This window comes from Tateyamaria omphalii (assembly GCF_001969365.1).
In the GTDB taxonomy this organism is placed as follows: Bacteria; Pseudomonadota; Alphaproteobacteria; order Rhodobacterales; family Rhodobacteraceae; genus Tateyamaria; species Tateyamaria omphalii_A.
In genome coordinates this window covers 2,817,792-2,872,747 of record NZ_CP019312.1, presented here as the reverse complement: position 1 = coordinate 2,872,747, position 54,956 = coordinate 2,817,792, and the positions used below count along the sequence as shown (strand labels likewise).

Annotated in this window: 57 protein-coding genes, 1 tRNA gene and 1 other RNA gene (2 of these 59 cut by a window edge); 32 read left to right on the top strand and 27 right to left on the bottom strand. The window is 62.6% G+C overall.

The features are described from left to right. The 5 genes from BWR18_RS14330 to BWR18_RS14310 all read right to left on the bottom strand — a co-directional run. A protein-coding gene (locus BWR18_RS14330) for a YbaB/EbfC family nucleoid-associated protein (RefSeq protein ID WP_076629150.1) crosses the window boundary here: on the bottom strand, window positions 1-195 show its 5' portion. The gene continues 150 nt to the left of window position 1, outside the view; 195 of the gene's 345 nt are visible here — the first part of the coding sequence; the start codon lies at window positions 193-195; its stop codon lies beyond the left edge, outside the window. Next, complete coding sequence (locus BWR18_RS14325; RefSeq protein ID WP_157598784.1) at window positions 196-618, bottom strand: hypothetical protein; 423 nt, start codon at window positions 616-618, stop codon at window positions 196-198. Then, window positions 615-1,025: a RidA family protein gene (locus BWR18_RS14320; RefSeq protein WP_254684867.1), complete on the bottom strand. Its 411-nt coding sequence runs from the start codon at window positions 1,023-1,025 to the stop codon at window positions 615-617. The genes BWR18_RS14325 and BWR18_RS14320 overlap by 4 nt, the downstream gene beginning before the upstream one ends. Then, window positions 1,012-2,757, bottom strand: coding sequence for a DNA polymerase III subunit gamma/tau (locus BWR18_RS14315; RefSeq protein WP_076629147.1), 1,746 nt, complete (start codon window positions 2,755-2,757; stop codon window positions 1,012-1,014). The genes BWR18_RS14320 and BWR18_RS14315 overlap by 14 nt, the downstream gene beginning before the upstream one ends. A gap of 149 nt (window positions 2,758-2,906) precedes the next feature. Beyond that, window positions 2,907-3,455, bottom strand: coding sequence for a TetR/AcrR family transcriptional regulator (locus tag BWR18_RS14310; RefSeq protein ID WP_076629146.1), 549 nt, complete (start codon window positions 3,453-3,455; stop codon window positions 2,907-2,909). An 82-nt stretch (window positions 3,456-3,537) separates the two neighbouring features. Here BWR18_RS14310 and BWR18_RS14305 point away from each other — a divergent pair, with 82 nt between their 5' ends. Beyond that, window positions 3,538-4,401, top strand: a complete 864-nt coding sequence (locus BWR18_RS14305) for an alpha/beta hydrolase family protein (protein ID WP_076630328.1) — start codon at window positions 3,538-3,540, stop codon at window positions 4,399-4,401. Window positions 4,402-4,471: 70 nt separating this feature from the next. Here the strand turns inward: BWR18_RS14305 and ffs are convergent. Both ffs and BWR18_RS14295 read right to left on the bottom strand, forming a co-directional pair. After that, window positions 4,472-4,569: signal recognition particle sRNA small type (ffs, locus tag BWR18_RS14300), an RNA gene on the bottom strand. A 46-nt stretch (window positions 4,570-4,615) separates the two neighbouring features. Next, window positions 4,616-6,430: a 5'-nucleotidase C-terminal domain-containing protein gene (locus tag BWR18_RS14295; RefSeq protein WP_076629145.1), complete on the bottom strand. Its 1,815-nt coding sequence runs from the start codon at window positions 6,428-6,430 to the stop codon at window positions 4,616-4,618. Window positions 6,431-6,576: 146 nt separating this feature from the next. Here BWR18_RS14295 and nudC point away from each other — a divergent pair, with 146 nt between their 5' ends. Then, entirely contained in the window at window positions 6,577-7,548 is a 972-nt protein-coding gene (gene nudC, locus BWR18_RS14290) for an NAD(+) diphosphatase (RefSeq protein WP_076629144.1), read from the top strand. Window positions 7,549-7,590: 42 nt separating this feature from the next. Beyond that, window positions 7,591-8,058, top strand: a complete 468-nt coding sequence (locus BWR18_RS14285) for an SRPBCC family protein (RefSeq protein WP_076629143.1) — start codon at window positions 7,591-7,593, stop codon at window positions 8,056-8,058. Between the two features lie 4 nt (window positions 8,059-8,062). Here BWR18_RS14285 and BWR18_RS14280 read toward each other — a convergent pair whose 3' ends face one another. Next, a complete protein-coding gene (locus BWR18_RS14280) occupies window positions 8,063-8,893 on the bottom strand; it encodes a prephenate dehydratase (protein WP_076630327.1) in 831 nt (276 codons plus the stop codon). Window positions 8,894-9,030: 137 nt separating this feature from the next. Here BWR18_RS14280 and BWR18_RS14275 point away from each other — a divergent pair, with 137 nt between their 5' ends. From BWR18_RS14275 to BWR18_RS14255, 5 genes are all read left to right on the top strand, one after another. Further along, on the top strand, window positions 9,031-9,534 hold the full coding sequence (locus tag BWR18_RS14275; protein WP_076629142.1) for a c-type cytochrome: 504 nt from the start codon (window positions 9,031-9,033) through the stop codon (window positions 9,532-9,534). A gap of 253 nt (window positions 9,535-9,787) precedes the next feature. Further along, on the top strand, window positions 9,788-11,677 hold the full coding sequence (locus BWR18_RS14270; RefSeq protein WP_438873650.1) for an extracellular solute-binding protein: 1,890 nt from the start codon (window positions 9,788-9,790) through the stop codon (window positions 11,675-11,677). Window positions 11,678-11,681: 4 nt separating this feature from the next. Beyond that, window positions 11,682-12,773 carry a microcin C ABC transporter permease YejB gene (locus BWR18_RS14265; RefSeq protein ID WP_076629140.1) on the top strand — a complete coding sequence of 364 codons (1,092 nt, stop codon included), beginning with the start codon at window positions 11,682-11,684 and terminating at the stop codon, window positions 12,771-12,773. Further along, the gene (locus BWR18_RS14260; protein ID WP_083957714.1) at window positions 12,773-13,963 is read left to right on the top strand and encodes an ABC transporter permease; all 1,191 of its coding nucleotides are present in this window, start codon (window positions 12,773-12,775) and stop codon (window positions 13,961-13,963) included. Before BWR18_RS14265 ends, BWR18_RS14260 begins: the two co-directional genes overlap by 1 nt. Further along, window positions 13,963-15,540 carry an ABC transporter ATP-binding protein gene (locus tag BWR18_RS14255; protein ID WP_076629139.1) on the top strand — a complete coding sequence of 526 codons (1,578 nt, stop codon included), beginning with the start codon at window positions 13,963-13,965 and terminating at the stop codon, window positions 15,538-15,540. Before BWR18_RS14260 ends, BWR18_RS14255 begins: the two co-directional genes overlap by 1 nt. A 56-nt stretch (window positions 15,541-15,596) precedes the next feature. Here BWR18_RS14255 and BWR18_RS14250 read toward each other — a convergent pair whose 3' ends face one another. Together BWR18_RS14250 and BWR18_RS22290 are read right to left on the bottom strand one after the other, a co-directional pair. Next, on the bottom strand, window positions 15,597-15,833 hold the full coding sequence (locus BWR18_RS14250; RefSeq protein WP_076629138.1) for a DUF6552 family protein: 237 nt from the start codon (window positions 15,831-15,833) through the stop codon (window positions 15,597-15,599). Further along, entirely contained in the window at window positions 15,830-15,958 is a 129-nt protein-coding gene (locus tag BWR18_RS22290) for a hypothetical protein (RefSeq protein WP_302622823.1), read from the bottom strand. The genes BWR18_RS14250 and BWR18_RS22290 overlap by 4 nt, the downstream gene beginning before the upstream one ends. A 100-nt stretch (window positions 15,959-16,058) precedes the next feature. Here BWR18_RS22290 and BWR18_RS14245 point away from each other — a divergent pair, with 100 nt between their 5' ends. Both BWR18_RS14245 and BWR18_RS14240 read left to right on the top strand, forming a co-directional pair. Beyond that, complete coding sequence (locus BWR18_RS14245; RefSeq protein ID WP_076629137.1) at window positions 16,059-16,934, top strand: LysR family transcriptional regulator; 876 nt, start codon at window positions 16,059-16,061, stop codon at window positions 16,932-16,934. Beyond that, window positions 16,931-17,740, top strand: coding sequence for a zinc-dependent peptidase (locus BWR18_RS14240; RefSeq protein ID WP_076629136.1), 810 nt, complete (start codon window positions 16,931-16,933; stop codon window positions 17,738-17,740). Before BWR18_RS14245 ends, BWR18_RS14240 begins: the two co-directional genes overlap by 4 nt. Here BWR18_RS14240 and BWR18_RS14235 read toward each other — a convergent pair. Further along, complete coding sequence (locus tag BWR18_RS14235) at window positions 17,737-19,182, bottom strand: D-alanyl-D-alanine carboxypeptidase family protein (protein WP_076629135.1); 1,446 nt, start codon at window positions 19,180-19,182, stop codon at window positions 17,737-17,739. The genes BWR18_RS14240 and BWR18_RS14235 overlap by 4 nt on opposite strands. A gap of 206 nt (window positions 19,183-19,388) precedes the next feature. Beyond that, entirely contained in the window at window positions 19,389-20,087 is a 699-nt protein-coding gene (locus BWR18_RS14230; RefSeq protein ID WP_076630325.1) for an HAD family hydrolase, read from the bottom strand. A gap of 126 nt (window positions 20,088-20,213) precedes the next feature. Here BWR18_RS14230 and clpS point away from each other — a divergent pair, with 126 nt between their 5' ends. The 4 genes from clpS (at window position 20,214) to hemF (ending at window position 23,308) form a co-directional block, all read left to right on the top strand. Continuing rightward, window positions 20,214-20,555, top strand: coding sequence for an ATP-dependent Clp protease adapter ClpS (gene clpS, locus BWR18_RS14225; RefSeq protein WP_438873649.1), 342 nt, complete (start codon window positions 20,214-20,216; stop codon window positions 20,553-20,555). Continuing rightward, window positions 20,556-21,539, top strand: coding sequence for a class I SAM-dependent methyltransferase (locus tag BWR18_RS14220; protein ID WP_076629133.1), 984 nt, complete (start codon window positions 20,556-20,558; stop codon window positions 21,537-21,539). Between the two features lie 3 nt (window positions 21,540-21,542). Then, the gene (locus BWR18_RS14215) at window positions 21,543-22,346 is read left to right on the top strand and encodes an SDR family NAD(P)-dependent oxidoreductase (RefSeq protein ID WP_076629132.1); all 804 of its coding nucleotides are present in this window, start codon (window positions 21,543-21,545) and stop codon (window positions 22,344-22,346) included. 68 nt (window positions 22,347-22,414) lie between these two features. Continuing rightward, complete coding sequence (gene hemF, locus BWR18_RS14210) at window positions 22,415-23,308, top strand: oxygen-dependent coproporphyrinogen oxidase (protein WP_076629131.1); 894 nt, start codon at window positions 22,415-22,417, stop codon at window positions 23,306-23,308. A gap of 85 nt (window positions 23,309-23,393) precedes the next feature. On the opposite strand, the gene BWR18_RS14205 is transcribed toward hemF, so the two are convergent. Together BWR18_RS14205 and hemC are read right to left on the bottom strand one after the other, a co-directional pair. Beyond that, window positions 23,394-24,974, bottom strand: a complete 1,581-nt coding sequence (locus BWR18_RS14205) for an acyl-CoA dehydrogenase family protein (protein WP_076629130.1) — start codon at window positions 24,972-24,974, stop codon at window positions 23,394-23,396. Between the two features lie 190 nt (window positions 24,975-25,164). Further along, the gene (gene hemC / locus BWR18_RS14200; protein WP_076629129.1) at window positions 25,165-26,121 is read right to left on the bottom strand and encodes a hydroxymethylbilane synthase; all 957 of its coding nucleotides are present in this window, start codon (window positions 26,119-26,121) and stop codon (window positions 25,165-25,167) included. A gap of 80 nt (window positions 26,122-26,201) precedes the next feature. Here hemC and hemE point away from each other — a divergent pair, with 80 nt between their 5' ends. Together hemE and BWR18_RS14190 are read left to right on the top strand one after the other, a co-directional pair. Then, complete coding sequence (gene hemE / locus BWR18_RS14195; protein ID WP_076629128.1) at window positions 26,202-27,251, top strand: uroporphyrinogen decarboxylase; 1,050 nt, start codon at window positions 26,202-26,204, stop codon at window positions 27,249-27,251. Between the two features lie 47 nt (window positions 27,252-27,298). Further along, window positions 27,299-27,375: transfer RNA gene (locus tag BWR18_RS14190), tRNA-Met, on the top strand. Window positions 27,376-27,580: 205 nt separating this feature from the next. Here BWR18_RS14190 and BWR18_RS14185 read toward each other — a convergent pair. Beyond that, window positions 27,581-27,985, bottom strand: a complete 405-nt coding sequence (locus tag BWR18_RS14185; RefSeq protein WP_076629127.1) for an ACT domain-containing protein — start codon at window positions 27,983-27,985, stop codon at window positions 27,581-27,583. Window positions 27,986-27,994: 9 nt separating this feature from the next. Beyond that, complete coding sequence (locus BWR18_RS14180; protein WP_076629126.1) at window positions 27,995-29,518, bottom strand: trimethylamine methyltransferase family protein; 1,524 nt, start codon at window positions 29,516-29,518, stop codon at window positions 27,995-27,997. A 161-nt stretch (window positions 29,519-29,679) separates the two neighbouring features. Here BWR18_RS14180 and BWR18_RS14175 point away from each other — a divergent pair, with 161 nt between their 5' ends. The 12 genes from BWR18_RS14175 (at window position 29,680) to BWR18_RS14115 (ending at window position 43,483) form a co-directional block, all read left to right on the top strand. Continuing rightward, the gene (locus BWR18_RS14175; protein ID WP_076629125.1) at window positions 29,680-32,094 is read left to right on the top strand and encodes a GcvT family protein; all 2,415 of its coding nucleotides are present in this window, start codon (window positions 29,680-29,682) and stop codon (window positions 32,092-32,094) included. 126 nt (window positions 32,095-32,220) lie between these two features. Beyond that, entirely contained in the window at window positions 32,221-33,258 is a 1,038-nt protein-coding gene (locus tag BWR18_RS14170) for a TRAP transporter substrate-binding protein (protein WP_076629124.1), read from the top strand. A gap of 87 nt (window positions 33,259-33,345) precedes the next feature. Further along, a complete protein-coding gene (locus tag BWR18_RS14165; RefSeq protein WP_368073616.1) occupies window positions 33,346-33,891 on the top strand; it encodes a TRAP transporter small permease in 546 nt (181 codons plus the stop codon). Window positions 33,892-33,933: 42 nt separating this feature from the next. Further along, window positions 33,934-35,250: a TRAP transporter large permease gene (locus tag BWR18_RS14160; protein ID WP_076630324.1), complete on the top strand. Its 1,317-nt coding sequence runs from the start codon at window positions 33,934-33,936 to the stop codon at window positions 35,248-35,250. Between the two features lie 128 nt (window positions 35,251-35,378). After that, the gene (locus BWR18_RS14155; protein ID WP_076629122.1) at window positions 35,379-36,905 is read left to right on the top strand and encodes a benzoate-CoA ligase family protein; all 1,527 of its coding nucleotides are present in this window, start codon (window positions 35,379-35,381) and stop codon (window positions 36,903-36,905) included. Continuing rightward, entirely contained in the window at window positions 36,905-37,714 is an 810-nt protein-coding gene (locus tag BWR18_RS14150; protein WP_076629121.1) for an alpha/beta fold hydrolase, read from the top strand. Before BWR18_RS14155 ends, BWR18_RS14150 begins: the two co-directional genes overlap by 1 nt. 99 nt (window positions 37,715-37,813) lie before the next feature. After that, window positions 37,814-39,472 (top strand): 2,3-epoxybenzoyl-CoA dihydrolase, encoded by a 1,659-nt coding sequence (gene boxC / locus BWR18_RS14145; RefSeq protein ID WP_076629120.1) that lies wholly within the window; start codon window positions 37,814-37,816, stop codon window positions 39,470-39,472. A 51-nt stretch (window positions 39,473-39,523) separates the two neighbouring features. Next, entirely contained in the window at window positions 39,524-40,972 is a 1,449-nt protein-coding gene (gene boxB, locus BWR18_RS14140) for a benzoyl-CoA 2,3-epoxidase subunit BoxB (RefSeq protein ID WP_216637300.1), read from the top strand. Between the two features lie 216 nt (window positions 40,973-41,188). After that, the gene (locus tag BWR18_RS14130) at window positions 41,189-41,650 is read left to right on the top strand and encodes a flavodoxin domain-containing protein (protein WP_076629118.1); all 462 of its coding nucleotides are present in this window, start codon (window positions 41,189-41,191) and stop codon (window positions 41,648-41,650) included. Continuing rightward, complete coding sequence (locus BWR18_RS14125; protein ID WP_076629117.1) at window positions 41,647-42,069, top strand: acyl-CoA thioesterase; 423 nt, start codon at window positions 41,647-41,649, stop codon at window positions 42,067-42,069. The genes BWR18_RS14130 and BWR18_RS14125 overlap by 4 nt, the downstream gene beginning before the upstream one ends. A 98-nt stretch (window positions 42,070-42,167) precedes the next feature. Next, window positions 42,168-43,019 (top strand): helix-turn-helix transcriptional regulator, encoded by an 852-nt coding sequence (locus BWR18_RS14120; RefSeq protein ID WP_254684865.1) that lies wholly within the window; start codon window positions 42,168-42,170, stop codon window positions 43,017-43,019. After that, a complete protein-coding gene (locus BWR18_RS14115; RefSeq protein WP_076629115.1) occupies window positions 43,016-43,483 on the top strand; it encodes a 3-hydroxyacyl-CoA dehydrogenase family protein in 468 nt (155 codons plus the stop codon). The genes BWR18_RS14120 and BWR18_RS14115 overlap by 4 nt, the downstream gene beginning before the upstream one ends. Window positions 43,484-43,537: 54 nt before the next feature. Here BWR18_RS14115 and BWR18_RS14110 read toward each other — a convergent pair whose 3' ends face one another. The 3 genes from BWR18_RS14110 to BWR18_RS14100 form a co-directional block, all read right to left on the bottom strand. After that, window positions 43,538-44,023: a DUF2165 family protein gene (locus BWR18_RS14110; protein WP_076629114.1), complete on the bottom strand. Its 486-nt coding sequence runs from the start codon at window positions 44,021-44,023 to the stop codon at window positions 43,538-43,540. A 77-nt stretch (window positions 44,024-44,100) separates the two neighbouring features. Continuing rightward, window positions 44,101-45,768, bottom strand: a complete 1,668-nt coding sequence (locus BWR18_RS14105) for an ABC transporter substrate-binding protein (protein WP_076629113.1) — start codon at window positions 45,766-45,768, stop codon at window positions 44,101-44,103. A gap of 198 nt (window positions 45,769-45,966) precedes the next feature. Continuing rightward, window positions 45,967-47,238 carry an amidohydrolase family protein gene (locus tag BWR18_RS14100; RefSeq protein ID WP_076629112.1) on the bottom strand — a complete coding sequence of 424 codons (1,272 nt, stop codon included), beginning with the start codon at window positions 47,236-47,238 and terminating at the stop codon, window positions 45,967-45,969. Window positions 47,239-47,390: 152 nt separating this feature from the next. Here BWR18_RS14100 and BWR18_RS14095 point away from each other — a divergent pair, with 152 nt between their 5' ends. Further along, window positions 47,391-47,780 (top strand): RidA family protein, encoded by a 390-nt coding sequence (locus BWR18_RS14095; protein WP_076629111.1) that lies wholly within the window; start codon window positions 47,391-47,393, stop codon window positions 47,778-47,780. On the opposite strand, the gene BWR18_RS21730 is transcribed toward BWR18_RS14095, so the two are convergent. From BWR18_RS21730 to hmgA, 6 genes are all read right to left on the bottom strand, one after another. Next, entirely contained in the window at window positions 47,777-47,986 is a 210-nt protein-coding gene (locus BWR18_RS21730; protein ID WP_157598782.1) for a hypothetical protein, read from the bottom strand. The genes BWR18_RS14095 and BWR18_RS21730 overlap by 4 nt on opposite strands. 74 nt (window positions 47,987-48,060) lie before the next feature. Continuing rightward, window positions 48,061-49,317 (bottom strand): fumarylacetoacetase, encoded by a 1,257-nt coding sequence (gene fahA / locus BWR18_RS14090; RefSeq protein ID WP_076629110.1) that lies wholly within the window; start codon window positions 49,315-49,317, stop codon window positions 48,061-48,063. A 21-nt stretch (window positions 49,318-49,338) separates the two neighbouring features. Next, window positions 49,339-49,515: a hypothetical protein gene (locus BWR18_RS21725; protein ID WP_172839391.1), complete on the bottom strand. Its 177-nt coding sequence runs from the start codon at window positions 49,513-49,515 to the stop codon at window positions 49,339-49,341. Next, window positions 49,515-49,703, bottom strand: a complete 189-nt coding sequence (locus BWR18_RS21720; RefSeq protein WP_157598779.1) for a hypothetical protein — start codon at window positions 49,701-49,703, stop codon at window positions 49,515-49,517. Before BWR18_RS21720 ends, BWR18_RS21725 begins: the two co-directional genes overlap by 1 nt. Next, a complete protein-coding gene (locus tag BWR18_RS21715) occupies window positions 49,679-49,855 on the bottom strand; it encodes a hypothetical protein (RefSeq protein WP_157598777.1) in 177 nt (58 codons plus the stop codon). Before BWR18_RS21715 ends, BWR18_RS21720 begins: the two co-directional genes overlap by 25 nt. Next, entirely contained in the window at window positions 49,852-51,207 is a 1,356-nt protein-coding gene (gene hmgA, locus BWR18_RS14085) for a homogentisate 1,2-dioxygenase (RefSeq protein WP_076629109.1), read from the bottom strand. The genes BWR18_RS21715 and hmgA overlap by 4 nt, the downstream gene beginning before the upstream one ends. Before the next feature lie 69 nt (window positions 51,208-51,276). Between hmgA and BWR18_RS14080 the strand changes: the two genes are divergently transcribed. Continuing rightward, the gene (locus BWR18_RS14080; RefSeq protein ID WP_076629108.1) at window positions 51,277-51,714 is read left to right on the top strand and encodes a MarR family winged helix-turn-helix transcriptional regulator; all 438 of its coding nucleotides are present in this window, start codon (window positions 51,277-51,279) and stop codon (window positions 51,712-51,714) included. On the opposite strand, the gene BWR18_RS14075 is transcribed toward BWR18_RS14080, so the two are convergent. Together BWR18_RS14075 and BWR18_RS14070 are read right to left on the bottom strand one after the other, a co-directional pair. Beyond that, window positions 51,704-52,024: an antibiotic biosynthesis monooxygenase gene (locus BWR18_RS14075; protein ID WP_076629107.1), complete on the bottom strand. Its 321-nt coding sequence runs from the start codon at window positions 52,022-52,024 to the stop codon at window positions 51,704-51,706. The two genes, BWR18_RS14080 and BWR18_RS14075, sit on opposite strands and share 11 nt — an antisense overlap. Window positions 52,025-52,077: 53 nt before the next feature. Continuing rightward, window positions 52,078-52,887, bottom strand: a complete 810-nt coding sequence (locus BWR18_RS14070) for a division plane positioning ATPase MipZ (protein WP_076629106.1) — start codon at window positions 52,885-52,887, stop codon at window positions 52,078-52,080. Between the two features lie 214 nt (window positions 52,888-53,101). On the opposite strand from BWR18_RS14070, the gene edd reads away from it, so the two are divergent. Both edd and eda read left to right on the top strand, forming a co-directional pair. Then, window positions 53,102-54,916 carry a phosphogluconate dehydratase gene (edd, locus tag BWR18_RS14065; protein WP_076629105.1) on the top strand — a complete coding sequence of 605 codons (1,815 nt, stop codon included), beginning with the start codon at window positions 53,102-53,104 and terminating at the stop codon, window positions 54,914-54,916. Window positions 54,917-54,919: 3 nt separating this feature from the next. Further along, window positions 54,920-54,956, top strand: the 5' portion of a protein-coding gene (gene eda, locus BWR18_RS14060) for a bifunctional 4-hydroxy-2-oxoglutarate aldolase/2-dehydro-3-deoxy-phosphogluconate aldolase (protein ID WP_076629104.1). The gene runs 608 nt beyond the window's last position; only the first 37 of its 645 coding nucleotides appear in the window; the start codon lies at window positions 54,920-54,922; its stop codon lies beyond the right edge, outside the window.

The window sequence follows — 54,956 nt, the reverse complement described above, 5'->3', positions numbered from 1 at the left end:
GATCGACGGATCAATGTCGAGCGCGGTCAACTCGCCCTTGGCTGTCGCCGTGGCCTTGACCAGCCCCGCACCACTTTCGCCCGTGACCGTGACATTGTGCAGCTCATCCTGCATCTCGGCCATTTTGGTCTGCATTTCCTGGGCTTTTTTCATCATCCCGGCCATATCGCCGAGCCCGCCAAGTCCCTTGAGCATCTACCTCTCCGATCCATCTGCGCCGCCCGTTCGCGGCTTGGTATAAAGAACAATCCCCACACATATCGCAGCGACAGCCACGATGAACAAGGTGGGCTGGCCGATACAACCTTCGGCCATCGCCTCCGGTCGCAGGCCGGTGGGATCCGCCATGGTAATCACGGTGATGAACACGGTCCATAAGATGACCGCCGCCAGCCCAACCCATTGCTGCCGAAACCGCAACGCGATCAGCGACAGCAGCAAAAGGGCAATGCCCGCAGGGGACAGAAAAAGACTAACCGCCTCGCCAAGCATCCCGACCGGATTGCCGTCCCAGTTTGAGCGCGCCGTACTGCATACCTCGGCCAGGGCAGGGGTAGGCGACAGGGCAAAAGGTAGAGAAGTCAGCCTGTAAAGATAAATAGCACCGCTGCGTTTCATGTGGCGCGTCCGGGCAGGCGGGCCACGATTTTCAGTTCGACAATGACGCCGTCCGCGGCAAATCCGGCGACCTCAATCGCCGTCCACGCGGGGTAGGGCTGTCGGACATATTCGGCACGGATCGCTTTGAAATCCTCAAGGTGGTCCCGCAGGCCCACGTGAAAACTGGTCATGTCCACCACGCTGCTCCAGTCCAGACCATCCGCAGCCAGAACGTCGGTCACCGTGTCAAAGGCCACGCGCATCTGCGCGACCGGATCGGCAGGCGGCGGGCCGTCCACTGGGCAGCCGTTGAAGCCCGTCAGAAAAACATGATCGCCGGACACCAGCGCAGGGGACATGCGCCAATCGCGCACCAGATCCCGCATGTCGTCCGGCACGATGGCGCGTGGCTCAGTCTTCTTCAAAGGGATCCCACTCGTCATCCACTTCCGGCAACGCTTCGATATGCGCCTCTTGTGCGATCTCTTCGGGGGTGCGGATCGCGGTGATCTTGGCCTTCGGGAACTGGGCCATGACGGCTTGGACCAGCGGGTGCGCCTCTGCCTTGGACTTCAGTTCCAGATCGGCGGCATCGCGCATTTCGGCAATGGTCTTGGCGCCGCCCTCGCTCACCACCGAAACACCCCAGCGGTTGCCCGTCCACGTCTGCAAGCGCGCGCCCAAACGCTGCGCCAGATCCCGCGGAGCATTCTCTGTCGGCTCAAACTCGATCCGACCGGGCTGGTAAGCGGCCAGACGCAAGGTCGTCTCAACCTCGACCAGCAGTTTCACATCGCGGTTTGCGCGGATCAGTTCAATGACATGATCAAAGGTCGGGTAACGGGCCAGCGCCCTCTCCGGGTCCTGAGCCAGTGCGGTCGTTTGCCCAGCCGCATTCGGGTTGGACACCATGCGCGTCCGCGCCTGATGCACCGCCTGCGTGCCGGTGCTGCCGCCCGCCGGGGCGGATGGTGCGGGCGCCGCGGGCGGAGGCGTTGCGTTCTGCAGCTTTTTGACCAAATCCTCCGGGCTGGGCAGGTCCGCCACATGGGTCAGCCGGATCACGGCCATCTCGGCGGCCATCATCGCGTTGGGCGCGCCCGCCACCTCGTCCAGCGCCTTGAGCAGCATCTGCCACAGCCGGGTCAGCACCCGCATCGGCAGGGCCTCGGCCATTTGCAGGCCGCGACTGCGTTCGTCGGGCGATATGGTGGGGTCATCCGCGGCTTCGGGCGTGATCTTGACCACGGATGTCCAGTGCGTGATTTCCGCCAGATCGCGCAGCACGGCCATGGGGTCGGCCCCGTCGGCATATTGCGCGCCAAGCTCGGTCAGCGCGCCCGCGGCATCGCCCTTGAGGATCATGTCGAACAGGTCCAGCACGCGACCCCGATCGGCCAGTCCCAGCATCGCGCGCACCTGGTCTGCGGTCGTTTCCCCCGCACCATGCGATATTGCCTGATCCAGCAGAGACGTTGCATCCCGCGCCGACCCTTCCGCCGCGCGGGTGATCAGGGCCAGCGCATCATCCGCAATCTCTGCCCCTTCGGCCGTCGCGATCTTGCGCAGAAGGGCGATCATCACTTCCGGTTCGATCCTGCGCAGGTCGAAGCGCTGGCAGCGGGACAGGACCGTGACGGGGACTTTGCGGATTTCGGTCGTGGCAAAGATGAATTTGACGTGCGCGGGTGGCTCTTCCAGCGTCTTCAGCAGCGCGTTGAACGCGCTGTTGGACAGCATGTGCACCTCGTCGATGATGTAGATCTTGTACCGGGCCGACGCCGCGCGGTAGTGCACGCTGTCGATGATCTCTCGGATGTCATTGACGGACGTGTTCGAGGCGGCGTCCATCTCAAGCACATCGACGTGACGCCCCTCCATGATGGCTGTGCAATGTTCGCATACGCCACAGGGATCGGTCGTTGGGCCGCCGTTCCCGTCTGGGCCGATGCAGTTCATCCCCTTCGCGATGATCCGCGCGGTGGTCGTCTTGCCCGTCCCGCGAATCCCAGTCATGACAAAGGCTTGCGCGATCCGATCCGCCGCAAACGCGTTTTTCAGCGTGCGCACCATCGCGTCCTGACCCACGAGGTCGACAAAGGTTTCGGGCCGGTACTTGCGGGCCAACACCTGATAGTTCTGGGTCTCTTCTGACATCGGCCTCAACGCGGAATCGGAACGGTTTGGAGACAGTACGGGGCAGGGCGGGCGGCGTCCACCGCTGCCGTCAGATCAGCCACAGGATCACACCTGTTGCCAATGTGTCCGCTGTCATTGCCAGCCCGCCGCTACGGTAAGTCGTCCGGTCACAGGCGGTCAGTCATTTGCCGGATCACGTCCGAATTGCGCCGGGCGCGGGCCAGGGTCCAGCCGCCCTGGATCAGCATGAACAGGTGTTCCGACTTGGCCTGCGCGTCCTCGGTTGACAGTCCCAATCGGGCGGCGTGGTCATGCACTTCGGTGATCCATCCTTCGTAGATGTGGTTGGCATGCGCGCGGAAGTCCTCGTTGTCCGGCCCTTCAAACAGGGTGGCTGCAATCGGGCACGTGTCCCAGCCCGTAATGTCGAACAGTTTGGCCAGCTTGTAGCACAGGGTGGTGGCCCCGTCCTTGAACGTATCCGCCCCGTCAAAGCTGGCGGCGATCAGGCGCAGCATCTCGTCCGAGGCCCATGTGGCCGCCGCCATGGCAAGGTCGGATTTCCCGTTCGGAAAGTGGTGATAAAGCGACCCCTTGGGCGCTTTCGCATAGGCCAAAAGGTCGGCAAGACCCACGCCGTGATAGCCCCGCGTGCGAAAAAGCGTGGCAGCGGACAGGATCAGTCGGTCCTTGGTGGGCAGGGGGCGGTCGGTCATTCTTTGATCTTGACAGGAATAGACCGATTGGTCCAGCGTGCCAATTAGACCGAATGGTCTAGCCGTGATGGAGGACCCTCGCATGCTTGACGCAAACCCTGTGCAACGGCCGGTGATGGAACGGTCGCTGGCCTTCAAGACTGAAGACGGCGCAGAGTTGGTTGGGCGTTTGTACCGGCCAAGCCAACGGCCCTTTGCAGCCGTTGTTCTGAACAGCGCGACCGGTGTGCCACAGACGTTCTACACCCACTTTGCACGCTGGCTGGCGGCTGAACGGGGCATGGCTGTGCTGACCTACGACTATCGGGGCATGGGCCGATCATTTGCGGGCCCGTTGCGAAATGTGCAGGCGGATATGGCGGATTGGGGGATCCGCGATCAGGTGGCCGCCCGCCGGGCGATTCGGCGCGAGGTGCCAGACACGCCGCTCTGGGTCATAGGGCATTCGCTGGGCGCGATGTTGCTGCCGAACCAGCCAGAACTGGATGATGTTGTGCGCGTGATTGGCGTGGCCTCCGGTATCGTTCATCACAACGATCACCCATGGCCCTATCGTGCGGTGGCGCTGAATTTCTGGTTCACGCTTGGCCCGCTGGCGACGCTGCTGTGGGGCTATCTGCCCGGCAAAGCGCTTCGGATGGGTGAAGACTTGCCCGCTGGTGTGTTCTGGCAATGGCGCAGATGGTGCACGTCGCGGGAGTTCTACACAGCCGATCTTGGACCTCGGTTACCGGCACCCGATTGGACCAGCAATGCAACCGTCCGGCTACACGCATTCACTGATGACGACCTGATCCCACCCGCCCAAACGGCGCGATTGGCGCGGGTATATGGGGTCGAGCCTGTGGTGATTGATCCCAAGACGCATGGTTTGGGCAATGTCGGGCATGTCGGCGCGTTTTCTCGGAAGAACAGGGCGATTTGGCCAGTGTTGCTTGAAGGGTAGCCGCTGGCCCTCTCGCGCATCAGAGATGCCTTGCCGGGCCTACGCGCGCCGTACGTGGCACGTTACGCTGAGGTGAGAGATTGACAACGACCCAAGCGGGGCTCGTTACGGCTGCTTCCTTCCGGATCTGACCGGGTTGGCGAGGCGCCTGCCCGCGCCAACCTCTCATAAGTGGATATAAAGAGCGCACCGCGCAGGTGCAAGAGGTGCTGCATTATATGGTCACTTCGACCTGCAAGAAGCCATTGTCGTTCAGTCCAAGGGCGCTTGGCTCGAACGCGGCAATGTCAGACAGATGGTCAGCGGCAGCGGGTGCGGTGTGAATGATCCGCCGCTTTTGCGCCGTGCCAGCGAACTGCCAGGACGCGGCGTTGCTGCCGGCCGGTAAGGGATCGTGGCATGACACCACTGCCCGCAAGGCATCGCGCAATTCCACATCGGTGCGGACCGTGCGCGTGTTTGGACCGATGCCGGGAAAGTTTCCGCCCCCCGCGCCGCGGTAGCTGGTCATGGCAAGTACGAAGCGCGCACGGGGATCCACGTCGCAGCCCTTGTGGCACAGGCGACGCACGCGCGTTGCATTGCGGCGCACGCGGTGCCCGGTGACGTCAAAGGCAGAAGGCGTATAGGGGTCCACCTCCGCCTCGATCCCGTACAACATGTCGAAGTTGAACGCGGGGGCATCCGGATTGACCAGGGTTGTGCTTTTGTCGTTGTCATCGCCAAAAAACACGAGGCTTCGGTCGATCCAATCCCAGATCTCCGCTCCGGTCAGGACCGCCGCCCAAACCGTGTTTGGATAAGGGCACAGCATGGAAACATGCCGTTCGCAGAAGGGCCCAGGCGGGATATCGACAAAATTGCCCGGTCCGGAACGCCCGCCCAACGCAGCGGGCGCGACACTGGCCAGCAGCGGTAGGTTGGCCAGGTCCGTATCTGCTACCGCCCTTTCAATCGTTGCAGACAATGCACGTGCCACCAACGCCTCGACGCGGGATGGGCGCAACATAGAGAACCAGCTGTGCAGGCGTTCTGAGGTATGGGCAACAGGTGTATTGAGGTGTGCCTGGGTCGCAGCGACAACTGGTTGTGTGATCCCCGCCACCTGTGCATCTGGTGCCGTTTCCCGTTCGATTCCACGGCGTTGCACGACATGAGATGCGATACGCCAAGCGCCGTCATGAACAAGATCAAGGTCAATCAGGCCAAGCTCCACACCCGCATATGCGGGCATGACTGCCGGAACGCCGCTGAGCGTCCCGCCCGAGGCATCCGCGGTGGCGAACCCTGCGTGGTCGGGACCGGGAAAGCGCAAATGCGTGTGTCCAAGGATCATCGCGTCCACGCCATGCACATCCGAGGCGATGGCGGCGGCAAAGTTCTCGCCCGTGGAATCTATGCCATCCGTCAAACCGCTATGGCACAACACGATCACCAAATGCGCGCCCGCGTCCCGCAACTCGTGAACTGCAGAACGTACCGCCTGCACCCCCCCTTCAAACCGCACAGATCCCTCGAGGCAGCGCCTGTTCCAGACGCCCGTTTGCGGGGGCAGCACGGACGTCACACCAATGCGCAGCGGCCTGATCTGCCCATCTGAGCACGGCAAATTGCGCTCCAGCACCGTGTGAGCGGTGGTGCTTGTCATCTCGGCAGCAAACGCATTCGCGCACAGGACAGGGCAGGTCACTTGCGCCATGACGGCATCCATGAATGGCAGGCCAAAGTCGAAATCGTGGTTGCCCAGGCCAACTGCATCGTACTCAAGGGCATTGAGAACGGCAGGCCAGGGATGCGCGTCGATCCGACGTACACAGATGTCGCCCATCGGTGTGCCCTGCAGCGCGTCACCGTTGTCCAGCAGCACCCAACCACCGGGCGCGCTCGCGCGTTCATGGCGTATGATGGTGGCAAGGCGATCCATGCCCCGTCCACTTACGGGCGCATCGTGCAACGCATCCCACCCTGTCAGGTGCATGTGAACATCAGATGTCGCTGCAATACGCAGCTGGGCACTGGGCAACGTCATACCAGTATTGCATCTTAAGGTTGAGTTAAGTGCAAGCAAAAAGATTTATACGGGAACCTGGGCGCGGAGGACCATACGCCCGCCCATTGCGTCACCGCGCCCCCCGTGCCAAGCACAGCGCCACGACGAAGACCAAAGGGGCGGCTATGAAACACGCGGAAACGGTCACCTTCGGGGGATCAAACCTGGACCGTGCTGCTGAAATGCGGGGCGTTGCCGAGGCGATTGCCAGAGCCAAGGCCGACCCGTCCGCGCGCGCCATTCTGATGTGGCGCGGCAAGCCGTTGATCCATCGGACCCGGCCCGCCGCTTTGATGCGCCTGCCCATGGACCACCCGGCCTGTGCGGACGCCAATGCCGACACGGCCATCTTTCTTGGTCGCGAGGATGGCAGTCCGCGCTTTGCTCTGGATCTGTCCGAATGGGAGCCGGACCACCTTGATCCGTCCAAGTTGGGCGGCTTTCTCGACCCGACCGAGCAACGCCATCCATCATGCAAGGAGGATGAGGTTTTTGCCGAATTGCGCCGGGTCATGACCTGGCTGTCACCGCGCGATGCAGAGCTGGCAGCTACGACGCGCGCCGTGTTCAGCTGGCACGACACGCACGGTTTCTGTGCCAAATGCGGCGCCGCATCGACGATGACGCAGGCAGGATGGCAGCGGACATGCCCGGCGTGTGGCGCGCACCACTTCCCCCGAACCGATCCCGTTGTCATCATGCTGATCACCCGTGGCAATTCGGTGCTGATGGGCCGCTCACCCGGTTGGCCGGCGGGGATGTATTCCCTGCTTGCCGGTTTTGTCGAACCCGGCGAAACGCTCGAGGCCGCCGTGCGCCGCGAGGTGTTTGAGGAGGCAGGGGTCAAGGTCGGCGCCGTCGAATACCTGTCCAGCCAACCCTGGCCGTTCCCGGCCTCGCTCATGTTTGGCTGTCGCGGGTCGGCGCTGACAGAGGACATTACCATCGACCCGAATGAAATCGAGGATGCAATCTGGGTCACGCGGGAAAAGATGCTTTCGATTTTCGCAGGCGAGCACGCGACAATCCTGCCAGCCCGGAAAGGCGCAATTGCACATTTTTTGCTTGAGAACTGGCTTGCGGACACGCTTGATTGACGTGACACTGCGACCCGATACACATCACAGCAGGCATCAGGCATGAAATTCTCGGGCCGGGAAGACGTGGCAGCACCGATTGACGCTGTGTTCGAAGCGCTCAACGACTTCGAAAGTTTCGAACGGCAAGCGATGCGTCGCGGTGCCGAGGTCCGACGGATCGACCCGCTGACGCAGCCGGGCGTCGGCATGCAGTGGGATGTGTCCTTCAAGATGCGCGGGCGCACGCGGGAAATGAGCGTGAAGATGGCCCGCTACGACGATCCGAATGAAATGATCTTTGATGTGAAATCTGCCGGTGTGACCGGCACGTTTTCCATTGAGCTTATGGCGCTGTCGCGCAGCCGCACCCGCATGGCTCTCGCGCTGGAGTTGACGCCGCTGACCTTGTCGGCCCGCCTGTTTGTGCAGTCGCTCAAGCTGGCCAAGGCATCGCTGAACAAGCGCTTCAAGTTGCGGTTGGCCGAATACGCCAAGGGGCTCGAAGACCGCTTGCAGCGCAGCGCGTGACAGATCAGTCCCGTCCCGCTGCCGCAGGATACACGCCAAGAACATCCAGACGGTTGGTGAAATAGTCCAGTTCTTCCAGCGCGCGGGCCACACCGGGATCATCCGGGTGCCCCTCAACGTCGGCGTAAAACTGCGTGGCCGTGAACGCGCCACCGACCATATAGCTTTCCAGCTTGGTCATGTTGACCCCGTTCGTGGCAAAACCACCCATCGCCTTGTACAGCGCGGCGGGGATGTTGCGCACTTCAAACACAAAGGTCGTGATCATCGTCTCGCCGCGGCGCGTCAGATCCATGTCGGGCGCCATGAGCAGAAAACGGGTGGTGTTGTGGCCCTGATCCTCGATGTCCTGTGCAAGAACGTTCAGCCCATAGATGTCTGCCGCGACAGAGGAGGCGAGGGCACCGACGCCCCGTTCTTCGGCCTGCGCGATGGCAGCGGCGGCCCCGGCGCTGTCCGGTGCGGCCTCGGCATGAATGCCGTGCGCATCCAGGTAGGCCCGCGCCTGCGGGATCAGCACCGGGTGGGCGCGCACCAGCGAAATGTCATCCAGCGTCTGACCCGGCATCGCCATCAGCGCGATGCGCACCCGGACAAATGCTTCGTCCACGATGTGCAGTCCGCTTTGCGGCAGCAGCCGGTGAATATCGGCCACGCGACCATAGGTCGTGTTTTCGACCGGCAGCATGGCCATGTCGGCATCACGCGCGCGCACGGCAGCGATCACATCTTCGAATGCGTGGCAGGGCACCGGGGTGGCGTCCGGCCTTGCTTTCAAAACGGCCTCATGGCCGTAAGCGCCCAAATCCCCCTGGAACGCAATCCGTATCGACATCATCGGTCCTTTGCTGCCGGGCCACCACCTTGAACCCGGCAGGGCGATTGGTCGCGCTTTCTATACCTTGCCAGTCCCAAGGGGAAGCCGTAGATACCCGCCGGAACAACACTGAAAGCCACGGAATCGGAAGCCAAATGTTCGACACCATGACCTTTACCAAGATTGCGGCCAGCCTCTGTGGTGCGCTGCTGGTGCTTTTACTGGGCCAGTGGGCCGCGGAAGAACTGTACCACGTCGACGGTTATGGCGATCAGGCCTATGTAATTGATACTGGCGCGGACGAAGCGACTGAAGAGGTGGTGGAGGTTGCATTTGCCGATGTATTTGCAGCCGCCGACGCGGGTGCCGGCCAGCGGGTTTTCCGCCAGTGCAGCGCCTGCCACAAGTTGGAAGACGGTGCAAACGCGGTTGGTCCGCATCTCTACGGCGTTGTGGGCCGCGACGTGGGATCGACCGCGTACGGATCATATTCCGGCGCCTTGAACGAGGTGGCGGACATCTGGTCGCCCGAGAACTTGAACGCGTTCCTCGAAAATCCGCGCGGATGGGCGCCGGGAACGTCCATGGGCTACAACGGCCTGCGCGATGTTGAGGATCGGGCAAACCTGATCGCCTATCTCGACAGCATAGACGACTGATTGTTACTCAAATCGCCGTTTCCGAAGGCCGCGTGCACCATGCTCGCGGCCTTTTTGTGTCGATTGTTACAACATCTCACATGCCGGGGATCACAATCACGTATTCGGAAGTTGCATATTGGCGTCGCGCGCATTTAGCTTACTTCCCATAACAAGACGGCCCTGAATGCCACCTGTACGGAGGATACCTATGCGACAGACCCTCAAGCGATCGACCGCTCATGCCCGCGTGAAAGCGGCGCGAAACAAACACATGTTGTGGGGCGGCCTTGGGGTTCTCGGGCTCTTGATCACCTTGGCCGCGTCCGGCATGGCACGCGCCGCTGATCATGAAAACATCATCTCATCGCATGGGTATTCATTTTATGGCGATCTGACATATCCCGCAGATTACCCGCATTTCGACTACGTGAACCCGGATGCGCCGAAAGGCGGGGAACTGGCAATCCCGTTCGTCGGTACGTTGGACTCGATGAACCCATATGCGCGCCAGGGCCGGGCGCACCTGTTCTCGGTCCTGATGTATGAAAGCCTGCTGGGCGAGGCGCCCGGCGGCGGAGCCGCGCCAGCCGATGTTTATTCGGAATACTACTGCCTTTTGTGCGAGCGACTGGAATACCCCGAAGACAAGTCATGGGTCACGTTCTACATGCGGCCCGAAGCGCGGTTTTCCGACGGCACGCCCGTCACGGCGCATGACATCGCGTTCAGCCACAACCTGCTGTTGGATCAGGGGTTCAAATCCTATGCCGATGCGGTGCGCGCCCGCATTCCGAAGGTCGAGGTGATCGACGACTACACCATCAAATTCTATTTTACCGACGGTATCTCGCGCCGGTCGCTGATTGAACAGGTGGGCACAGTGCCCGCCTGGTCCAAGGCATGGTACGAGGAAACGGGCGCCAAGCTGAATGAAAGCCGTCTTGATATCTCGCCTGGGTCTGGGGCCTACATGGTCGAAGACGTCAACATCTCACGACGTATCACGTTGAAGCGCAATCCGGACTATTGGGGAAACGACCTGCCTTTCAACGTCGGGCGCAATAATCTCGACCGCCTGCGGGTTGAGATGTTTGGCGACAGCGCCGCCGCGTTCGAGGCGTTCAAGGCAGGCGAATACACATTCCGGGCGGAGGGCGACAGCCGCATCTGGGCCACGCAATACAACTTCCCCAAGGTGCAAAACGGCGCCGTGGTCCAGGAAGAGTTGCGCAATGGCGCCCCACCGGCGGCAACCGGGATCATCTTTAACCTCAATTCACAATTCCTCACCGATCGCCGCGTGCGCGAAGCCGTGGCGCTTGGCTACAACTTCGAATGGACGAACGAGAGCCTGCAATATGGCCTCTTCGACCAGCGCGCGTCGTTCAGCCAGGGCACACCGGTCATGGCCAAAGGCGCACCAGAGGGCCTGGAACTTGAGCTTCTGCAATCGCTCGGGGACCTTGTCCCCGAAGAGATGCTGACAGAGCCCGCGCGCGTGCCACACACGTCCAACGCCGAGACGTTGCGCGACCGTCGCAACCTGCGCACAGCCATGCGGCTTCTGGACGAGGCGGGCTGGGAGGTGGGCGATGACGGCCTGCGCCGGAACGCAGAGGGCCAAGTGCTCAAGCTGAACTTCCTCTTCAACAGTTCCGCGTCGCCGACCATCACCGGCGTCATGGAGAATTTCGTGTCGAACGTGTCCACGATGGGCATCGACATCACGCTTGAGCGGGTGGATTCCTCGCAATACACCGCCCGCGAACGCGACCGGGACTACGATCTGCTTTATGATCAATATCCCGCCTTCATCGGCACAGGCACCGGTCTGAGCCAACGCTTTGGATCCGAGGATGCCGCGTTTTCCCTGTTCAACCCCGCCGGGCTCGCCAGCCCATTGGTTGACAAGTTGATCGACGTGTCGCTGGACGCCGAAACACGAGAAGAGGAAGAAGCGGCGATGCGGGCGCTGGACCGTGCCCTGCGGCACGAGTTCTTCATGGTCCCGCTGGGCTATGTGCCCAATCACTGGGTGGCTTACTACGACATGTACGAATACCCAGACGTCATCCCGCCCTACAACCTCGGCTATCTCGACTTCTGGTGGGTGAATGAGGAAAAGGCCGAAGCACTCCGGGCCTCCGGCGCGCTGAGGTAAGGCAATGGGCCCCTACATCCTGCGCAGGCTGCTCCTGGTCATCCCGACCTTGCTTGGCATCCTGTTGGTCAATTTCACCCTGACACAATTCGTGCCGGGCGGCCCGGTGGAACAGGCCATCGCCCGCGCGCAGGGGGGCGGGGACGTCTTTGGCGGCTTTGCCGGGGGCAACAATGATGCAGGGGCCGATGAGCTCGATACCGCATCCAACAGCGAATATGTCGGCGCACGGGGCCTGCCGCCCGAATTCATCGAGGAACTGAAAGCGGAATTCGGCTTTGACAAGCCGCCCGTCCAACGCTTTCTCAACATGGTCTGGAACTACGCGCGCTTTGATTTCGGCGACAGCTACTTCCGATCTATAAGCGTTGTGGACCTGATCATCGAAAAATTGCCCGTCTCGATCACGCTGGGCCTCTGGTCCACGCTCATCGCCTATCTGGTATCTATCCCGCTGGGCATCCGAAAGGCGGTCAAGGACGGCACCCCGTTCGACACCTGGACCTCTGGATTGATCATCGCCGGCTACGCCATCCCCGGCTTTTTGTTCGCGATCCTCCTGCTGGTCCTCTTCGCTGGGGGCAGCTATTTCCAGATCTTCCCGCTGCGCGGCCTGACCTCGGACAATTGGGACGACCTGAGCGCCATCGGCAAGGTGCTGGATTACTTCTGGCACATCTTCCTGCCCGTGCTTGCCGGAACGATTGGCGCCTTTGCAACGCTGACATTGCTGACGAAAAACAGCTTTCTGGACGAGATCAAGAAACTCTACGTGATGACCGCCCGCGCCAAGGGGCTGTCGGAGCGGCGCGTGCTTTACGGTCACGTGTTCCGCAACGCCATGCTGATCGTGATCGCCGGTTTTCCTGCCGTGTTCATCGGGGTTTTCTTTGGCGGGTCGCTGATCATCGAAACCATCTTTTCGCTCGACGGTTTGGGCCGGTTGGGGTTCGAGGCGGCGGTCGCCCGCGATTATCCCATCGTGTTCGGCACTCTCTACATTTTCGGCCTGATTGGCCTGCTTGTCGGCATCCTGTCGGACCTGATGTACGTGCTGGTCGACCCGCGCATCGACTTTGAGCGGAGGGAAGGCTGATGGCACTGCGAGAGCCGATCACCGAGCCGCCAGCACAGCCGGAACCTGCGCCCACGGCGGTTCCAGCACCAAAGCGGCCGTTCTTTTCCCTGTCGCCGCTCAATCAGCGCCGGTGGCGGAACTTCAAGAAAAACCGCCGTGCCTACTGGTCTCTCTGGATCTTCTCGATCCTGTTTGGCCTGTCTCTGGTCGCTGAACTTATTGCCTACGACAAGCCGATCCTTGTGCGGTATCAGGGTGAATTCTTTACACCGATCTGGAATTTCTACCCCGAAACCGCCTTTGGTGGCGATTTCCGGACCGAGGCGAGCTATCGCGACCCTGAGGTGGAATGCCTGATCGTGTCGGGCGGGCTTGAGGCATGTTTCGATGACCCCGAAGGCGTGATCATTGACGCGCAGGATGGCGAGGTTGATGGCGCGGCAATCAACAAGGGCTGGACCATCTGGCCGCTCATTCCCTACAGCTTCGACACCGCCGTGGACCGCCCTGGCGCGGCCCCACTGCCGCCCAATGGTGAAAACCTGCTTGGTACTGATGGCACCAAGCGCGACGTCCTGGCGCGCGTGATCCACGGGTTCCGCCTGTCCGTCCTATTCACTCTGGTGGTCACCGGGGCATCGGCCATCGTCGGCATCTTCGCAGGTGCGATCCAAGGCTATTTCGGCGGACGTACCGATCTGATCTTCCAACGGATTATCGAGATATGGTCCTCCACACCCAGCCTTTACGTCATCATCATCATGTTCGCGATTCTGGGCCGAAGTTTCTGGCTGCTCGTCTTCCTGCTCATCCTCTTTGGCTGGACGGGCCTCGTCGGCGTGGTGCGGGCTGAATTCCTGCGCGCCCGCAACCTCGAATATGTTCGTGCGGCGCGCGCGCTGGGGGTCAGCAACCTCACGATCATGTTCCGGCACATGCTGCCCAACGCCATGGTGGCGACGCTGACGATGCTGCCCTTCATTATCACCGGCACCATTTCGTCCCTCGCCGTGCTCGACTTCCTTGGCTTTGGCCTGCCATCCTCCGCCCCGTCGCTGGGCGAGTTGACGCTGCAAGCGAAACAGAACCTGCAGGCCCCGTGGCTCGCCTTTACCGCCTTTACAGTGTTCGCAGTGATGCTCAGCCTGCTGATCTTCATCTTCGAAGGCATCCGCGACGCGTTCGACCCACGAAAGACCTTCACCTGATGGCACTTTTGCAAGTGAAAGACCTGCATGTCGGTTTCCGGCAGGACGGACAATTGACCGAAGCGGTCAAGGGCGTGTCGTTCCATGTCGACCGGGGCGAGACGGTTGCGCTCGTCGGCGAAAGCGGCTCGGGCAAGTCCGTGTCGGCCTTGTCCACCGTGTCACTGCTGGGCGACAGCGCCGAGGTCACCGGCTCCGTCACCTATGACGGACAGGAGATGATCGACGCCGGTGAGGCGCTGCTGCGCAAGGTGCGCGGCAACGACATCTCGTTCATCTTCCAGGAGCCGATGACATCGCTCAACCCGCTGCACACCATCGCCAAGCAATTGGGCGAAAGCCTCGCACTGCACCAGGGTATCGCCGGGGATGACGCGCGTGCGCGCATCCTCGAATTGCTGGACCGGGTCGGCATCCGCGATGCGGAAACCCGTCTGAACGCCTACCCGCACGAACTGTCGGGCGGACAGCGCCAGCGGGTGATGATCGCCATGGCGCTCGCCAACAAGCCTGATGTCCTGATCGCGGATGAGCCGACAACCGCGCTGGATGTGACGATCCAGGCGCAGATTCTCGAACTACTTGCCGAGTTGAAGCAGTCCGAACGCATGGGGCTACTGTTCATCACCCACGATCTGGGCATCGTGCGGCGCATCGCGGACCGTGTGTGTGTGATGCAGCATGGCAAGATCGTTGAAACCGGCCCGACGAAAGAGATTTTCGACAGCCCCCAGCATCCCTACACGCAGAAACTGCTAAGCGCAGAGCCGACGGGGCAACCGGCGCCCGTGCCGCAGGATGCCGAATTGGTGGCCGAGACGGAGCACCTGAAAGTGTGGTTCCCCATTACGGCGGGCCTGCTGCGCAAGACAGTAGGTCACGTGAAAGCGGTCAATGACGCCACGATCAAGGTCCACGCGGGTGAAACCGTCGGCATCGTGGGCGAAAGCGGCTCTGGCAAGACGACGCTGGCGCTGGCCATCATGCGTCTCATCTCATCCGAGGGGCGGATCGTCTATATGGGGCAGGACATCCGGGCCTGGTCGGTGCGGGAGTTGCGGCGCCTGCGCAAGGACATGCAGATCGTGTTTCAGGACCCCTTCGGCTCTTTGTCACCGCGGATGACCGCCATGCAGATCATCGCCGAAGGGCTGGGTGTGCACGGCATCCGTGATGGGCGGCACCCGCGTGAGGTGGTGGCCGAAGTGATGGCCGAAGTGGGCCTCGACCCGATGACGATGGACCGTTACCCGCACGAGTTCTCTGGCGGTCAGCGCCAGCGCATTGCCATTGCGCGGGCCATGGTGCTGCGCCCCAAGCTGGTGGTGCTGGACGAGCCGACCTCCGCCCTCGACATGACGGTACAGGTGCAGATCGTCGAGTTGCTGCGCGGGCTCCAACAGAAATACGGTCTGGCGTTCCTGTTCATCTCCCACGACCTCAAGGTCGTGCGCGCCATGAGCCACAAGGTCATGGTCATGAAACAGGGCGACGTGGTCGAACAGGGCGACGCAGATGACCTGTTCGAACGGCCCCAGACGGACTACACGCGCCTGCTCTTGCAAGCCACGCATTGACGACGGGCGACGTGCGTTCAGCCCTTCGGGCCAACGACACCCCGCCCACCGTCCCGTCAGGCCAGGGCAAGACCGATCACCATGGCTGCAAGCGCCACAAGGTGGATGATCGTCATCGCCATGTCATTCCAGCGCCAGCCGACGATCAGCCAACCGATAAGTCCGATCAGGAACAGGTACATGTTCAGTGGCGCCAACCCGAAGGCCGTGGCCCCATAGCCGAAGATCTGGATGACCGACGCGCCCCACTTGATCGTGCTCGTGTCGGTGGAGCGTTTGACGATTGCGTTCATAACCGGTCCAATTCGATGCACTTGGTGCGCTTGCCCTGCCACCAGCGTGTCCGGGGCAGGGTGACGCGCACGCAGCGCCGCTGGCGGGCTGCTGTCATGAAAGTCTGGGCATAAATATCAAGCATGTGTCACCTCTTGGGGAGAGAAGGAATATGCTTATATGTTGCGTGTTGGGACGCCCAATGCGACTCAATTGGATTTCTAATGTGTAAGATGAACTGACATATGGATTGGCGTGATCTTCCGCCTTTGGCCGCCCTCCGGGCCTTTGCCGCCTTCGTCGATACGGGCAGCGTGGTGGCCGCAGGGCACGCGCTGTCGGTCAGCCATGCCGCCGTCAGCCAGCAACTGCGCGCGCTCGAGGCGCATTTGGGCGTCAGCCTGTTTGACCGGTCGGGCCGCGCCATGAAACTCACCGAAGATGGCGAGATTCTGGCCCAGGGCTGCGCCGACGGGTTCGGCAGCATCGCGCGCGCGGTGGCTCTGGTGACCGGGGCAGAGGCGGCGCGCCCATTGCACATCTCACCCACACCCAGCTTTGCCGCCGCCTGGCTGATGCCGCGCCTGTCGGAGTTTCGGACCAAGCACCCCGCAATCAACCTGATGCTCAACCCGACGTCAGACATCGTCGCGCTGACACCGGGCGGCGTTGACCTGTCGATCCGCTACGGCGTCGGGGGCTGGGACGGGCTCGACAGCGAATTGCTGGTTCCGACGTCCATGGTGGTCGTCGCCGCGCCGCACCTTGTGGCAGGGCGTGACGTGTCGGACCCGGCCAACCTGGGCGCGCTGCCATGGCTGGAAGAGATCGGGACAACCGAAAGCTCGCGCTGGCTGACGCAAAGGGGGGCCGCCAACATGGCCAGGGGGCCCGTGACCCAAGTGCCGGGCAACCTCATGCTCGACGGCGCGCGGGACGGGCAGGGGGTGGCCGTGACGGTTCGCAATTTCGTCAATGCCGACATCGTTGCCGGTCGACTGGTTGTCCTGCACGAGGACATGACCGAAGGCGCAGGGTATTACCTTGTCACCCGCCCCGGCATCCAGCGCCCGGCGCTGCGCGATTTTATCCGCTGGATCAGAAAGGCCGCGCGCGCATGACCCTTTTCTTTGGCCTGATCCTTCTGATCAGCGCGGCGCTCATATGGCGCGCGTGGCGCAAGCGGCAATGGCAACAAGAGGTGCTCGCCTCCCGCCTGACGGATGCGGAATGGCAGATCATGCTGCGCGAGGTCCCCTTGGTTCGCAAACTACCACCCGCGTTGAAAGCCCCGTTCGAGGGCAAGGTCGCACTGTTCCTCAACCAGGTGGACCTGGTCGGCTGCAACGGGCTCGAGGTCAGCGACGAGATTGCGCTCAGCATCGCGGGGCAGGCGGCCCTGCTCGTCGTCGGCACTGATGCCTGGTACAAGCATCTGACCACCGTCCTGATCTATCCCGGCGCGTTCAAATCCAAACAGACCCGGCAGGAGGGCTACGTCGTGACCGAGGAAGAGGTCGTGCGGCTGGGCGAAAGCTGGTCGCGCGGCCCGGTGGTCCTGTCCTGGCGCGATGTGCAGCAGGGTGGCTTGAATGACGACGACGGCTTGAACGTCGTGCTGCACGAATTCGCACATCAACTGGACGACCTGTCGGGGCAGACAGACGGTGCCCCACCCATGGCGCCAGGGCAGAGCTTTGCCGCGTGGGCCGAGGTGATCGTCGACGCCTACGACCGCCACGTCACAAATGTCGATGCCAGGCGACGCACAGTGATCGACCCCTACGGCGCGACCAACCACGAAGAGTTCTTTGCCGTCGTGGTCGAGTTGTTCTTCGAACGCCCGGATGCCCTGCGCGCGACCGAACCAGACGTTTACGACCAGCTGGCGATGCTACTGGGCGTCGATCCGATCACCTGGTCCTAGGACTGCGGGCCCACCATGAAACACGTCACGTTGCGCGATTGCAGGCGCCGACACGCCAGATCCGCACTGTCGCGGGTCATCCCCATGAAATTGGCGTCAAACCCGGTGGGGCGCCGCACAACCTTGCGCAGGGAACCATCCAACGACGACATCTCGGCCAGTGCGGTTTGCAACAGTATCTTTTCGGCCGCGTACCGGCTGGGATAGCGGCCGATGTTCACACCCCAATGGCGCCCGCCGGACGTCGAAACACGTGTGACAACTTCGGGTTCCTGTTTCAGGGCAACCTGCGTCGGGCGTGCTTCGGGCCGCACAGTGGGGGCAAGTGCGGCCGCCACCGACGCAGCGGCCACGGCCGCGGTCGTTTCATTGGTTTGCGCTTCGGCCAAAGCCATCTGAATGTCATCGGGCAGAACGGTGGACGCCACGGGCGCCTCGGCCACAAGCACCGGTGCCGCGGCTCCGGGCCGCATCTTCGGACGATAGCTGGTCTTCACGGCCCCGCTCAGGCGAATGATCTTGCCCGCACCGCGTGGCGTGTCATCATTGCCCGCAATGATCACTGCATCGTCGCCGGGCACATAGTTGGGCTTGGTCGGCTTGCGCAGGGGTGCGCGGCTGGGCGCGCGACGGAAGCCAAGATCCAGCAGCTCGGCCACTTTGGCATTGCGTGAGGCCGTCGATTTGCCCCCAAAGACGGTTGCAATGATGCGCTCGTTTCCACGCTGCGCCGAAGACACAAGGTTAAAGCCCGCCGCACGGGTGTAGCCCGTCTTGATCCCGTCGGCGCCCTGATACGCAGCCAGCAGTCGCCGGTTGGTGTTGCGCACGCTCGTGATGCCAGCATCGGTCGAGGTGCGCGAGAACAGGTTGTAATATTGCGGATAATCATACAGCAGGTGCCGCCCCAGGATCGACATGTCGCGGGCGGTGGACATATGCCCGCTCTCGGTCAGGCCATGCGCGTTCTTGAAGGTCGTGCGCGTCATGCCCAGCGACTTGGCCGTGCGGTTCATCCGGCGGGCAAAGGCGGCCTCTGATCCCGAAATCCCTTCGGCAATGGCCGTGGCGGCATCGTTTGCGGACTTGACCGCAGATGCGCGCACAAGGTAGCGCAGCTTGATGCTCGACCCGGCCTTGAGGCCAAGTTTCGAGGGCACCTCGGCGGCCGCCTTCTTCGACACCTTGATCTTGGTGTCCATGGTGATCTCGCCGCGTTCCACGGCCTGAAACACCACGTAAAGCGTCATCATCTTGGTCAGGGATGCGGGGTGAAGCCGCGTGTCGGCGTTGCGCGAATGCAAGACCTCGCCCGTTCGGGCATCCATGACAAAGGCGGCATAGGGCGCCGCCATGACAGAGGCGGGCACGATGACCACCATCCACAAAATCGCAAATAGAATGAGCCCTAGCCGGGCCGGCTGTGCGCGCCGAACCTTCACGGTAAACCTGCCTATGTCTGCCTCTGGCCGCCGATTATTCGGCTGACCTTTTTGTAATTGGGTTAAACGTAACACAGGTCGGATGAGCGATAAAGTGTTGATGTCGCACATGTTTCCGTTTTTCCGCCGACGCCGCACGCAACATCTTGGGGGTGCGGTTGCGCATGGCCCCAATAGGGCCATTGTGGCAGGATTGTGGCGGCGGCCTATCGCTGCCCGTGCAGAAAGTCGGGCAAGGCGCCCAGATCGGGCAGGGCCGCGTAGCGCGGGTGTGCGTGGGGGGCGTCCGCCGCCTCAAGGTCCCACACCAGATCATGCGGCACGAACACGCCAAAACCGCCTGCGTCGATCATGGGGCGCACATCCGATTTCATGGAATTGCCGATCATCATGCCCCGGCCCGCCCCGCCATGGGCGGCAAAGATGCGGGCATAGACCGACGGCGTCTTGTCAGACACGATTTCGACCCCGTCAAACAGATCGCCCAAGCCTGACTGGGCCAGCTTGCGTTCCTGATCCAGCAGATCGCCCTTCGTGATCAGCAAGACAGGCCCGTGCTCCCTGGCGACGGCAACGGCCTCTTCGGCATGGGGCAACAGGTCAATGGGATGGGCGAGCATCTCCTGCCCTGCCGCGATCAGATCGCTGATGATTGCCCCGGGCACTTGGTTCTCGGTCACCTCCAGCGCGGTCTCGATCATCGACAGGACGAACCCTTTGACGCCAAAGCCATAGTGTCCGATGTTGCGCCGCTCCGCCGCCAACAGCCGCGCATCCAGATCGGGCATATCCACATGGGGCGCCAGAAGCTCTGCAAACCGCGCCTGCGTCAGCTGGAACACCCGCTCATTGTGCCACAGCGTGTCGTCGGCATCAAAGCCGATACAGGCCGGATCAAACCCCATCTCGTTCACCACGCCGCGACAATCCCGCACCGCCCTCTTTCCTAAATGCGTGGTGGCGTTATATAGGGTGATCCAAGTTCACCAAAAGATTCCCGGTATCCAACGAGGACGCGCATGCTCCAAGACATGCACATTTTGGCTCAGACATCCGCAGGCCCTGCGGACGATGACGGCGACACCGCCGTCGTCACCGATGTCAAACCCAAGACCAAGCGCCCGCCGCTCTACAAGGTGCTGCTGCTGAACGACGACTACACGCCGATGGAATTTGTCGTGCACGTGCTCGAGCGGTTCTTCGGTCTCAACCACGCCCAGGCGTTCGAGATCATGCTGACCGTCCACAAGAAGGGCCTCGCCGTTGTCGGTGTCTTCAGCCACGAGATTGCGGAAACCAAGGTGGCGCAGGTGATGGACTTCGCCCGCCGCCACCAGCACCCGCTGCAATGCACCATGGAGAAAGAAGAGTAAGTGATCGGTGATCGCTTGCCTTTGGCGCTCGATGCGATGGACGCATGGGGCGACAGCACCGTGGCCGTGCTGCACCCCGCCGAGGATGCCGACCTGTCGGCCCTGCCAAAGGCGCACGCGCATATCGTGTCGCCTCTGATCACTGTGTGTGCCCGGTTCGAACGCATGGGCTACACCGTGTCGCCCGAATTGCCCAAGGACACGCGGTTCACTGCCAGCATCGTCTGCCTGACCCGCGCGCGGGCCGAAGCGCAAGCGCTTGTCGCTGCGGCCACCGCCCAGACAGACGGCCCCGTCATCGTGGACGGACAAAAGACCGACGGCGCCGATTCCATGCTCAAGGCACTGCGCCAGCGGGCCGAGGTCAGCGCCCCCATTTCCAAGGCACATGGCAAGATCTACTGGATCCCCGGCGGCGCCGACTTCAGCGATTGGGCACGCGGCCCCGAACTGCATCCGGGCGGGTTCTGGACGGCGCCGGGTGTGTTTTCCGCCGACGGCGTCGATCCGGCCTCGGCCCTGCTGGTCGAGGCGCTGCCCGAAACCATGGTCGGCACAGTTGCCGATCTGGGGGCGGGATGGGGGTTTCTGTCGGCCCATGTCCTGACCCGCGATGTCCAAACCGTGCACCTTGTCGACGCGCACGACATGGCCCTGCAATGCGCCCGCCACAACGTCACCGACGACCGCGCGCGGTTCCATTGGGCGGATGCCACCACCTGGACGCCGGCCGAAAAGGTGGATGCCGTCGTGATGAACCCGCCCTTTCACAAGTCGCGCAGCGCCGATCCCGCCATCGGCCGCGCCTTCATCGCCAATGCCGCGCGCATCCTGCGGCCCCACGGCGCGCTCTGGATGGTGGCCAACCGCCACCTGCCCTACGAGGATGCCCTCACGTCCGACTTCGCCAAAGTGGTTGAACTGGACGGCGATGCGCGGTTCAAACTGGTGCGGGCCGAACGGCCCAGGCAGAGAAAAAGGTAACCCATGTCCTTTTCCATCAACGGCAAGACGGCCATTGTAACCGGTGCAGCCAACGGTATCGGCCTGTCCATCGCGCGGCACTTCGCGGACCGGGGCGCCAATGTGATGTGCGCCGACATGGACGAAAAACGCCTTCATGCCGAACTGGGCGATGTCGCGGAAGAGGGGAACATCCGCTACTTCGCGGGCGACCTGCGCCAGCGCCTGACCATCGCCAACCTCGTCTCCGCCACCATCGACGCCTTCGATCAGGTGGACATTCTCGTGAACGCATCCCGGCAGGTGATGCCGACTGATGCGCTTGATCCAGAGGATACGTCGGTTGAAACCCTGATCGAGCAGAACCTGATGACAGCGCTGCGTCTGACGCAACAGGTGGCGCGCCGGATGATCAAGCAGGCCAAGGACGACACGGAATCGGCTTGCGTCGGATCCATCGTCAACCTCAGCTCCATCGCGGCACATCAGACCCGGCCGGAACTTCTGGGCTATTCCATTGCGTCTGCGGGCCTTGAACAGATGACCCGGTCCATGGCGCTCGCCCTCGCGCCGCACCGCATTCGTGTGAATGCAGTGGCCTTTGGTTCTGTCATGTCCGCATCGCTCAAGTCCGCGATTGGCGACAACCCGGAATGGCGGGACGAGATCGAAAACCACACCCCGCTGCACCGGATCGCTAGCCCGACAGAGATGGTGGATGCCGTGCAATTCCTCGCCTCGGACGGGTCCGGTTTCGTCACCGGTGACGTGATGACAGTGGACGGCGGGCGCAGCCTGCTCGACCCGGTCGACGCACCTGCACACTGACGTTTTTGCGCTTTGCCCCGGCGCCTTGGGTGCGTTAGAAAAGTGTCAACCAAACAGGACAGTGCGCGATGACCGAACAATTCGACACCCAGAAAACCCGTGCCGCCGCGTGGTTCCGCCAGCTGCGCGACGACATCGTCGCCGCCTTCGAAGGGTTGGAGGACAGCCATGCCACGGGCCCGATGTCGGACGGCACGTCCGGACGCTTTGAAGTGACCGAAACCAAACGCACCTCCGACGACGGCTCCGATGCAGGCGGCGGGTTGATGAGTGTCATGCGCGGGGGCCGTGTGTTCGAAAAGGTGGGCGTGAACGTCTCCACCGTCTACGGCACGCTGGGCGAACGCGCACAGATGGCCATGGCCGCACGCAAGGGCATTCCGGGGATGCAGGACGATCCGCGCTTCTGGGCCTCCGGCATTTCTCTCGTGGCCCACATGCAGAACCCGCATTGCCCCGCCGTCCACATGAACACCCGCATGTTCTGGACACCGCACGCGTGGTGGTTCGGCGGCGGGTCAGACCTGAACCCCTGTATCGAGTATGACGAGGACACGGCCCATTTCCACGCCCAGCAAAAGGCGCATCTCGATCCGCATGGGGATGCACACTATCCCCGGCTCAAGGCATGGGCGGACGAATATTTTTACATCCCCCATCGCCACCGCGCGCGGGGCGTGGGCGGCATTTTCATGGATGACCACAACACCGGCGACTGGGAAACCGATTTCGCGCTAACCCAGGACATTGGCCGCGCGTTTTTGCCCGCCTATGTGCCGCTCGTCGAAAAGCGCCGCGGGCAGTTGTGGGATGACGCCGACAAGGACGCACAGCTTGTGCATCGCGGGCTCTATGCCGAATACAACCTGGTCTATGACCGCGGGACCAAGTTCGGGCTCGAGACCGGGCACGATGCCAATGCCGTGCTGATGTCCTTGCCGCCGCTGGCAAAATGGGTCTGACAGCACACCGTACGCTGCTTTCATCAAAAAATAATGTTTATTAACAATGCGTTGCGTTACCCGTGGGTAACCCGGTCATCCGGCGCTAGAATGCGGCAAGGATGCCGCGCAGGTCCAGCCCGCTGACCGATCCCGCAATATGACCTGGTGCCGTCTGCACCCGGGTGGCCACAAACCCGTCGGCCACCGCCGCGGGCGCCTCCCGCAGCAGGACCGACCCGGCCAGCAGCACCGCGGTCCGCTCGGCAAAGAGCCGCGCCTCGCGTTCATCGGGCAGTGTCGGCCAACGCGCCCGGTGATCCGACAGCGCCTGGTCGTACCGCGCATCCACATCCCGCGCCGCATCCAACGCCTCCGACAGCGCCGCGCCAGCCTCGGGCTCGCGCGCCAGTGTCCGCAGAATATCCAGACAAATCACATTGCCCGACCCTTCCCAAATGCTGTTGAGCGGCGCCTCGCGGTAGTACATCGGCATAGGCGTGTCCTCCACATATCCCATGCCGCCCAATGCCTCCATCGCCTCAAGCGTGACGCGCGGACACAGCTTGTTGTTCAGGAATTTGGCCAAGGCCACGCCGATCCGCGCAAAGGCGCGCGCGCCCGGATCGTCAAAGGCCGCAGCAACGCGCAGGCCCAGCCGCGTCGCCGCCTGCCAGTCCAGGATCAAGTCCGCCAAAACGGCCTGCATCAGCGGCTGGTCGATCAGCGTCTTCTGAAACGCGCGCCGGTGCCGCACCCAGTGCACCGCGTGGGTAAGTGCGCCGCGCATCAGCCCGGCGGGGGCCATCGCGGTGTCAAGCCGGGTGTGATGCACCATCTCGATGATGGTCTGCACCCCGCGCCCTTCCTCGCCCAACTGATGGGCCAGTGCCCCGTGAAATTCGATCTCGGCGGATGCGTTGGATGTGTTGCCCAGCTTGTCCTTCAACCGCATCAGGTGGATGGCGTTGCGCTCCCCTTCCAACCAGCGGGGCACCAAAAAACAGCTCAGCCCCTGATCCGTTTGCGCAAGGGTCAGGAACCCGTCAGACATCGGCGCGGAACAGAACCATTTGTGACCGGTCAGCCGCCAGTGATCCCCATCGCGCACCGCACGCGTCGTGTTGGCGCGGACGTCCGAGCCGCCCTGTTTTTCGGTCATCGCCATCCCAAGCGTGGCAGAGGCCTTCTGTTCTACCGGCAAGACACGCGGGTCATAGGCCCGCGTCGTCAACTTGGGAATCCATGTCTCGGCCAGATGCGTATCCGCCTGCAAGGCGGGCACGCCAGCATATGTCATGGTCAGCGGACAGCAATGCCCCGGTTCCACCTGGCTCGCCATATAGACCATGGCGGCGTGCTCGACGTGGCTGCCACCATCCCAGGCGGTCGCGGCATAGCCCGCGCCCTGGCTGAGCGTCATCATCTCGTGATAGGCAGGATGGAACGCCACCTCATCCAGCCGCCGCCCGCCCGCATCGAAAACGGTCAGTTCCGGTTTGTGCCGATGTGCAGCGCGCGCCCTGGTCCGCGTCGCGGACAGGCCAAGTGCCGCGCCATATTCCGAAAGCCTTTTGGGCGCCAGGTCAGTCAGAACCGGATCGCAGCCCAGAAGGTTGATGTCGCCCAGAGGATCGGGCTGATTTTCAACCTCATGCGTGGGCAGGCTGGTGCGCGGGTCAGACATACACGCAGCGTGGGCCCCCACACCCGGTCAGGTCAAGAGCGATGCCATGGACGCAAACGCGCCCCGGTCCACCCTTCTCTGGTTCAAAAAAATCCTCCCCGAAGGGCCGGGTGGCCATCTGTTCCGACATGGGGGCTCTGCCCCCGGCCTTTGGCCTCCCCCGTGGTATTTTCAGTCAGAAGAGACTCTGTCAGTGCCAGTCGAAGAAACCGGGGCCTGCCGTTTGCAAAAGATCCTGTGCGAGGTCGGTGCCCATAGCGGCTCCGTCAGCCACAGGGCCTTGCCGTGTGCCGGTGATCGCGTCGGACCCATCGGGCCGCAGGACTTCGCCCGTCAACGTCAACGTGTCGCCGTCGATGGTGGCAAGCCCCGCAATGGGTGTTTCGCAAGAGCCATCAAGCGTGAACAGGAATTGCCGTTCCGCGGCCAGTCGGTGGCCCGTGGGCGCGTCGTGGATGGCGGCCAGCAATTCGGCGGTGTTATCATCGCCGCTGCGCCGTTCGATGCCGATAGCACCTTGCGCAATCGCAGGCAGCATGTCGGCGGGGTCAATCGCGTTGGCAGGCACATCTGTCATGTTCAGCCGGTTCAGGCCGGCATGGGCCAGAAAGGTGCAGTCGGCCACGCCATCGGCCAGTTTTTGCAGCCGTGTCTGCACGTTGCCCCGAAACTCCACCACATTCAGGTCGGGTCGTTTGAACAAGAGCTGGGCACGGCGACGCAGGGAGGACGTTCCAACCACAGCGCCTTCGGGCAGGTCAGCGATGCGGCTCAGGCTATGCGAGATGAACGCATCGCGCACGTCTTCCCGTGGCAGAAACGTATCGAGGATCAGCCCGTCCGGCTGCACCGTCGGCATGTCCTTGGTCGAGTGCACCGCGATGTCGATACCGCCATCCAGGAGCGCCTCTTCGATCTCGCGGGTGAAGAGACCCTTGTTCCCGATCTCTTTCAGCGGGCGGTCGGCGTCGATCATCGACCGGTTGTCGCCCGTGACCTTGATCACGACAATCTCGAACGCCTCCTCCGGCAGATCGAAGGCGGCGCCAAGACGCTGGCGCGTCTCGTAGGCTTGGGCAAGGGCGAGGGGCGAGCCGCGGGTTCCGATCTTGAGCGGAGCGGCGGGAGAGGGTAGGCGCACAGTCATGGCTTTATCTTTTAGGTGTGTCAACTTATGTTGACAACTGGAAACGATCAGACGGCAAAGTTCAGACAGGGGCGTGTGTGATGAAAGACGGCGGAACCGGCAAGACAATTCTGCGGGCCTTGGCGGGCGAGGTGTTGCCGACACCCCCCATTTGGATGATGCGGCAGGCGGGGCGGTATCTTCCGGAGTATAAAGCGACGCGCGCGCAGGCGGGTGACTTTCTTTCGCTGTGCTACAATCCCGAGCTTGCTGCCGAAGTGACGCTGCAGCCCATCCGCCGCTACGGGTTTGATGCTGCGATTCTTTTTGCCGACATCCTGCTGGTGCCGCAGGCGCTGGGTGCGGATTTGTGGTTTGTGACGGGCGAGGGGCCGCGCCTGTCGACTATCACTGATCAGGCGGGGGTGGATGCGTTGAAACCCGTGGATGATATTCATGAGACGCTGCACCCGATCTATGAGACCGTGCGCATCTTGCGGCGGGAATTGCCCGAGGAAACGACGCTGATCGGCTTTGCGGGTGCGCCGTGGACCGTGGCCACCTATATGATCGCGGGCCGTGGCACGCCGGATCAGGGGCCGGCCCATGCGATGCGTGAGGGGGCGCCGGACGCATTTGATGCGTTGATGGCGCGGATCACGGCGGCGACGATTGAATATCTGGCCGCGCAGATCGAGGCGGGCGCGGAGGTCGTGAAGATCTTTGACAGCTGGGCCGGGTCGCTCAAGGGTGCGGCGTTCCAGAAATATGCCGTCGCTCCGTGTGCCGAGATCACGCGCGCTTTGAAGGCGCGCTATCCCCACATTCCAGTCATCGGCTTCCCGAGGGAGGCGGGTGATGGCTATGTGGGTTTCCATGCGGCCACGGGCGTTGATTGTGTGGCGCTCGACAATTCGGTGTCGCCGGATTGGGCCGCCGCCCACATTCAGACGGCGGGCTGTGTGCAGGGCAATCTGGCCTCGTCCCATATGGTGACGGGCGGACAGGCGTTGGTGGAGGAGACGCGGGCGATCGTGCGGGCGTTTTCGAAGGGGCCGCATATCTTCAATCTGGGCCACGGGATCACGCCCGATGCGGACCCGGAGAATGTGTCCCTGATGATCGAGACGGTGCGCTCCACAAAGTCCTGATTTCCGGCTTGACGATTCTGAGGCGCTGGCATAGTTGACGCCCCCATGGCGCGGTAGCTCAGCTGGTTAGAGCGCTCGACTCATAATCGAGAGGTCGGGAGTTCAAGTCTCCCCCACGCCACCATCATACACCTGTTGTTCTGGTTGACACCGCTCACGGAGCGGATGGCCCGACTGACGCGCATCGCCTTTGGCGCGACGCTGAGTGCGGGAGTTCAAGTTTCCCCTACGCCACCCTTTTCCCTTACGGTTCGACGTGCGTGTTCCGGCATGGGACAGATGCGGGGCTGTGCGGATTCAATGGCTTACAGTGGCGGATTAACCACGCGTTAGGGTTTGGAGGCCGCTTTCTGCAGATCTTTCAGCACCGAAACGGCGCGGTCTGCGTCCTGTTCTCCGACAAAGATGTGGTCGTGGTGGTAGGCGGCGACGACGTTGCAGCTGATGCCTGCGTCTGCCAGGGCGGTGGCGACGGCGGCGGTGAGGCCGACGCCTTCGAGGTCGGAGAAGACCTCTAGCGTGATCAGTGCCATGACGACGGAGACGTCCTGGCCTGCGGCCTGCGCCACGTCGCGGGGCAGGATCAGGGTGATGCCTTCGGCCTCTCGGATCGTGGCAAAGGCGTAGGACATCTCAACCGGCTTGGGCGCGGCCATCGTGCAAAAGACCCAAGTACCCGGTTGCAGGACCGGGGTCATGCCGGAGATCATGGCTTGGGTGTCGGTGACGGGCATTGGTCCCTCTCAGGGGCAGCGGATGTCGAAGGCCGCGCGGATCGCGGCGTCTGCACTGTCATCAATATAGGTCGGGTGATGCGTGGCAAGGATGTTGTCCACCCGGCGCGCGGCGCGGTCCCATGCGGTGAGGGCGCCGCTGTCTTCCCACACCTTTGGTGTCTCGCGGTCGGCGAGGGCGGGGTAGACATAGTCGCGTTCCATGGCTGCGATTGTGGCGGGACCGCCGAGGAAATGACCCTCACCCAGAACGGCGGCATGGATGCCCGCAAGGTCAAGCGTGTCGTCCGACACCTCGACGCCGCGCAGGATGCGGTAGGTGGCGGCGTGCATGTCGTCATCGAGCACGAAGGCTTCGAAACTGGCGCCGAGCAGGGCGGCCGTCATGCCCGAGCTTTCGTAGATCAGGTTGCCGCCCGCCAGTGCGGCGGCAAGCGAGGTGATGCCCTTTTCCGCACCGTATTGCGCGTCGAGCGCCTTGGCATCGGTCATGGAGGCGGCCACGCCAGAGACGAGGCCAAGGTGGTTGATGATCTGGGCGGAGGCGGCGTTCAGCACCGCGATCTCTCCGCCGCCACCCGCGAAGGCGCCGGTGCGCAGGTCGATCACCAGGGGCCAGTTGGAGAACACCATCGGGTGGCCCGGCTTGATGGCGTGGACCATCACGAGGCTCGCCAGTGTCTCGGCCAGCGATTGGGCGAGGAAGCCCGCAAGGGTCGCGGGTGCGGTTGCCCCGGCCTGTGCGGCCGTGATGCAACTGAGCGGGATGTTGTGGTCTATGCAGGCATAGACCGTGTCGACCGCGTCCGCCCCGAACCGCAGGGGCGAGATGACGGGGCTGATATGCGCCTTGACGAAGGGGCGTTTGGCAAAGGCGCCGTCGCCCCCGGCCACGATGTCGAACATGTGGACGATGGGGGCGACGTGCTCCGCGAGTGTAAAGGCCGTTGCGACGGGTTTGGTCGTGTTGCGCAGGAGCGCATAGGCGGTGTTGATGTCGAGCAGCCACTCATCCGGCATATCGCCCGCGATGCAGCAGCGGGTGAACCAGCTGACATTGGTGAGCGTGTCTTGCAGCCGGGTGAAGTCGTGCAGGTCCTGCAGGGTCGAGGGGCGGTAACGCCGTGTTTCACGGTCGAGCGTTTGCACCGCCGCGCCGCCGGTGCCGAAGTGGACGGTGTTGCCGCCCACTTCGATCGTGCGGGCGGGGTCGCGCGCGTGCAGGGGGAAGGTCTTGGGCGTCTGGTTTATCGCCTCTTCCACCAGTGACGCAGGGATCGAGACGCGCCCGTTTGGAAGGCTTTGTGCGCCCGCCGCTTCGAGCGTTGTGCGCAGGCGGTCCGGCACCTCGCCCATGCCGAGGTCGGCCAGAAGGCGCAGGGCGGCGGCGTAGATGTGTTGAATGTCTGCGTCGGGCAGCGGGCGGTACAGCCCGCCCGGCTGCCCCGGTGGCGCAGGGTTCAGTGGCGGGCCGGCGGCACGCGCCACTTTGCGGGCACTGCGCCCTTTGCGCAAAGGTTTCGGGTCGGACATGGGGACCAGAGTTGGCAGGTTTTGTGCATACGCAAGCGTGGTGCGCGGACTTCAGCGACAGCAAATGCATATTTTCAGAACAATGAAGACAGTAGGGTGCGATTGACCGGGGTGTCGTGCCCTTCATTGTTCCGGAAAATATGCAAATCCGGAGTGTCGACATGAAGACCCAGACCCGTGCCGTTGTGATCGGCGGTGGTATCGCGGGGTGTTCGACCCTGTACCATCTGACGCAGGAAGGGTGGACCGATGTGGTGCTGGTCGAGCGCGATGAGTTGACCAGCGGCACGACCTGGCATTCGGCGGCGCAGGTCACGAATTTCGGCATGACCCAGACGATGGTGGGGCTGAAGACGCATTCCATCAACCTCTATCAAGAGTTGCGCGACGATCCGGATTATCCCGTGCAATACAATCATGGCGATGGTGGCATTCGGCTCGCCAATACCGAAGCGCAGATGGACGGCTATCGCCATTTTGCGTCCATGGCGCGCGGTATGGGTGTCGAATTTGAGGTGATTGATGCGGAGGAGTGCGCGCGGCGGCATCCGCTGATTTCGACCGACAATCTGCTGGGCGGCCTGTGGGACGGGAATGACGGGGATATTGACCCTGCGTCCTTGTGTCAGGCGCTGGCGCGGCGCGCGCGCAAGGCCGGGGCGGAGGTGTACCGCCAGACGGATGTGACCGGGCTGACGCAGCGGCCCGATGACAGCTGGATTGTGCATACGAATAAGGGCGATATTGCCTGCGAGGTTGTCGTAAACGCCTGCGGCTACCGGGTGAATGAGGTGGGCACGATGATGGGGGTACATCATCCCGTGGCGTCGATGGAGCATCAGTATTTCGTCACCGATGAGATTCCGGGGATTGTCGAGGCCGGGCACCGGATGCCCCTTCTGCGCTGTCCGATCAGCGATTATTACTGCCGGCAGGAGAAGAATGGGCTGCTGCTGGGCTTCTATGAGCAGGGTTGCAAGACGTGGGGGATGGACGGAATTTCGCCGGATTTTTCCAACGATCTGTGCCCGGATGATCTGGACCGGATCACGGATGTACTGGAGGGGGCCTTTGCCCGGATGCCCGCGCTGATGGAGGTGGGGATCAAGAATGTGGTGAACGGGCCGATCACCTATACGATTGATGGCGCGCCGCTGGTCGGGCCCATTCCGGGCAAGCGGAATGCGTTTTGTATCATAGGGTTGCGCGCTGGTCTGGGGGAGGGCGGTGGCCACGGATGGCTGCTGGCCCAGCAGATCGTGCATGGGGAGGCGTGTTACGACACGTGGGTGTTGGACCCGCGTCGCTTTACCGGCCATGGCAATGTCGAACTGACCGCGCTGAAGGCCATCGAGGATTATCAGAACGAGTTTCGGTTTCATTTCCCCAATGAGCATCGCCCGGCCGGGCGGCCGATGAAGACGACGCCGTTGACCCCGGTTCTGGCGGCTGAGGGGGCGGAGTTTACCGTCGTGAACGGGTGGGAGCGGGCGGAGTATTTCAAGCCTGCGCCTGAGTTTGAGGTCACGCATGGGTTCGGGTTTGACGAGGCGTTTGATGTGGTCGCCGGGGAGGTGGCCGCCGTGCAGAGCGGCGTGGGTCTGGCCGAGGTGAACGGGTTCAACCGGATCGAGATTGCGGGGCCGGATGCGCATGATTTTCTGGACCATGTGATCTGTGGCCGCGTGCCGCGGAAAGAGGGGAAGGTGGGTCTTGGCTATCTGCTGAATGACCATGGTTGTGTGAAGGCTGAGGCGACCGTGGCCAACATTCCCGGCGGGCCCGTCTGGTACGGGTCGGCGGCGGCGTCGGAGTGGCATGACATGGACTGGTTGCGCGCGCAGGCGGACGGGTTTGATGTGTCGTTTCAGTCGCTTACGGAGGCGCATACCATTCTGGTGCTGGCGGGCCCCAAGGCGCGAGACGTGTTGTCGGCGGCGGCGCGCGGGGATTGGTCGAAGGGCGCGTTTCCGTGGTTGTCGGTGCGCCCGGCCTTTGTGGGGATTGCGCCTGCGGTCGTGATGTCGGTGAGTTTTTCGGGCGAATTGGCCTATGAGATCCATGTGCCGAATGCGCAGCTTTATGCCGCGTACCTCGCGTTGCGGGCGGCCGGGGAAGCGCATGGGCTGCGCCTGTTCGGGGCGCGGGCGGTAGAGGCCATGCGGATGGAGAAGGGGTATCTGCATTGGAAGGCCGACCTGATCACCGAGTTCGATCCGTTCGAGACCGGGCTGGGGCGGTTCGTGCGGATGGAGAAGGATTTCGTGGGCAAGGCGGCGCTGGAGGCGCGGCAGTCCAAGGGGCCGTCGCGGTGCTTGGTGACGCTGGAGATCGACAGCACGACGGCGCCTGCGCATCCGGGTGCATCCGTGATGCAGGACGGCAAGGTCGTTGGCACTGTGACCTCGGGCGATTGGGGGCACCGGGTGGGGATGAACCTGGCCTATGCCTTTGTGCTGCCGGAGGTGGCGGCGCAAGGCACTGAATTTGCAGTGGATATGCTGGGTGATCTGGTGCCCGCGCGTGTGATTGCCCCGGGCCCCTATGACCCGGATACGACCCTGCCGCGCAGCTGATCGGGCCGGGCGGAAACCGGCGATATAGTTACAAAGGCGGGTGACAGCATTGGTTGCGTTGCATAACAATCTTCCTGGAAGAGCGAGTCAGGCCATGGACACCTGACCGGAAAAGGGAGGAAATTCATGTCACTTACGCGCAAATCGTTTCTGAATCTGGCGGGCGCTGCGGCGCTGGCCATCGGGTCCGGCACGGCCGCTTTTGCCCAGGAGGTCACGCTGAACCTGCACCAGTTCCTGCCTGCGCAGGCCAATGTGCCCAAGCTGGTCCTGGATGTCTGGGCCGACAATGTTGAGGCCGCATCAGAGGGCCGCATCAAGGTTGACCGCTTTCCGTCGATGCAGCTGGGGGGGCGCCCGCCCGAACTGATCGACCAGGCCGTGGACGGGGTCGCCGATGTCGTCTGGACCGTGGTCGGCTATACGCCGGGCCGCTTCCCGCGCACCGAAGTGTTCGAGCTGCCCTTTATGATGACAGACGCGCGCGCGATGTCGTCGGCATACTGGCAGATGTTTGAAACGCATATGAAAGACACCGAGTTCAAGGATGTGCACATTCTGGGCACCTGGGTGCACGGGCCGGGCATGATCCACGTGAACAAGGAAGTGAACACGCCCGACGATATGGCGGGCCTGAAGATCCGGGGCGGGTCGCGCACCGTGAACAACCTGCTGGAAAAGATGGGGTCGACCCCTGTGGGGATGCCCGTGCCTGCGGTGCCCGAGGGGCTGAGCAAAGGCGTGATCGACGGCACGACGATCCCGTGGGAAGTGACGGCGGCGCTGAAAATCCCCGAACTCGTCGGTTATCACACCGAGTTCGAGGGCAATGCGCTGTATACCCTGACCTTTGTGCTGGCCATGAACAAGGACCGGTACGAGAGCCTGCCTGCGGATCTGCAGCAGGTGATTGACGACAATTCGGGGCTGGAGTTTTCGATCTTTGCCGGTGGGACGCAGGCCGATTCCGATGGGCCGGCCCGTGCGCTGGCCGTGGACAACGGCAACACGATCGTGACCGTGTCTGGCGACGAGCTGGACGCCTGGCGCGCGGTCGCGCAGCCCATCTATGACGAGTGGGTCGCCGATATGGAGAGCAAGGGCATCGACGGTCAGGCCCTGATCGACGAGGCGCGCGCGCTGATGGACGCCTACGAAGGCTGAGCCGGTTAACCGAAATGTAAGGCGGGCCGTGGCAGGAATGCTGCGGCCCGATTTTTCCGATTGAAAGAGGCAGGTATGTACGGGCTGGTGAAATGGCTGTCACGGATGTCGGCGGTGATCGGCGGCATTGTCCTGGTGGGGCTGGTCCTGTTGACCACGCTGTCGATTGCCGGGCGTGAGCTGTCGAAACTGGGCCATGCGCTGGGCGACGGATGGTTCGGGCAGCTGCTGCTGGCCAGCGGTGTGGACGAGATCCGGGGGACGTATGAGTTGACGGAGGCGGGTGTCGCCTTTGCCATTTTTGCGTTCTTTCCAGTCTGCCAGTTCTACAACCAGCATGCGACGGTGGATGTGTTCACCTCTGCCCTGCCGCGCCGCCCGTTAGGCTGGCTGCGCGCGTTTTGGGAGGTGGTACTGGCCGCTGTCATCGTGTTCATCGGGCTGCGCCTGTACGAAGGCATGCTGCGCTATCTCGGCAATGGCGAGACGACGCTGTTTCTGCAATTCCCGGTCTGGTGGGCCTATGCCGCGAGCGTGGGGGCGGCGGCGATTGCCGGGCTGACGGCGGTCTATTGCGCCTGGGTCCGGGTGGTCGAGGCGGCCACCGGGCGCCAGATTTTACCGGAAGGGTAACGGCAGATGGATTGGGTGCGCGAGATTGTCCAGTTTCTGGGCCTGACCCGGCTGGAGCTGGGGTTCTGGTCCTTCCCGATCCTGCTGGGCCTGATTTTTTTGCGCGCGCCCATTGGTCTGGCGATGTTCCTCATGGGCCTTTTGGGGTGGATTTTCGCGATGAACGGCAATGCGACGCCGATCCTCGCCAAGCTGAAATCCGAGACATACACCACGTTTTCCAACTACTCGCTGACCATCATTCCGATGTTCCTTTTGATGGGGCAGTTTGCGACGCTGTCGGGGATGTCGACATCGCTGTTCAAGGCGGCAGAGAGCTTTCTGGGCCACCGCAAGGGCGGCGTGGCGATGGCGTCGGTGGGCGCCTGCGCGGGGTTCGGCGCGATTTGTGGATCGTCGCTGGCGACGGCGGCCACGATGGGCCGCGTGGCCCTGCCGGAGCTGAAACGATACGGATATTCCGGGGGGTTTTCGACCGCGACCCTGGCCGCGGGGGGCACGCTGGGCATCCTGATCCCGCCATCTGTGATCCTGGTGATCTATGCGATCATCACCGAACAGAACATTGCCAAGCTGTTTCTGGCGGCGTTCATTCCCGGCATTCTGGCGGCGATGGGCTATGTGCTGACCATCTCGATCTATGTGGGCCTGTTTCCCGGCAGTGCGGGCACGCGCGAGGCTGTGCCGTGGCCCGACCGCTGGAAGGCGCTGGGCGAGACCTGGCCGGTTCTGGCCATTTTCGCGCTGGTGGTGGGCGGTATTTACGCGGGCTGGTTTACCCCGACCGAGGGTGCCGCCATCGGTGCGGCGGGCACGGGGCTTGTGGCGTGGCTGGGCGGCAATCTGAGCTGGCGCGTGCTGGGTGAGGCGCTGATCGGGACGGGCAAGACCACGGCCATGATCTTTTTCATCGTGTTCGGTGCGGCGCAGTATAACGGATTTCTGGCCCTGTCCGGCGCGCCGCAGTGGCTGGCGGATTTCGTGCTGTCCCAAGGGTTTACCCCCATCCTGGTGCTGAGCGTGATCCTGCTGTTCTATCTTGTGTTTGGCTGCGTGATGGACAGCCTGTCGATGATCCTGCTGACGGTGCCGATTTTCTTTCCTGTCATTTCGGGCCTCGATTTCGGGATGAGCCCGGAGCATGTGGCGATCTGGTTTGGCATTCTGGTGCTGATCGTGGTTGAGGTGGGGCTGATCACGCCGCCTGTGGGCATGAACTTGTTTATTATCAATGCGATGGACCGGGAGACGCCGATCACCCAGACCTACAAGGCGGTGCTGTTCTTTGTCGGGTCGGACATTGTCCGGGTGATTCTGCTGGTCGCGTTTCCGGCGATCACGCTGTTTTTGATCCCCTGAGGCGTCGGGTTGATCGGGCTTTGGGCTGTAAGATGCACTAAAGTGCCAATTTATGCGCCTGCCCTTTGTTTGGTGCGGCAGTGGCGCGCACTATACCGCAGCGGTCTTGAGTCTTTGGGAGGGGACACATGGCAAACGCGGCATCCTATTTCGTGGATCGGCATGTGGCCGAGGGGCGGGGCGATCGGGTCGCTTTTCGCGAGGTCGGGACGGGGCGCAGCCTGACCTATGGCGCGCTGGCCGAGGCATCGGGGCGCGCGGCGGCTGCGTTTTTGGCCGCCGATGTGCGGGCGGAAGAGCGTGTGGCGATGCTGGTCCTCGATCAGATCGAGTTTCCGGTGCTGTTTTGGGGTGCGCTGAAGGCTGGGGTGATCCCCGTGCCGCTGAACACGTTGCTGGCGACGCCTGTGTATGATGCGATCCTGCGGGACAGCCGGGCGACGATGTTGGTTGTGTCTGAGGCGTTGTGGGATGTTGTGGCGCCGGTTTTGGCGGGCAATCCGTATTTGCGACGGGTCGTTGTGATTGGTGAGCCGCGGGATGGCGCGGAGGGGTATGACGCGTTTATGGCCCGCGCGGAGGCGCCTGTTGCGCCGTTCGGGGCCAAGGACGATGAGACGGCGTTCTGGCTCTATTCCTCGGGCTCGACCGGGCAGCCGAAGGGGGTGCATCATGTGCATTCGGCGCTGAAGGCGACGGCGGATACCTATGGCGCGCAGGTGTTGCAGGTGCGCGAGGACGATGTGGTGTTTTCGGCGGCGAAGTTTTTCTTTGCCTATGGGTTGGGCAATGCGATGACGTTTCCGATGTCGGTGGGCGCGACTGTGGCGATCTTTGGCGGGCGGCCCACGCCGGATGCGATGGTGCAGGTGATTGCGGATGAAAAGCCGACTGTCTTTTGCGGGGTGCCGACGCTCTATGCCGCAATGGTCGCGCATATGGAGAGCCACGGCGTGCCGGATGCGCCCTTGCGCACGTGTATTTCTGCGGGTGAGGCGCTGCCCGAGGATGTGGGTGTGCGCTGGGAGAAGCTGACGGGCGTGCCGATCTTGGATGGCGTCGGATCGACCGAGATGCTGCATATCTTTCTGTCCAATGCGCCGGGGGACGTTGTGTACGGCACGTCCGGCGTGCCGGTGCCGGGATATGAGGTGCGGCTGGTCGACGAGCAGGGCGCCGAGGTTGGTGTCGGTGAGGTCGGCGAGTTGCTGGTCAACGGTGCCTCTGCCGCTGGCGGATATTGGAACCGGCGGGACAAGACGCGCGATACGTTCGAGGGCGTATGGACGCGGACGGGCGACAAGTATGAGCGGTGCGCGGATGGACGGTTCGTCTACTGCGGGCGGACCGATGACATGTTCAAGGTGTCGGGCATCTGGGTCAGCCCGTTCGAGGTAGAGCAGGCGATCACGTCCCATGCGTCCGTTCTGGAATGTGCCGTTGTCGCGGCGCGGGATGCGGATGGGTTGGAAAAGCCCAAGGCCTTTGTCGTGCCCCATGGCGCGCGACCCGAGGGGTTGGAAGAGATGCTGAAGGATCATGTGAAGGAGCGCGTGGGCAAGTGGAAATATCCGCGCTGGGTGGAGTGCGTCGACAGCCTGCCCAAGACGGCGACGGGCAAGATCCAACGCTTCAAGCTGCGGGAGGATGTGTGATGGCGACACCGATGATGCAGGTCGAACTGGCGGGCCATACGCTTGAATATGACTGGTGGGGGCCGCCACCGGGCAAGGCGCCAACGCTGGTGATGTTGCATGAGGGGCTGGGGTCCGTTGGTCTGTGGCGCGACTGGCCGGAGGCGTTGTCGAAGGCGACGGGGATGGGCGTGCTGGCCTATTCGCGTGCGGGGTATGGGCGGTCGTCGTCGGTGCCGCTGCCGCGACCGCTGGATTACATGACGCGCGAAGCGGTGGATGTTTTGGGGCCGCTTCTGGATGCGTTGAGCGTGCAGTCTGCCGTGCTGCTCGGTCATTCGGATGGGGCGACGATTGCGGCCATCTACGCCGGGTCGGTGTCGGACATGCGGGTGCGCGGACTGGTCCTGATCGCGCCGCATTTCTTTACCGAGCCTGAGGGGCTGGAGGCCATTCGCGCGGCGAAGACGGCCTATGAGGATGGGGATCTGAAAGAGCGGCTCACGCGCCATCACGATCACCCGGACGTGGCGTTTTATGGCTGGCACGATGCGTGGACCGATCCGGGCTTTGCCGATTGGAATGTGGGCGATGCGATTGATCACTGGCGCATTCCCGCGCTGGTCGTGCAGGGGGCCGAGGATGCCTATGGCACGCTGGCGCAGGTGCGTGAGGTGGAAGAGCGCGCCTATTCACCCGTCGAGGCGCTGATCGTCGATGGGGCCGGTCATGCGCCGCAGCAGGACGCGCCGGAGGTGGTGACGCCAGCGATAGCCGCGTTCTGCGGGACGTTGATGGCATTGGAGGATGCCCCCTCGGAAGCGCAGTAAAGTGCATTAATTCGCGGTATGCGGTGGCATATTGTGCATTTTGAAGCGTGTGCAGTGTAGCATAGTGCCACTTTCGACCTTGCAAGGCCCATGTGATTCATGACCCAGATCATCGACTTTCGCACCGATCCCAGCCGCTACAAGCATTGGCGGGTGGACTATGACGGGCCGGTGGCGACGCTGTGGATGGATGTGGACGAGGATGGCGGGCTGTTCGACGGCTATCAGCTGAAGCTGAATTCCTATGACCTTGGCGTCGATATCGAGTTGAACGATGTGGTCCAGCGGATGCGGTTCGAGCATCCGGAGGTGAAGGTGGTCGTCATGCGGTCGGCCAAGGATCGGGTGTTTTGTGCGGGCGCCAATATTCGGATGCTGGGCGGGGCCGCGCATTCGCACAAGGTCAACTTCTGCAAGTTCACGAATGAGACGCGGAATGCCTATGAGGCGGCGGAGGCGGAGAGCGGGCAGAAATATGTGGCCGCCGTGCAGGGTGCCTGTGCCGGTGGGGGCTATGAGCTGGCGCTGGCGTGCAATCACATCATGCTGACGGATGACTCGACGTCTTCGGTCGCGCTGCCGGAGGTGCCTTTGTTGGCTGTGCTGCCGGGCACAGGGGGCCTGACCCGCGTGACCGACAAGCGGATGGTGCGCCGGGATCGGGCGGATGTGTTCTGTTCCACCGAAGAGGGCGTGAAGGGCAAGCGCGCTGTGCAGTGGAAGCTGGTGGATGAGGCGGTGCCGAATGCCCGCTTTGACGAGGTTGTTGCAGAGCGGGCGGCGGAGTTTGCAGCCGCCTCGGGCAAGGCGGATGTGGCGGCGGGCATTGCGTTTGGGCCGATTGAGCGGACGATTTCGCAACATGGGTCAGTGTCTTACGGTCTGGTGGAGGTGACTGTGAACCGCGCTGCGCGCCGGGCGGAAATTTTGATCAAAGGGCCGGAGGGGGATGCGCCCGCCGACGTTGAGGCGTTGGTGGCGGAGGGCGACCGATCCTACATCCTGCGGCTGGCGCGCGAGTTGGAAGATGCGGTTTTGCATCTGCGCCTGAATGAGATGGAGGCGGGGGTTTGGGTGATCCGGTCGCAGGGTGATCCGCAGGCGGTGTTGGCGCATGAGGCGTTGGTTTTGGCGCATCCGGAGCACTGGCTGTGCAATGAGATCCGGCACTATTGGAAGCGGGTGTTGAAGCGGCTCGATGTGACATCACGCTCGCTGGTGGCGTTGGTGGAGCATGGGAGTTGCTTTGCCGGGGTCCTGGCCGAGCTGCTGTGGGCTGTGGATCGGTCGTATATGATGGAGGATGCGTTCGAGGGCGACAATCGGCCCCTCGCCGCCATCACCCTGAGCGACGGGAATTTTGGCGCCTATCCGATGGGCAATGATCTGACACGGTTGCAGACGCGGTTTTATGGGACCGATGCAGCAGAGGGGCTGCGCGCGCATATCGGTGAGGCGTTGGAGGCGGAAGAGGCCGATGAAGCCGGGCTGGTCACCGAGATTTTGGACGATATCGACTGGGAGGATGAAATCCGCATTTTCCTGGAGGAGCGTGCCAGCTTCTCCCCCGATGCGATGACCGGGATGGAGGCGAACCTGCGCTTTGCCGGGCCGGAGACGATGGAGACGCGCATTTTTGGCCGTCTCACCGCCTGGCAGAACTGGATTTTCAACCGGCCCAATGCGGTTGGCGAGGATGGTGCGTTGCAGCGGTATGGGACCGGTGTGCGCGGTGATTTCAACATGGAGCGGGTGTGACCCGCGCGTTTGGTGGGCAATGTGCCCACCGGCAACGGAGGAGATGAAGACATGACTGTGATGAACGTCAGCTATGACACCCAAATCCCCAATAATGTGGGGCTTAGCCAGGACCGCAAGGTGCTGAAGGCGCTGGAGAAATGGCACCCTGGGTACATCAACTGGTGGAACGACCTGATCCCGCAGAATTTTCAGGAATCGATGGTGTATTTGCGCACCGCTGTGAGCGTCGATCCCAAGGGCTGGGCGAAGTTCGACTATGTGAAGATGCCGGAATATCGGTGGGGCGTTCTGCTGGCCCCTGCCGTTGAAGACCGTCGCATTCCCATGGGCGAGCATTATGGCGAACCTGCGTGGCAGGAGGTGCCGGGTGAGTATCGCAACATGCTGAAGCGGTTGATCGTGATCCAGGGCGATACGGAGCCGGGGTCGGTCGAGCAGCAGCGGTTTCTGGGTCTGACGGCGCCGTCGCTTTATGACATGCGCAACCTGTTTCAGGTGAATGTCGAGGAGGGGCGGCACCTGTGGGCGATGGTGTATCTGCTGCAGAAATATTTCGGCAAGGACGGGCGGGAAGAGGCGGATGACATGCTGGTTCGGTCCTCGGGCAATGAGGATGCGCCACGGATGCTGGGGGCGTTCAACGAGGAGACGCCGGATTGGCTGTCGTTTTTCATGTTCACCTATTTCACCGACCGTGACGGGAAGATGCAGCTCGAGTCGTTGGCCCAGTCAGGCTTTGACCCGCTGAGCCGGACGTGTCGTTTCATGCTGACCGAAGAAGCGCACCACATGTTTGTGGGCGAGACGGGCGTGACGCGGACCATCCAGGCGACGCTGGCCGCGATGCAGGAGAACGGGATTGACGATCCCTATGACATTGCGAAGATCCGCGATCTTGGGGCCATTGATCTGCCCACGATCCAGAAGAAGTTGAACCTGCACTATACGCTGAGCCTTGACCTGTTTGGGCAGGAGGTCAGCACGAACGCCGCCAATGCGTTCAACGCAGGCATCAAGGGCCGGTATATGGAGCAGCGGATTGATGACGATCACAAGCTGACGAGCGACACCTATGCCGTGGCCAGCATCGTGGACGGCAAGATCGTGACGCAGGATGTGCCGGCGCTGACCGCGATCAACATGCGTTTGCGGGATGATTATGTGCGCGACGCCAGCGGTGGCCTGCGCCGTTGGAACAAGCAGATTTCGCGCACGGGCATTCAGTTCGAGTTGAAGCTGCCGCATGAAGGGTTCCATCGGAAGATCGGCGTGTTTGCCAACCAGCCGATCACGCCGGAGGGTGATTTCATCACTTCCGCCGATTGGGAGGCCCGCCAGCACGAATGGTTGCCGACCAAGGAAGATGGTGCTTTTATTCAGTCATTGATGAAGCCGTGCTATGAGCCCGGCAAATACGCCAGTTGGATCGCCCCGCCCAAGGTCGGGATCGACAACAAGCCAGGTGACTTTGAATACGTAAAACTTCACATGGCGTGAGGATGAACGCGATGCAGGTTCAAAGGACTGTTGTTGAAACGCCCCCGCCCCAGCGCGCCTTTTGCGCGCTGGAGTGCAAGGGATGCACCGGAATGTGCTTTGCGCTGTACATGATGCTCACCCGCGAAGAGCAGGATGCGATGAGCGCGCTGTATAACTCCGGCGACAACGCTGCGACCTGTCATTGAAACAGGGTCACTGACGGAAGGTACATCAATGAAAGTGGGTATTTACTACGGCTCGGAGACGGGCAATTCCGAAATGCTGTGCGAAGACATCGAGGCGGAGCTGGGCGACGGCTTTGACTGCGACATCCAGAGCCTGGCCGATGTGGACCCCGCCGCGATGCAGAAGGACACGTTCTATATCATCGTGACATCGACATATGGCAATGGCGATCTGCCCTCGACCGCGCTGCCGTTTGAAGAGGCTTTGGTTGAGGGCAAGCCGGACCTGAACGGCATTCGTTTTGCCATTTTCGGTCTGGGCGACATGGTCTTTGCCGAGACGTTCGCCCACGGGTCCATGAAGCTGGCCGACATGATGAAGGCCCAAGGGGCGACACAGGTGGGCGAGCGCGGCATTCACGACGCGTCGGGCTTTGACATGCCCGAGGACATCGCCCTGCCCTGGGTGCAGGGGATCATGGGACTGATGGACGCGGATCAGGCTGCTTGAGCACGCCCTTCACGCACGAAATTCGCGTCACGTGGGGCGATTGCGACCCGGCGAAGATTGCCTATACCGCACGCCTGCCGTGGTTTGCGCTGGATGCCATCAACGCCTGGTGGGAGGCGCATCTGGGCGGCGATAGCTGGTATCAGCTAGAACTGGACCACAATATCGGAACGCCCTTTGTCCATATGAGCATGGACTTTCGGGCCCCTGTCACCCCGCGCCACCGGTTGATCTGCGACGTGTGGCCGAGTCGCTTGGGCGAAACGTCCGTGACCTTCCGCGTGGATGGGCGGCAGGACACGGTTTTGCGCTTTGAAGGGACATTCACCTGCGTCTTTGTCATTGCCGACAGATTTGAAAGCCAACCTGCCCCGCCCGCGCTGCGGGATGTGCTGATCCCCCATATTCGCGGCGCGTGATCCGTTGAACTGGAGCGGTTGCGCCCTACAACTTTTTGTTACGAACAGATTAAGTGCGCATGACATCACCGAAACCCATACCTGATGGCGCAATCCCTATGATTGCACGCCTGGCCACACGGGTCCGCGCGGCCCGCGATGCGCTTGGCCTGCCGCGGCGTGCGCTGTCGGAACGTTCTGGCGTGTCGCCGCGTTACCTTGCCCAACTTGAGGCGGGGGAGGGCAATATCTCGATCATCCTTCTTGAGCGTGTCGCGACGGCCCTGAACCTGCGGATCGAGGATCTGCTGTCCGAGGCGCCGCCCATGGACGGGGATGTGGCCCGCGTCGCGCGTCTGTATCAGGCGGCACCCGCGCAGGTGCAGGGTCGTGTGCGTGCGCTTTTGGCGCCGCAGAATCCGCTGGCTTTGCGGGCGCAACGGATCTGTCTGGTGGGTCTTCGGGGTGCGGGCAAGTCCACGCTGGGCCGTATGGCCGCGGACAAGCTGAAGGTGCCCTTTGTCGAGTTGAACGAGGAGATCGAGGCCGAGGCGGGCATGCCGCTGTCGGAGGTCATGGCGCTTTATGGTCAGGATGGCTATCGCGCGCTGGAGGCGGAGGCCGTTGCGCGGGTGGTGAGTCGCCATGACAAGCTGATCCTGGCCGTCGCGGGTGGGATCGTGAGCGACGCCGCCGTCTATGACACGGTGCTGGAGCGGTTTCACACGATCTGGGTGCGCACGAGCCCCGGTGAGCATATGGCCCGTGTGCGGGCGCAGGGGGATTTGCGCCCGATGGAGGGCAACCCGGCGGCTATGGACCAGCTCAAGGCGTTGTTGCACAACCGCACGCCGTCCTATGAGCGCGCGTTGGCGCAGGTGGATACGGCGGCCAAGCCGGTATCGACCTCGTTGAATGAACTGCTGGCCATCATTGCCAAGTATCGGTTTCTTGAGGGGCTTGGCCCGTGACGGCCACCATCGTGCCGCTACAGGACGCATTTTGGCGGGCGTGTGAGACCTTACTCTATCGTCACACGACTCCGTGGGAACTGGATGAGGCGCTGGTGGACTGGGGATACGGCCTAGGACCATGCGAGGCGCAGGATCTGGTTGGATTGGACAAGGTGCTGGCGGTGCGTGAAGGTGCAGATGTGACGCCAGTTCTGCCCCGTATGGTGGCTGAGGGGCGGTTGGGCAAACGGTTCGGTTGGGGGTTTTACCGCTATCCCGGTGGCGGCGGTGCGGTCATTGATCCGTTGATCGAGGATCTGATCTGTGAAGAGGCGTGGTTTGCCAAGGCCGACCGGGTGGAGCTGCCGGGCGCAGAGCTTGTTGCCCGCTTACATGCCGATGTCGGTGCCTTGTTGCGTGCGGATCTGGAGGCTGCGGTGGCGCAGCTGCATTTCCCGGCGGAGCGGTTGGCGACGCTCTGAGCCGCCAGGCGGACGCTGTTTGGCTGCGCCAAAGACGCCCCGCCCGCCGACCCGTCACAGAGCCAGCAGGATCATGGTGCCGATTCCCCAGAGTGTCATCTGGTAGTGCGTGTTCTGCGCCCCTTCGTGGCAGAACCAGTAGCAGAAGTGATTGCCCACGATCAGGAAGCCCGCCCAGATTGCGGTGAAGAGCATGGCACCGGCCATGGCCACTGCGCGGCCGGTGTCGGGATTGCCGGTGCCAAGCAGGCCCAAGATCAGTCCGATCACACCGGCCCAAAGCACGAGTGTGGCTACAAGCTCGACCGCGACGATGATGCGAAAGGCGATCTGTTGCAGCCTGCGGTTCGTGATAGCGCGGTGGGCGACTTGGGCGAATGCTTCTGGATAGTCTTCCCGCATCCGCGTCATGTTCAGCACTTCGGCGGTGTAGGTTTCATTCACCGCTGGGTGGAGGATGTTGTCGCGTACGCCCAGCGTCAGCCAGCCTGCCAGGAGGACCGTTGTCAATGCCTGGGCGGCGATCAGCATCTGGTCCATTGGTCCCTCCTGGTTTCGGTGGTTTTCATAAAAAAGGGCCGCTCAATGGCGGCCCTTTTCGATCATGGGTGTTTGGATCAGGTCCAGGCGACCTGCGCCGGGCGGAATTCGTAGGTGATGTGGTGTTCACCACCCACGAGACCTTCCTTGGTGTGGTTGGTCAGCGACCGCCAGTAGGGCTGGATCGTGACGCCCGCGTCCTGGATCATCTTCTGGCCGATGGCCATCAGCTTGCGGCGTTCTTCGACATCTGCTGTGGCCAGCGCCTGTTTCAGGTTTTCGTCGAACTCGGCACTTTCCCAACCGAACTCGTTCCAGGCTTCGCCCGAACGGTAGGCCAGCGCCCAGATCTGGACGCCCAGCGGGCGGTGGTTCCAGTTGGTCGAGCTGAACGGATACTTCGCCCAGTCGTTCCAGAAGGTCGAGCCCGGCAGGACCGTCCGCTTGACGTTGATGCCTGCGTCGCGGAGCTGCGCGGCCACGGCGTCGGTGGTGTCCTTGCGATAGCCATCGTCGATCGAGATCAGCTCATGTTCGAAATCGCCCATGCCCGCCTCGTCCATCAGGGCCTTGGCGCCTGCGGGATCGTGGGGCTGCGCGGGCAGTTCGGCATATTCCGGGTGGAAGGGTGCGACATGGTGGTTTTCAGCCACTTCGCCCCGGCCACCGACGCCAAGCTCAAGCAGGATTTCGTTGTCGACCGCCATGGTGATGGCGCGGCGCACGCGTTCGTCTTCATAGGGGCGCTTGCCGTCAACCTCGGCCAGCTGGTTGGGCCGGATCACGATGGTGGCCGCCGTCACGATGTCGTTCTGCACCATGCCGTCGATGGAGGCGATCAGGTCGACAAAGTCGCCGTCCACCGAGTAGTTCATGTCGACTTCGTCCGCTTCCGACGCGGCCATCCAGGCGGCGGGATCGGTGCCGTAGTCGATATATTCGATGCGGTCCATGTAGGGGCCGCCATACACGTCCGTGCCCCACCAGGTGTGGTCGGTGTTTTTGACCAGCACGCCCTTGACGCCCACTTCGAGCGATTCCGGCAGGTAGGGTCCGGTGCCGATGGGATTGCTGAGTGCGGTGTCAGCCGTGTAGCTGCTGTGCACGATGGCCGCCGGATAGTCCGCCATGCCCGCGATCAGCGAGATGTCGGAGGCGGGCAGGTTCAGGCGCACGGTGTGGGTGTCGACCACTTCGATGGCCCCTTCGATGGCCTGGTTCGTGTCGGGGTCGATCAGCGTGTTGAAGCGACCAGCCATCGAGTTGCCCTCGAGGTCCTTGTCGCACCAGCCGGTGATGTTGCGGGCCACGTCCTCGGCGGTGAAGTCGTCGCCGTTGTTCCACTTGACGCCTTGGCGCAGGTTCAGGGTGTAGACGGTGGCATCGTCGTTGATTTCCCAGCTTTCCAGCAGCGAGGGCTGGAATGTGCCGTCGTTTTCATAGGTGACGAGGTATTCCAGCCAGCCGCGCGAGAAGTTGGCGATCTGCGACCAGTCATAGGTGCGGGGGTCCTTGAGTGCGCGGACCTCGGTCTGGTAGCGGAGCGTGCCACCTTCCTGGTGGCCTGCGGCCTTGGCGGCGGGGGCGCTCAGGCCCAGCATGCCGTAGGCGACAGCGGCGGTGGCGCCGAAGCTGCTGGCCGTGGCCAGGAATTCGCGGCGGTTGATCAGATCGTCGCCGACCTTGGCCGCCGAGGCCACGATGGCCTGTGGCAGCGGCTTGCCGGTGCGTGTTGTGAATGTCATGTTCTTCCTCTCTGTTGGCGTCGCAAACATGTGTTTACGCCATGTCGGCCGGGGTGAGTGCCCAACCGTTTCGGTGTTGCAGTTGACCTGCGTTTTTTTGTCGCCACCCCGTGGCGGGAGACGCCCGGAGTTCAAACGATCACGCGCATGGCGTCAACCCCGTGATCCGAAGTTGCAGGAATTTGAATACTCCACAAATCAACTGCTTTTTTGCGAATGCGCGCCATTCTCGGGTTTAAAAGCGCCCTTTGGCCCGTGGCCAAGGGTCTGCGTCGCAGGGCGCAGGGGCGTGCGTCCGGACACGAGGTCAGCAGTGTGTGTCACGTCACAGGTCAAAAGCACGGTCAGGTCCGCATCATCCACCATGCGCGGCATTTCCCCCAACGCCCTGGCAGCGTCGGTGGTGATACCGGGCAGCCAGTCGCCAAGCGGCGGATCCAGATGTGCGGTCACGCAGGCCAGTGCCAGTGCTGCGCGCGGGTCGTGCGCACCCAGCGGGCAGAACGCATCGGCCACGTTGTCGGACCCGAAAACAATCGGCACGCCGGCGGCATTGAGCTCGCGCAGCCGGGTGATCCCGCGCCGGTCCGGCGTGCCATCCGTCCGCCCCTGCAGGTACAGGTTGGTGGCAGGCAGGGTGCAGACCGTGATGCCCGCCCGCGCGAGTTTGTCCGCGATCCGGGTGACGTCACGTGGGCTGCGGTCCATCAGGCTGACGCAATGCCCGCAGAGGATCGGGCGGTCAAAGCCCGTTTCCAGGGCCATGTCGGCTATCATTTCCAGCCCGTTCAGATCGCCAAGCCCTTCGTCCACGTGAAAGTCGAGCATCAGGTCATGTTTCTGTGCGGCGGCAAAGATGGCTTCCAGCCCCGCTTGTGTCCGCGCGTCGTCGTAGACAAAGGCACCCGCAACACCGTCGGTCAGGCAGAGGACATCGCCGACGGTCCCGGCAAATTCGGGGTAGCTCCACAGTTCGATCCCAGAGAGGGCTGCAAGCTGCAGGCCCGGGTGATCCTCGGCCAGTTCGACCAGAACGGACCACGCGAGCGGTGGCGCCGGGTCATCGGCCCAGTCCACATGGCTGCGGATCAGGGTGCAGCCGTTGTTCTGCGCCTCGGTCAACCCTTGGGTGGCACGGTGGCGCAGGTCATCCTCGTCCCAATGGATCTTGTCGGCGTATTGGCGCGCGATGGCCTGGTGCAGATCGCCGCCGACCTGGCCCAGCCGGTTGATCGTGTGGCACTTGTCGAGGTGGCAATGCGGCTCGACAAGCCACGGCAGGACGATGCGGTCCGGCGCACCCGTCGGTGGGGCAAGGCCCGCCAGTTTGCCGTTGGTGATGATAGGCATGCCGTGCAGGCAATCGTCATGTGGCACGCCGCCGAAACTGTTCGGGGCAGAGACCAGCGATTGCGGGACAAGGACGTTCACGCGCGCCGACCGGTTTCTGAGTGCATCAGCCGAGCGCATGTTTGAGCCTTGGTGCCTCGGCGAAACGGTCGCGTGTCCATAGGTCTCTCCCGTCTTGGAAGCGGATGTCAGCGGCCCCTGAGACAAAATCCGTGCCAGCACTGTGAGAAGGAGGGTTTCAAATTTCATGTCTGCACGCAAGAGTGGAGGGCATGAAACCCCTCGCGCCGCCATCCATTGCCCCGCCTTTTGCCCGCTACTCTCATGGGGTCGAAGTGCCTGCCGGGTGGCGCATGGTACGCACGTCCGGGCAGTTGGGACTGTCGGGCGATGGCACTGTCCCCGCGGGGACACGGGCGCAGGCCGATATCTGTTTTGCCAACATCGCGGCCATTCTGGCCGAGGCGGGCATGGGGCCGCAGGACGTCTGCCATGTCAGCGCCTATGTCACCGACCGCAGCCATATGGCCCCGTATATGGCGGCGCGGGATGCGTTTCTGGCAGGGCGCGATGTGCTGCCAAGTTCGACGTTGATGATCGTGTCGGGATTTACCCGGCCCGAGTTTACCGTCGAGGTCGAGGTGTGGGCGGCAGCGCCTTAGCTGTGATCCCGGCGCATCAGTTTCCAAACCGTCCAGGCGAAGGTGCCGCCAAAGAAGATCGCGGCGAGGCCGATGGCCTCCCATCCGGCCGGCCGTTGCGGCATGCCGCGAAAGATCAGCGCGCCGGTCAGCATGGCAAGTCCTGCCAGCGAGAACCAGAACCGGAACATCAGGTCGCTCCGGGTGGGGCCGTATTTACTGGGCATATGTGTGGACCTTCCTTGCCGCGTGCGGACTGGGGCGCTGCCCCAGACCCCGCCGTATTTGGAAAGAGAAGAAGCTAGGGGCGGTATGGGGTTGCATGTGCGGACATAATGCGACCGGCGCAGGTTCCAAATCCGATGCGGTAGCCATCGCCTTGTGCATGTCCAGAGAGTGTGACGGTGTCCCTGTCCTCGAGGAAGGTGCGTGTGTCACCCGTGTCCAGTGTCAGAGGGTCCTTGCCGCCCCAACTGAGTTCCAGCAGGCTGCCGCGTTCGGGTTTCGTGGGGCCCGAGATCGTGCCGGAGCCCAGGAGGTCGCCCACGTTCATGGGGCAGCCGGATGTGCTGTGATGCGCCAATTGCTGGGCGGCGGAGTAGTACATTTCGCGGTAGTTTGTGCGGGTGAGGGTTGTTGGGGTCTGGCCCTCGGGCGCGAGCGCGGCGGTCAGGTCGATGTCGTAGAGCATCGGCCCGGTGTCCTTGAGGTGGTCGAGGAGCGGGACCTCGCGTTCAGGGGTGGATGTGCGGAAGGGGTCGAGCGCGGCCTTGGTCACGATCCACGGGCTGATGGATGTCGCCGTTGCCTTGGCCTGGAACGGGCCGAGCGGTTGGTATTCCCATGCCTGGATATCCCGCGCGGACCAGTCGTTCAGCAGGACGTAGCCGAAGATTGCCGCGTCAGCCTGATCAACCGTGAGCGGTCCGTCGGAGGCCATGCCGACGATGGCCCCCATTTCAAGCTCCATATCGAAGCGGCGCGAGGGGAGGAAGGCCGGGGTGTCGTGGTCGGGGGATTTGAGTTGCCCCCAGGGGCGGCGGATGTCGGTGCCCGAGACGACGACCGACGAGGCGCGCCCGTTGTACCCGATGGGCATGTGCAGCCAGTTGGGCGGCAGCGCATTTTCCGGGCCGCGGAACATGGTGCCCACATTGGTCGCGTGGTGGCGCCCTGCGTAGAAATCGGTAAATTCTGACACGACCAGCGGCATGTGCAGGGTGGCGTCGGCCACGGGCAAAAGCAGCGGTTCGATCAGGTGCTGATCCTTGGACCCTTTGGAGAGCAGCGCGGTCAGCCGGTTGCGCAGGGCGGTCCAGACGGCGGGCCCCTGCTCCATCAGGTCGTTCCAGAAGGGCAGTTCGAACAGGGGTTCATCCGTCAGGTCGATGATGCCTTGCGCCTCTGCCTGGCCCATGTCGAGGATCATGTCGCCGATGGCCACGCCGCAGCGCGGGTCGAGCTGGTCAGTAGAAAAGACGCCGTAGGGCAGGTTGTTCAGGGGAAAGTCGGTGTCGGCGCTGTTGGCGCTTGTGACCCAGGAGTGGATCAGGGGCATTTGCAAATCCTGCGTGAGAAATCAGTCGTCAAATGAATCGAGATTGGGCCGTGCGCGCCCATCGCGTGTGATCCGGTTGCGCGACAACCGGTCTCCGAACAGGGCCATCATCACGATGCTGCGCAGTTGCCACAAGGTGACCCCCGCCAATGCGATCAGCAGCCACCCCAGCCAGGATACGGAGCCGAGAAAATCCATCACGATCCGTCGCCGCCCACATTGTCGATCCCGTCGAGGCGACGCCCGGGCTGTGATTTTATATGGTCGAGCGGTGCCTTGTGATCTGCCTTGGTCCGCCAGGACCATATTGCTATGGCAAAGATGCCCCCTACGACCACAAGAACGATCAGGCCGGGATCAATCACGTCTTGTCTGTCCGGTGCCATTGCCCGCGTTCGGCCCCGCGCAGGTCATGTCCCGGCGCCTTGCCGTAGCGGTCGGGGCGGTTGTTCACGAATTTCTGCCACCAGGCCCAGAGGATGAAGCCCAGTACGAAGACGATGAACGCACCCATGAGGTATCCAAGATATTCCATCATTTCTTGCCCGGGCTCCCGTCAAATTTCTTTTCGATGTCGGTCCAGCAGTCGATGTAGTCGTCCTGTAGCGGCGCCTCTTGCGCCGCGAATTGCGTCAGGTGCTGCGGGAAACGGGTTTCGAACATGAACGACATGGTGTTGTCGAGTTTCTGTGGTTTGAGGTCGGCACTCGAGGCCCCCTCGAACGCGTTTTTGTCCGGCCCGTGCGGCAGCATCATATTGTGCAGGCTCATGCCGCCCGGCACGAACCCTTTCGGTTTCGCGTCGTATTGGCCGTAAATATTGCCCATCAACTCCGACATGATGTTCTTGTGATACCACGGCGGGCGGAACGTGTCTTCGGCCACCATCCAGCGTTCGCGGAACAGAACGAAGTCGATATTGGCGACGCCGGGCTGGCCCGAGGGGGCCGTAAGCACTGTAAATATGGACGGATCGGGGTGATCGAAGAGGATTGCACCCACCGGGCAATAGGTCTTCAGGTCGTATTTCAGCGGCGCATAGTTGCCGTGCCAGGCGACCACATCCAGCGGGGAATGGCCGATTGCGGTCTCATGGAACTGGCCGCACCACTTGATGGTGAGGGTTGAGGGCACCTCGCGATCTTCGAATGCGGCGACGGGCGCCTTGAAGTCGCGGGGGTTTGCCATGCAGTTGGCGCCGATTGGGCCGCGGCCCGGCAGTTCGAACTTGGCGCCGTAGTTTTCGCAGACAAAGCCGCGGCAGGGCCCGTCCAGCACTTCGACGCGGTAGACGAGGCCGCGGGGCAGGATCGCGATCTCTTGCGGGGCGACGTCGATGATGCCCAGTTCGGTGCAAAAGCGCAGCCGCCCCTCCTGCGGGACGACCAGCAGTTCGCTGTCTGCGGAGTAGAAATAGGCGTCCTGCATTGAGGCGGTGACCAAGTAGATGTGGCTGGCCATGCCCACCTGAGTGTTCACATCGCCAGCCGTGGTCATGGTGCGCATGCCGGTGAGCCACGTCAGGTCCTGATCGGTGTGCGGCACCGGATCCCAACGGTATTGGCCCAGGCTGGTGACGTCCTGCGGGATATGCGGGGCGGAGTGCCAGTAGGGCAGGTCGATGCGCTGGTATCGGCCTGAATGCTTGACCGAGGGCCGGATGCGGTAGCACCACGTGCGTTCGTGCCGCACGTCTGTGAACGCCGTGCCGCTCAGTTGCTCGCCATAAAGGCCGTAGTTGCACCTTTGCGGCGAGTTCATGCCCTCGGGCAGGGCACCCGGCAGGGCCTCGGTTTCAAAATCATTGCCGAAGCCCGGCATGTACCCTTCTGTGATGCCCGCGCCCGAGGGCGCCTGGATCATGGAATGGGGGTCGGATTGGCGGTTCATGGCGAACTCCCTTGCGGAATTGGTCGCATATGTAATAGTTAGATTTGTAACTAACAAGCGACGTGCCGGATGACAGCCCCCAAAGACTTCGACGTGCGGCAGTTCCTGCCTTACCTGCTGAACCAGGCGGCAGAGGCGTCGAGCCTGGAATTCCAGAAGGTCTACAAGGACAAGTACGGGATGCTGCGCAACGAGTGGCGCGTGCTGTTTCATCTGGGCATCTACGGGCAGATGACGGCCAGTGACATCGGCGCCCGTGCGCAGATGCACAAGACCAAGATCAGTCGTGCCGTGCAGCGACTGGCCGAACGCCGCTACATCACCCGGACACGGGCCGAGGTGGACCGCCGCGTGGAATACCTGACGCTGACATCGGCGGGGCAGCGCGTCTATCAGGACCTCAAGGCGATTGCGGCGGACTATGACGCCGCCCTGACAGATGGCATGTCAGGGCAAGAGGTTGCGATGCTGCGCGGGCTTCTGGAGCGGCTCGCCGTCAGGCTGTGACCGACCGGACCAATGCGAAACTGTCCGCCTCGACCCGTTCGGGGCGTTGCTGCGCGATTGCATCGGCAAGCTCGGGTTGGCGGGGGTGGTGCAGGAAGCCGTCAAACGCCGTCTTGTCCCGCCATTGGGCGTAGTTGATGACGTGTAGGCCACTGCCCGATACGTGGAAATTTGACGACACAAACCCGTCGCAGCCGCTGATCCAATCATCCAGATGATCAAAGATCGCCTGCATCAGCGGTTCGGCCTGTCCTTCGACAACGCGAAAGCGGATGATCTGGATAAACGGATCGGAGGAGAGTTCTGGCATTGTAGGTTCCGGCAATGAATTTCTTTCAATACCGGGACCTTAACGCATTCTGTCTAAAAGTCGACCTCGACCCCCGGCAGGTTCAGCGCCTTGATCAGATCGCGCAATTCCTGCCGTGCGGCCACGTTCGAGATGTTGAGTTGCTTGACCCCGATATCCTTGAGATCCAGCAGGGTCAGGCCACGCGGGAACAGTTCGCGAAAGATCACCCGTTCGGAAAAGCCGGGCGCGATGCGGAAGCCGATGCGCTGGGCGAGCATCTTGATCGCGCGCTCCATCTTTTCCTTGTTGACCATCCGTTGCGCGCCCATGCGGTTGCGCAGCACGATCCAGTCGATGGGTTTCAGGCCCGCCTGCGCCCTGAGTTGCCGCGCGTTCCAGACCATTTCGGAATAGACGGACGGCCCAAGAATATTGTCGCCCGAGGAATCGATCCGCGCCAGCAGGTCGAAATCCACGAAACTGTCATTGAGCGGCGTGATCAGCGTGTCGGCCAGCGAATGCGCCACCTGGCTGAGCCGCGTATGCGAACCGGGGCAGTCGATCAGGATGAAATCGTTGTCTGGCTCAAGCGTTGCGACCGCCGCTGACAGCCGGTGATCATAGACGTTTTCGCCGGGTTTCAGAGCGGCGGCGTCAATTTCGGGCAAATCGTGCACATCGGGCGATGGCAGGTCGAGTTCGGTGGAGGCCAGGAACGACGCCCGGTTCTCAACATAACGCCCGAATGTGCGTTGCCGCAGGTCCAGATCCAGCGCGCTGACCTTTTTCCCAGCCCGCGCAAGGGCCGTGGCCACGTGCATGGATACGGTCGATTTGCCGGCGCCGCCCTTTTCGTTGCCGACTACGATGATATGCGCCATGACTGCCCCCTAACCGCACATCCGCTTTGCGAATTTTGCGCCACTATATGTAGTGTTGCACCCCTTTGAAAGCGGACGTTTCAACTTTCCTGCGGCGACGTGGCGCGGATGTCGCGTTGCCATTCCGTTAGCGCTATCATACACGAAAGCCGAACTGTCCCCGCGGGGACACCCTATATGTCTTTTGATTGAAGCGAGGCACAAGGAGAGCCCAATGCCCTTGCACCCGACTTTGCAGCGCGTGACTGAACGGGTCATCGACCGCAGCGCCCCGACCCGTCGCCGTTATCTTGACCGCATGGCCGCCGCCAAATCCCAGGGCCCCGCCCGCGCGCACCTGTCGTGCAGCGGGCAGGCCCACGCCTTTGCTGCCGCTGGCCCGGATCAGTCGCGGCTCGCTGAGGCGAGCGTGGGCAATCTGGGGATCGTGACGGCCTATAATGACATGCTGTCGGCCCACCAGCCGTTCGAGACCTATCCGACGCTGATCCGCGACGCTGTGCGCGCGGCGGGTGGCACGGCACAGGTCGCGGGCGGCGTGCCTGCCATGTGCGATGGCGTCACGCAGGGCGAGGCGGGCATGGAACTGAGCCTGTTTTCCCGCGATGTGATTGCGATGGCGACCGGTGTGGCGCTGTCTCACAATGTCTTCGATGCCGCCGTGTTTCTGGGCGTTTGCGACAAGATCGTGCCCGGCCTGATCATCGCGGCGCAGAGCTTTGGCCACATGCCTGCGGTGTTCCTGCCCGCAGGGCCGATGACCAGTGGCCTGTCCAATGATGAAAAGGCCAAGGTCCGCCAACGCTTCGCCGCCGGAGAAGCCACACGCGAGGAGTTGCTCGCCTCGGAAATGGCCGCGTATCACGGGCCGGGCACTTGCACATTCTACGGCACGGCCAACACCAACCAGATGCTGATGGAGTTCATGGGCCTGCACCTGCCCGGCTCATCCTTCGTCAATCCAAACACGCCACTGCGCGATGCGCTGACGGTTGAGGGGGCCAAGCGTGCGCTATCGCTGTCGGCGCTCGGGAACAACTACACGCCTGTGTGCAACATCTTGGATGAAAAGGCGTTCGTGAACGGGATCGTGGGGCTGAACGCCACCGGCGGGTCCACCAACCTGCTGATCCACTTGATCGCCATGGCGCGTGCGGGCGGAATCGTGCTGGATTGGGAGGATTTCTGCGACCTGTCCGAGGTGACCCCGCTGATTGCCCGCGTTTATCCCAACGGCCTGGCCGATGTGAACCATTTCCACGCGGCGGGTGGTCTGGGCTTTATGATCGGTGAGCTGCTGAAGGCCGGTCTGTTGCATGACGACACACAGACAGTCGCGGGTGAGGGGCTGGAAAACTACACGCACGAACCCAAGCTGATCGACGGTGAACTGACCTGGCAACCCGGCGCGGGCACAAGCCTGAACGACAAGATCGTGCGCCCGGCCTCTGACCCGTTTCAGGAAACGGGTGGTCTGAGCCGCCTGGTCGGCAATCTGGGCACGGGGGTGATGAAGGTCTCCGCCGTTGCGCCCGAGCACCGGGTGGTGGAGGCGCCGTGCCGCGTTTTCCACGATCAGGACCAAGTGAAGGCCGCGTTCAAGGCGGGTGAATTTGCCGACGGCGATTTTGTCATTGTGGTCCGCTTTCAGGGCCCCAAGGCCAACGGCATGCCGGAATTGCACAGCTTGACCCCTCTGCTGGGGATCATGCAGGGGCGCGGGCAGAAGGTGGCGCTGGTCACCGATGGCCGCATGTCCGGCGCGTCGGGCAAGGTGCCGTCGGCCATCCATGTCTGTCCAGAGGCGCTGGATGGCGGTGTCATCGCGCAGGTCCAGGATGGGGATGTGATCCGCGTCGATGCTGTCGCAGGCCAGCTTGAGGTTTTGGCCGACGGCGTGCTTGACCGCCCGCGCGCGACCGCTGATCTTTCGGACAATCATTGGGGGGTGGGACGCGACATGTTCCATGCCTTCCGCAATACTGTTGGGTCCGCCAATACTGGCGCGACCGTTTTTGGAGACTTTTGAAGAATGCTGACCGCCAAAGCCGCTGCCGTGCGCGCCCGTG

What these genes read in the sequence shown, in the direction of transcription:
- BWR18_RS14325 (WP_157598784.1), bottom strand. Translation starts at nt 618, where the DNA reads ATGAAACGCAGCGGTGCTATTTATCTTTACAGGCTGACTTCTCTACCT.
- BWR18_RS14315 (WP_076629147.1), bottom strand. Translation starts at nt 2,757, where the DNA reads ATGTCAGAAGAGACCCAGAACTATCAGGTGTTGGCCCGCAAGTACCGG.
- BWR18_RS14310 (WP_076629146.1), bottom strand. Translation starts at nt 3,455, where the DNA reads ATGACCGACCGCCCCCTGCCCACCAAGGACCGACTGATCCTGTCCGCT.
- BWR18_RS14305 (WP_076630328.1), top strand. Translation starts at nt 3,538, where the DNA reads ATGCTTGACGCAAACCCTGTGCAACGGCCGGTGATGGAACGGTCGCTG.
- BWR18_RS14295 (WP_076629145.1), bottom strand. Translation starts at nt 6,430, where the DNA reads ATGACGTTGCCCAGTGCCCAGCTGCGTATTGCAGCGACATCTGATGTT.
- nudC (WP_076629144.1), top strand. Translation starts at nt 6,577, where the DNA reads ATGAAACACGCGGAAACGGTCACCTTCGGGGGATCAAACCTGGACCGT.
- BWR18_RS14285 (WP_076629143.1), top strand. Translation starts at nt 7,591, where the DNA reads ATGAAATTCTCGGGCCGGGAAGACGTGGCAGCACCGATTGACGCTGTG.
- BWR18_RS14280 (WP_076630327.1), bottom strand. Translation starts at nt 8,893, where the DNA reads ATGTCGATACGGATTGCGTTCCAGGGGGATTTGGGCGCTTACGGCCAT.
- BWR18_RS14275 (WP_076629142.1), top strand. Translation starts at nt 9,031, where the DNA reads ATGTTCGACACCATGACCTTTACCAAGATTGCGGCCAGCCTCTGTGGT.
- BWR18_RS14270 (WP_438873650.1), top strand. Translation starts at nt 9,788, where the DNA reads ATGTTGTGGGGCGGCCTTGGGGTTCTCGGGCTCTTGATCACCTTGGCC.
- BWR18_RS14265 (WP_076629140.1), top strand. Translation starts at nt 11,682, where the DNA reads ATGGGCCCCTACATCCTGCGCAGGCTGCTCCTGGTCATCCCGACCTTG.
- BWR18_RS14260 (WP_083957714.1), top strand. Translation starts at nt 12,773, where the DNA reads ATGGCACTGCGAGAGCCGATCACCGAGCCGCCAGCACAGCCGGAACCT.
- BWR18_RS14255 (WP_076629139.1), top strand. Translation starts at nt 13,963, where the DNA reads ATGGCACTTTTGCAAGTGAAAGACCTGCATGTCGGTTTCCGGCAGGAC.
- BWR18_RS14250 (WP_076629138.1), bottom strand. Translation starts at nt 15,833, where the DNA reads ATGAACGCAATCGTCAAACGCTCCACCGACACGAGCACGATCAAGTGG.
- BWR18_RS22290 (WP_302622823.1), bottom strand. Translation starts at nt 15,958, where the DNA reads ATGCTTGATATTTATGCCCAGACTTTCATGACAGCAGCCCGCCAGCGG.
- BWR18_RS14245 (WP_076629137.1), top strand. Translation starts at nt 16,059, where the DNA reads ATGGATTGGCGTGATCTTCCGCCTTTGGCCGCCCTCCGGGCCTTTGCC.
- BWR18_RS14240 (WP_076629136.1), top strand. Translation starts at nt 16,931, where the DNA reads ATGACCCTTTTCTTTGGCCTGATCCTTCTGATCAGCGCGGCGCTCATA.
- BWR18_RS14230 (WP_076630325.1), bottom strand. Translation starts at nt 20,087, where the DNA reads ATGGGGTTTGATCCGGCCTGTATCGGCTTTGATGCCGACGACACGCTG.
- clpS (WP_438873649.1), top strand. Translation starts at nt 20,214, where the DNA reads ATGCACATTTTGGCTCAGACATCCGCAGGCCCTGCGGACGATGACGGC.
- BWR18_RS14215 (WP_076629132.1), top strand. Translation starts at nt 21,543, where the DNA reads ATGTCCTTTTCCATCAACGGCAAGACGGCCATTGTAACCGGTGCAGCC.
- hemF (WP_076629131.1), top strand. Translation starts at nt 22,415, where the DNA reads ATGACCGAACAATTCGACACCCAGAAAACCCGTGCCGCCGCGTGGTTC.
- BWR18_RS14205 (WP_076629130.1), bottom strand. Translation starts at nt 24,974, where the DNA reads ATGTCTGACCCGCGCACCAGCCTGCCCACGCATGAGGTTGAAAATCAG.
- hemC (WP_076629129.1), bottom strand. Translation starts at nt 26,121, where the DNA reads ATGACTGTGCGCCTACCCTCTCCCGCCGCTCCGCTCAAGATCGGAACC.
- hemE (WP_076629128.1), top strand. Translation starts at nt 26,202, where the DNA reads ATGAAAGACGGCGGAACCGGCAAGACAATTCTGCGGGCCTTGGCGGGC.
- BWR18_RS14185 (WP_076629127.1), bottom strand. Translation starts at nt 27,985, where the DNA reads ATGCCCGTCACCGACACCCAAGCCATGATCTCCGGCATGACCCCGGTC.
- BWR18_RS14180 (WP_076629126.1), bottom strand. Translation starts at nt 29,518, where the DNA reads ATGTCCGACCCGAAACCTTTGCGCAAAGGGCGCAGTGCCCGCAAAGTG.
- BWR18_RS14175 (WP_076629125.1), top strand. Translation starts at nt 29,680, where the DNA reads ATGAAGACCCAGACCCGTGCCGTTGTGATCGGCGGTGGTATCGCGGGG.
- BWR18_RS14170 (WP_076629124.1), top strand. Translation starts at nt 32,221, where the DNA reads ATGTCACTTACGCGCAAATCGTTTCTGAATCTGGCGGGCGCTGCGGCG.
- BWR18_RS14155 (WP_076629122.1), top strand. Translation starts at nt 35,379, where the DNA reads ATGGCAAACGCGGCATCCTATTTCGTGGATCGGCATGTGGCCGAGGGG.
- BWR18_RS14150 (WP_076629121.1), top strand. Translation starts at nt 36,905, where the DNA reads ATGGCGACACCGATGATGCAGGTCGAACTGGCGGGCCATACGCTTGAA.
- boxC (WP_076629120.1), top strand. Translation starts at nt 37,814, where the DNA reads ATGACCCAGATCATCGACTTTCGCACCGATCCCAGCCGCTACAAGCAT.
- boxB (WP_216637300.1), top strand. Translation starts at nt 39,524, where the DNA reads ATGACTGTGATGAACGTCAGCTATGACACCCAAATCCCCAATAATGTG.
- BWR18_RS14130 (WP_076629118.1), top strand. Translation starts at nt 41,189, where the DNA reads ATGAAAGTGGGTATTTACTACGGCTCGGAGACGGGCAATTCCGAAATG.
- BWR18_RS14120 (WP_254684865.1), top strand. Translation starts at nt 42,168, where the DNA reads ATGATTGCACGCCTGGCCACACGGGTCCGCGCGGCCCGCGATGCGCTT.
- BWR18_RS14110 (WP_076629114.1), bottom strand. Translation starts at nt 44,023, where the DNA reads ATGGACCAGATGCTGATCGCCGCCCAGGCATTGACAACGGTCCTCCTG.
- BWR18_RS14105 (WP_076629113.1), bottom strand. Translation starts at nt 45,768, where the DNA reads ATGACATTCACAACACGCACCGGCAAGCCGCTGCCACAGGCCATCGTG.
- BWR18_RS14100 (WP_076629112.1), bottom strand. Translation starts at nt 47,238, where the DNA reads ATGCGCTCGGCTGATGCACTCAGAAACCGGTCGGCGCGCGTGAACGTC.
- BWR18_RS14095 (WP_076629111.1), top strand. Translation starts at nt 47,391, where the DNA reads ATGAAACCCCTCGCGCCGCCATCCATTGCCCCGCCTTTTGCCCGCTAC.
- BWR18_RS21730 (WP_157598782.1), bottom strand. Translation starts at nt 47,986, where the DNA reads ATGCCCAGTAAATACGGCCCCACCCGGAGCGACCTGATGTTCCGGTTC.
- fahA (WP_076629110.1), bottom strand. Translation starts at nt 49,317, where the DNA reads ATGCCCCTGATCCACTCCTGGGTCACAAGCGCCAACAGCGCCGACACC.
- BWR18_RS21725 (WP_172839391.1), bottom strand. Translation starts at nt 49,515, where the DNA reads ATGGATTTTCTCGGCTCCGTATCCTGGCTGGGGTGGCTGCTGATCGCA.
- BWR18_RS21720 (WP_157598779.1), bottom strand. Translation starts at nt 49,703, where the DNA reads ATGGCACCGGACAGACAAGACGTGATTGATCCCGGCCTGATCGTTCTT.
- BWR18_RS21715 (WP_157598777.1), bottom strand. Translation starts at nt 49,855, where the DNA reads ATGATGGAATATCTTGGATACCTCATGGGTGCGTTCATCGTCTTCGTA.
- hmgA (WP_076629109.1), bottom strand. Translation starts at nt 51,207, where the DNA reads ATGAACCGCCAATCCGACCCCCATTCCATGATCCAGGCGCCCTCGGGC.
- BWR18_RS14080 (WP_076629108.1), top strand. Translation starts at nt 51,277, where the DNA reads ATGACAGCCCCCAAAGACTTCGACGTGCGGCAGTTCCTGCCTTACCTG.
- BWR18_RS14075 (WP_076629107.1), bottom strand. Translation starts at nt 52,024, where the DNA reads ATGCCAGAACTCTCCTCCGATCCGTTTATCCAGATCATCCGCTTTCGC.
- BWR18_RS14070 (WP_076629106.1), bottom strand. Translation starts at nt 52,887, where the DNA reads ATGGCGCATATCATCGTAGTCGGCAACGAAAAGGGCGGCGCCGGCAAA.
- edd (WP_076629105.1), top strand. Translation starts at nt 53,102, where the DNA reads ATGCCCTTGCACCCGACTTTGCAGCGCGTGACTGAACGGGTCATCGAC.